General features: G+C 60.1%; 47 protein-coding genes and 1 pseudogene. 26 read left to right on the forward strand and 22 right to left on the reverse strand.

Annotated elements, in window-relative coordinates; translation table 11 throughout:
- Nucleotides 1–160: 160 nt before the first annotated feature.
- Both tynA and AABM52_RS09490 read right to left on the reverse strand, forming a co-directional pair.
- Nucleotides 161–2,449, reverse strand: a complete 2,289-nt coding sequence (tynA, locus tag AABM52_RS09485) for a primary-amine oxidase (protein WP_347911498.1) — start codon at nucleotides 2,447–2,449, stop codon at nucleotides 161–163.
- A gap of 218 nt (nucleotides 2,450–2,667) precedes the next feature.
- On the reverse strand, nucleotides 2,668–3,945 hold the full coding sequence (locus AABM52_RS09490) for an MFS transporter (protein WP_347911499.1): 1,278 nt from the start codon (nucleotides 3,943–3,945) through the stop codon (nucleotides 2,668–2,670).
- A gap of 301 nt (nucleotides 3,946–4,246) precedes the next feature.
- Here AABM52_RS09490 and AABM52_RS09495 point away from each other — a divergent pair, with 301 nt between their 5' ends.
- Both AABM52_RS09495 and AABM52_RS09500 read left to right on the forward strand, forming a co-directional pair.
- Nucleotides 4,247–5,374 carry an MFS transporter gene (locus tag AABM52_RS09495; protein WP_347912604.1) on the forward strand — a complete coding sequence of 376 codons (1,128 nt, stop codon included), beginning with the start codon at nucleotides 4,247–4,249 and terminating at the stop codon, nucleotides 5,372–5,374.
- A gap of 56 nt (nucleotides 5,375–5,430) precedes the next feature.
- Nucleotides 5,431–6,531, forward strand: coding sequence for a LacI family DNA-binding transcriptional regulator (locus AABM52_RS09500; protein ID WP_347911500.1), 1,101 nt, complete (start codon nucleotides 5,431–5,433; stop codon nucleotides 6,529–6,531).
- Between the two features lie 60 nt (nucleotides 6,532–6,591).
- Here the strand turns inward: AABM52_RS09500 and AABM52_RS09505 are convergent, their stop codons facing one another.
- The 3 genes from AABM52_RS09505 to AABM52_RS09515 are packed head-to-tail and all read right to left on the reverse strand — an operon-like array spanning nucleotide 6,592 to nucleotide 10,729.
- Nucleotides 6,592–8,202, reverse strand: a complete 1,611-nt coding sequence (locus AABM52_RS09505; RefSeq protein WP_347911502.1) for a GMC family oxidoreductase — start codon at nucleotides 8,200–8,202, stop codon at nucleotides 6,592–6,594.
- Nucleotides 8,203–8,219: 17 nt separating this feature from the next.
- Complete coding sequence (locus tag AABM52_RS09510) at nucleotides 8,220–10,007, reverse strand: thiamine pyrophosphate-binding protein (RefSeq protein WP_223449358.1); 1,788 nt, start codon at nucleotides 10,005–10,007, stop codon at nucleotides 8,220–8,222.
- Nucleotides 10,004–10,729, reverse strand: coding sequence for a ThuA domain-containing protein (locus AABM52_RS09515; protein WP_223449356.1), 726 nt, complete (start codon nucleotides 10,727–10,729; stop codon nucleotides 10,004–10,006). Before AABM52_RS09515 ends, AABM52_RS09510 begins: the two co-directional genes overlap by 4 nt.
- A gap of 396 nt (nucleotides 10,730–11,125) precedes the next feature.
- On the opposite strand from AABM52_RS09515, the gene hisD reads away from it, so the two are divergent.
- Complete coding sequence (gene hisD, locus AABM52_RS09520; protein ID WP_347911503.1) at nucleotides 11,126–12,409, forward strand: histidinol dehydrogenase; 1,284 nt, start codon at nucleotides 11,126–11,128, stop codon at nucleotides 12,407–12,409.
- Nucleotides 12,410–12,685: 276 nt separating this feature from the next.
- Nucleotides 12,686–14,704: a methyl-accepting chemotaxis protein gene (locus tag AABM52_RS09525; RefSeq protein ID WP_347911505.1), complete on the forward strand. Its 2,019-nt coding sequence runs from the start codon at nucleotides 12,686–12,688 to the stop codon at nucleotides 14,702–14,704.
- A gap of 54 nt (nucleotides 14,705–14,758) precedes the next feature.
- Here AABM52_RS09525 and AABM52_RS09530 read toward each other — a convergent pair whose 3' ends face one another.
- The 5 genes from AABM52_RS09530 to AABM52_RS09550 form a co-directional block, all read right to left on the reverse strand.
- A complete protein-coding gene (locus tag AABM52_RS09530; protein ID WP_347911506.1) occupies nucleotides 14,759–16,345 on the reverse strand; it encodes a GMC family oxidoreductase N-terminal domain-containing protein in 1,587 nt (528 codons plus the stop codon).
- 114 nt (nucleotides 16,346–16,459) lie between these two features.
- Nucleotides 16,460–17,539 carry an ABC transporter ATP-binding protein gene (locus tag AABM52_RS09535; RefSeq protein WP_347911507.1) on the reverse strand — a complete coding sequence of 360 codons (1,080 nt, stop codon included), beginning with the start codon at nucleotides 17,537–17,539 and terminating at the stop codon, nucleotides 16,460–16,462.
- Nucleotides 17,540–17,544: 5 nt separating this feature from the next.
- Nucleotides 17,545–18,336, reverse strand: coding sequence for an ABC transporter permease (locus tag AABM52_RS09540; protein ID WP_223449347.1), 792 nt, complete (start codon nucleotides 18,334–18,336; stop codon nucleotides 17,545–17,547).
- A 31-nt stretch (nucleotides 18,337–18,367) separates the two neighbouring features.
- Nucleotides 18,368–19,303, reverse strand: a complete 936-nt coding sequence (locus AABM52_RS09545) for an ABC transporter permease (protein WP_347911508.1) — start codon at nucleotides 19,301–19,303, stop codon at nucleotides 18,368–18,370.
- A gap of 212 nt (nucleotides 19,304–19,515) precedes the next feature.
- Complete coding sequence (locus AABM52_RS09550) at nucleotides 19,516–20,679, reverse strand: extracellular solute-binding protein (protein WP_347911509.1); 1,164 nt, start codon at nucleotides 20,677–20,679, stop codon at nucleotides 19,516–19,518.
- A 596-nt stretch (nucleotides 20,680–21,275) separates the two neighbouring features.
- Between AABM52_RS09550 and AABM52_RS09555 the strand changes: the two genes are divergently transcribed.
- Complete coding sequence (locus tag AABM52_RS09555) at nucleotides 21,276–22,481, forward strand: thiamine pyrophosphate-dependent enzyme (RefSeq protein WP_347911511.1); 1,206 nt, start codon at nucleotides 21,276–21,278, stop codon at nucleotides 22,479–22,481.
- A 27-nt stretch (nucleotides 22,482–22,508) separates the two neighbouring features.
- Complete coding sequence (locus AABM52_RS09560; RefSeq protein WP_347911513.1) at nucleotides 22,509–22,742, forward strand: twin-arginine translocase TatA/TatE family subunit; 234 nt, start codon at nucleotides 22,509–22,511, stop codon at nucleotides 22,740–22,742.
- A gap of 17 nt (nucleotides 22,743–22,759) precedes the next feature.
- Here AABM52_RS09560 and AABM52_RS09565 read toward each other — a convergent pair whose 3' ends face one another.
- Nucleotides 22,760–23,626, reverse strand: a complete 867-nt coding sequence (locus AABM52_RS09565; RefSeq protein ID WP_347911514.1) for an XRE family transcriptional regulator — start codon at nucleotides 23,624–23,626, stop codon at nucleotides 22,760–22,762.
- A gap of 415 nt (nucleotides 23,627–24,041) precedes the next feature.
- Between AABM52_RS09565 and AABM52_RS09570 the strand changes: the two genes are divergently transcribed.
- Nucleotides 24,042–25,211, forward strand: coding sequence for a Gfo/Idh/MocA family oxidoreductase (locus AABM52_RS09570; protein WP_347911515.1), 1,170 nt, complete (start codon nucleotides 24,042–24,044; stop codon nucleotides 25,209–25,211).
- Nucleotides 25,212–25,221: 10 nt separating this feature from the next.
- Here AABM52_RS09570 and AABM52_RS09575 read toward each other — a convergent pair whose 3' ends face one another.
- Nucleotides 25,222–25,992 (reverse strand): DeoR/GlpR family DNA-binding transcription regulator, encoded by a 771-nt coding sequence (locus AABM52_RS09575; RefSeq protein ID WP_347911516.1) that lies wholly within the window; start codon nucleotides 25,990–25,992, stop codon nucleotides 25,222–25,224.
- A gap of 150 nt (nucleotides 25,993–26,142) precedes the next feature.
- On the opposite strand from AABM52_RS09575, the gene AABM52_RS09580 reads away from it, so the two are divergent.
- The 7 genes from AABM52_RS09580 (at nucleotide 26,143) to AABM52_RS09610 (ending at nucleotide 35,230) form a co-directional block, all read left to right on the forward strand.
- Complete coding sequence (locus tag AABM52_RS09580) at nucleotides 26,143–27,177, forward strand: glycoside hydrolase family 3 N-terminal domain-containing protein (protein WP_347911517.1); 1,035 nt, start codon at nucleotides 26,143–26,145, stop codon at nucleotides 27,175–27,177.
- Nucleotides 27,178–27,179: 2 nt separating this feature from the next.
- Nucleotides 27,180–28,187: a glycoside hydrolase family 3 N-terminal domain-containing protein gene (locus AABM52_RS09585; protein ID WP_347911518.1), complete on the forward strand. Its 1,008-nt coding sequence runs from the start codon at nucleotides 27,180–27,182 to the stop codon at nucleotides 28,185–28,187.
- Nucleotides 28,188–28,397: 210 nt separating this feature from the next.
- Entirely contained in the window at nucleotides 28,398–29,282 is an 885-nt protein-coding gene (locus AABM52_RS09590) for a sugar phosphate isomerase/epimerase family protein (protein WP_347911519.1), read from the forward strand.
- 68 nt (nucleotides 29,283–29,350) lie between these two features.
- Entirely contained in the window at nucleotides 29,351–30,937 is a 1,587-nt protein-coding gene (locus AABM52_RS09595; RefSeq protein WP_347911520.1) for a GMC family oxidoreductase N-terminal domain-containing protein, read from the forward strand.
- Between the two features lie 246 nt (nucleotides 30,938–31,183).
- Nucleotides 31,184–31,684 carry a sigma-70 family RNA polymerase sigma factor gene (locus AABM52_RS09600; protein WP_347911521.1) on the forward strand — a complete coding sequence of 167 codons (501 nt, stop codon included), beginning with the start codon at nucleotides 31,184–31,186 and terminating at the stop codon, nucleotides 31,682–31,684.
- Nucleotides 31,685–31,724: 40 nt separating this feature from the next.
- A complete protein-coding gene (locus tag AABM52_RS09605) occupies nucleotides 31,725–32,708 on the forward strand; it encodes a FecR family protein (protein WP_347911522.1) in 984 nt (327 codons plus the stop codon).
- A gap of 98 nt (nucleotides 32,709–32,806) precedes the next feature.
- Entirely contained in the window at nucleotides 32,807–35,230 is a 2,424-nt protein-coding gene (locus tag AABM52_RS09610; protein WP_347911523.1) for a TonB-dependent siderophore receptor, read from the forward strand.
- Nucleotides 35,231–35,369: 139 nt separating this feature from the next.
- Here AABM52_RS09610 and AABM52_RS09615 read toward each other — a convergent pair whose 3' ends face one another.
- Nucleotides 35,370–36,521 (reverse strand): MFS transporter, encoded by a 1,152-nt coding sequence (locus AABM52_RS09615; protein WP_347911524.1) that lies wholly within the window; start codon nucleotides 36,519–36,521, stop codon nucleotides 35,370–35,372.
- Nucleotides 36,522–36,686: 165 nt separating this feature from the next.
- Between AABM52_RS09615 and AABM52_RS09620 the strand changes: the two genes are divergently transcribed.
- Complete coding sequence (locus AABM52_RS09620; RefSeq protein WP_347911525.1) at nucleotides 36,687–37,679, forward strand: diaminopimelate epimerase; 993 nt, start codon at nucleotides 36,687–36,689, stop codon at nucleotides 37,677–37,679.
- Between the two features lie 111 nt (nucleotides 37,680–37,790).
- Here AABM52_RS09620 and codA read toward each other — a convergent pair whose 3' ends face one another.
- From codA to AABM52_RS09640, 4 genes and pseudogenes are all read right to left on the reverse strand, one after another.
- Nucleotides 37,791–39,035 carry a cytosine deaminase gene (gene codA / locus AABM52_RS09625; RefSeq protein ID WP_347911527.1) on the reverse strand — a complete coding sequence of 415 codons (1,245 nt, stop codon included), beginning with the start codon at nucleotides 39,033–39,035 and terminating at the stop codon, nucleotides 37,791–37,793.
- Nucleotides 39,036–39,325: 290 nt separating this feature from the next.
- A pseudogene (locus tag AABM52_RS09630) lies at nucleotides 39,326–39,535 on the reverse strand (alpha/beta hydrolase); the annotation flags it as partial.
- 212 nt (nucleotides 39,536–39,747) lie between these two features.
- Complete coding sequence (gene queD, locus AABM52_RS09635; RefSeq protein WP_008049817.1) at nucleotides 39,748–40,104, reverse strand: 6-carboxytetrahydropterin synthase QueD; 357 nt, start codon at nucleotides 40,102–40,104, stop codon at nucleotides 39,748–39,750.
- A gap of 75 nt (nucleotides 40,105–40,179) precedes the next feature.
- Entirely contained in the window at nucleotides 40,180–41,259 is a 1,080-nt protein-coding gene (locus AABM52_RS09640) for a patatin-like phospholipase family protein (protein WP_347911529.1), read from the reverse strand.
- Nucleotides 41,260–41,482: 223 nt separating this feature from the next.
- Between AABM52_RS09640 and AABM52_RS09645 the strand changes: the two genes are divergently transcribed.
- The 3 genes from AABM52_RS09645 to AABM52_RS09655 are packed head-to-tail and all read left to right on the forward strand — an operon-like array spanning nucleotide 41,483 to nucleotide 43,788.
- Nucleotides 41,483–41,803, forward strand: a complete 321-nt coding sequence (locus tag AABM52_RS09645) for a PepSY domain-containing protein (RefSeq protein ID WP_347911530.1) — start codon at nucleotides 41,483–41,485, stop codon at nucleotides 41,801–41,803.
- 3 nt (nucleotides 41,804–41,806) lie between these two features.
- Entirely contained in the window at nucleotides 41,807–42,475 is a 669-nt protein-coding gene (locus AABM52_RS09650) for a response regulator transcription factor (protein WP_056722511.1), read from the forward strand.
- Nucleotides 42,472–43,788 (forward strand): sensor histidine kinase, encoded by a 1,317-nt coding sequence (locus AABM52_RS09655; RefSeq protein WP_347911531.1) that lies wholly within the window; start codon nucleotides 42,472–42,474, stop codon nucleotides 43,786–43,788. Before AABM52_RS09650 ends, AABM52_RS09655 begins: the two co-directional genes overlap by 4 nt.
- 166 nt (nucleotides 43,789–43,954) lie before the next feature.
- Here the strand turns inward: AABM52_RS09655 and AABM52_RS09660 are convergent, their stop codons facing one another.
- Together AABM52_RS09660 and AABM52_RS09665 are read right to left on the reverse strand one after the other, a co-directional pair.
- Complete coding sequence (locus tag AABM52_RS09660) at nucleotides 43,955–45,631, reverse strand: MFS transporter (RefSeq protein WP_347911532.1); 1,677 nt, start codon at nucleotides 45,629–45,631, stop codon at nucleotides 43,955–43,957.
- A gap of 227 nt (nucleotides 45,632–45,858) precedes the next feature.
- Nucleotides 45,859–48,006: a methyl-accepting chemotaxis protein gene (locus tag AABM52_RS09665; RefSeq protein ID WP_347911533.1), complete on the reverse strand. Its 2,148-nt coding sequence runs from the start codon at nucleotides 48,004–48,006 to the stop codon at nucleotides 45,859–45,861.
- A 382-nt stretch (nucleotides 48,007–48,388) separates the two neighbouring features.
- Here AABM52_RS09665 and AABM52_RS09670 point away from each other — a divergent pair, with 382 nt between their 5' ends.
- From AABM52_RS09670 to AABM52_RS09680, 3 genes are all read left to right on the forward strand, one after another.
- Nucleotides 48,389–49,705 carry a Na+/H+ antiporter NhaC family protein gene (locus AABM52_RS09670; RefSeq protein ID WP_347911534.1) on the forward strand — a complete coding sequence of 439 codons (1,317 nt, stop codon included), beginning with the start codon at nucleotides 48,389–48,391 and terminating at the stop codon, nucleotides 49,703–49,705.
- A 199-nt stretch (nucleotides 49,706–49,904) separates the two neighbouring features.
- Nucleotides 49,905–51,587: a methyl-accepting chemotaxis protein gene (locus tag AABM52_RS09675; RefSeq protein WP_347911535.1), complete on the forward strand. Its 1,683-nt coding sequence runs from the start codon at nucleotides 49,905–49,907 to the stop codon at nucleotides 51,585–51,587.
- Nucleotides 51,588–51,689: 102 nt separating this feature from the next.
- A complete protein-coding gene (locus AABM52_RS09680) occupies nucleotides 51,690–51,854 on the forward strand; it encodes a metallothionein (RefSeq protein WP_103395323.1) in 165 nt (54 codons plus the stop codon).
- 23 nt (nucleotides 51,855–51,877) lie between these two features.
- Here AABM52_RS09680 and AABM52_RS09685 read toward each other — a convergent pair whose 3' ends face one another.
- Together AABM52_RS09685 and AABM52_RS09690 are read right to left on the reverse strand one after the other, a co-directional pair.
- Nucleotides 51,878–52,156 carry a hypothetical protein gene (locus AABM52_RS09685; RefSeq protein ID WP_347911536.1) on the reverse strand — a complete coding sequence of 93 codons (279 nt, stop codon included), beginning with the start codon at nucleotides 52,154–52,156 and terminating at the stop codon, nucleotides 51,878–51,880.
- Nucleotides 52,157–52,189: 33 nt separating this feature from the next.
- Entirely contained in the window at nucleotides 52,190–52,417 is a 228-nt protein-coding gene (locus AABM52_RS09690) for a DUF6555 family protein (protein WP_056722497.1), read from the reverse strand.
- Nucleotides 52,418–52,564: 147 nt separating this feature from the next.
- Here AABM52_RS09690 and AABM52_RS09695 point away from each other — a divergent pair, with 147 nt between their 5' ends.
- The 5 genes from AABM52_RS09695 (at nucleotide 52,565) to mnmH (ending at nucleotide 56,842) form a co-directional block, all read left to right on the forward strand.
- Entirely contained in the window at nucleotides 52,565–53,344 is a 780-nt protein-coding gene (locus AABM52_RS09695) for a helix-turn-helix transcriptional regulator (protein ID WP_347911538.1), read from the forward strand.
- 105 nt (nucleotides 53,345–53,449) lie between these two features.
- Nucleotides 53,450–53,623, forward strand: coding sequence for a DUF1427 family protein (locus AABM52_RS09700; protein ID WP_223463438.1), 174 nt, complete (start codon nucleotides 53,450–53,452; stop codon nucleotides 53,621–53,623).
- A 27-nt stretch (nucleotides 53,624–53,650) separates the two neighbouring features.
- Nucleotides 53,651–54,607: a zinc-binding alcohol dehydrogenase family protein gene (locus tag AABM52_RS09705; RefSeq protein WP_347911539.1), complete on the forward strand. Its 957-nt coding sequence runs from the start codon at nucleotides 53,651–53,653 to the stop codon at nucleotides 54,605–54,607.
- Nucleotides 54,608–54,704: 97 nt separating this feature from the next.
- Nucleotides 54,705–55,739, forward strand: coding sequence for a selenide, water dikinase SelD (gene selD, locus AABM52_RS09710; RefSeq protein ID WP_347911540.1), 1,035 nt, complete (start codon nucleotides 54,705–54,707; stop codon nucleotides 55,737–55,739).
- Nucleotides 55,739–56,842, forward strand: a complete 1,104-nt coding sequence (gene mnmH, locus AABM52_RS09715) for a tRNA 2-selenouridine(34) synthase MnmH (protein WP_347911541.1) — start codon at nucleotides 55,739–55,741, stop codon at nucleotides 56,840–56,842. The genes selD and mnmH overlap by 1 nt, the downstream gene beginning before the upstream one ends.
- 137 nt (nucleotides 56,843–56,979) lie before the next feature.
- On the opposite strand, the gene AABM52_RS09720 is transcribed toward mnmH, so the two are convergent.
- Nucleotides 56,980–57,651 carry a histidine phosphatase family protein gene (locus tag AABM52_RS09720; protein ID WP_347911543.1) on the reverse strand — a complete coding sequence of 224 codons (672 nt, stop codon included), beginning with the start codon at nucleotides 57,649–57,651 and terminating at the stop codon, nucleotides 56,980–56,982.
- Between the last annotated feature and the right edge of the window lie 20 nt (nucleotides 57,652–57,671).

Below are 57,671 nucleotides of genomic sequence, written 5' to 3' on the forward strand. Positions count from 1 at the left end.
AGGGATGTTGCCGGACGCGCTGATGGACTCGCCTGAACACCGATGAACCCTTGTGGGAGCGGGCTTGCTCGCGAAAGCGGTGTGTCAGTCGACAACTTCATGGACTGACACACCGCATTCGCGAGCAAGCCCGCTCCCACAGGTTTTGTGTGTTGTTTGCTTACTTCGGTGCGCTGAGGTTCAAGGTCGGTGTTTCATCGAAGAAGTTCCACGGCTTGAGCAGCACATGCACCCACTCGGTCGGCATGATCGGCCACTCTTCGGCGCGGGCGATGTGGGTGGTGCCGGTGGTCAGCCAGACCACATCGTCGGTGTTCTCGATGGAGTGGTTGTCCTGGGTGAACTGCCCCAGGCCCGAGTCCTTGTCCGAGCGGTTCGGGTACTTGCCTTCCGGGTATTTTTCCTCGGGGTTGTATTGCGTCACCCACAGTTGCTTGTCCATGAAGCTCAGGCGGTGGTAGAGCCATTCGTCCTTGCCGAAGTTAGCGCCCTTGGCCACCGGGTGCGTGCCGCCGGCGTACGGAATCAGCTGATAGGAAACCGGGTTGCCGACCTTGTTCTCCTTGCTGGAGTTGGTCAGCAGGCGCACGGTCGACGGGTCGAATTTCTGCGCCGCCTGTTGCTCGGTGCCGACCACCTTGGTTTCGGTCTGCATGGTGCTGGTGCGCGGGCCGCCACGGTCGTTCGGCAGCACCACCGGGTTCACTTCCACCAGTGAGTTCTGCTCGCCGTCCACGTCCATATCGAGGCGGAAGTTGTAGATGTGCTGGTGCGTGGTGCCGACGATGTTGTGGTCGAGCAGGGTGCCGTAGCGCGTGTCTTCCTTGGCGGTGTCTTCGTGCATGGTTTTCGATTTCACGCCCTTGACCGCTTCGATGCCGGTGGCGCCGGCGTCGATGCCGATGGTGCCGTTCTGCTGGAAGACCCAGTCGAAGATGTAGTCGTAGTTGCCCACGGTGCTGATCCAGCGCACCACCAGTTCACGACGCTCGGTGCTGAGGTTGGGCTGGCCCATTTCCTGGTGTTTGTATTCGGGGCCTGCATAGCGCTCGAACACCGCCATGGCGCGGGGGATCGCGGTCGGTGCGCCGGTGTAGTCGGCGATGGTCGCGTCCAGCAGCACGGCGTTTTGCGGGGCGTCTTTGCCACGGGCAATCGGTGAAGTCAGGGTGCCCATGCCGTAGTCGCCGGAGTCGAGGTAGGCCTTGAAGTACCAGCCGACATCCGGGTCACCGTAAGGCACGATCATGCCGCCCAGCGAGCCTTCGTACATGATCTTGCGTTTCTTGCCCTTGTCGTCGTAGGTGACGGTGGACAGGATCGGCCCGACCCGCGAGTCGAGGCGAACGTGGAAGTCCCAGTTCTGCCAGTGAATGCTGTTGCCGCTGATGGTGTAGTTCTTGCCCTCGGGCTCGATGATTTCCAGCGGTTTGACTGCCACGCCCTGGCGTCCGCGCCCGTCATACGGCGTCGGTTTCATCGGCACCGGAATGAGCGCTTCGTCTTCGATCTTGATCAGCTTCTTCTGTTCCAGGTCGACAATCGCCACCAGCCCTTCGATCGGGTGCGCCCAGTAGTTGCCGTCACCGGTGTTGAGGTAGCTGACGATTTTCAGCAGGCGCTTGTCCTGCGCCAGGCCATCCTTGCCGTCGAAGTAACCGACGGTCAGCGGTGTGGCCACGACTTTCTTCACGTCATTGATGCCGCGCTTGGCCAGGGCCTGTGCATATTCCGGGCTGGTTTCCACAGCCGACTGCACCGTTGCGAAATCGTCCAGCAAGACCATGCCGTGGGCGCCTTCGATCGGCTTCCAGGACTTGAGTTCTTTCTTGTCGAGGTCGACCAGGGCTTCGATCACGTGCTTGCCGTCGAGCACCACGATTGAGGCCTCACGCGGCTGGGCGACGTTCTGCCCGGTGAAGACGAAGTTCCACACCTGATCCTTCGGCGGCTCCTTGACCGAGACTTCGGTGAAACGGAAGCCGGGCTTGTAGTTTTCCGATTTCTTGACGATGTCCACGGCCGTGGTGATTTCAGCCGCGCTCAGGGGATTGAGCGGGTTGGGGCGGGTCTCGACGACGAAGGTCTTGTCCAGCCCGGACTGGAACACCTGGTTGATAAAGTCCTTGGACATGAACGCCGTATGGTCCTTGAACACCACCGGCACCGTCAGCTCGATACGCTTGCCGTTGAGCATCGCCACTTTGCTGTCGGGCTTGACCTTGAGGTAGACCCCGTCCTTGGCGATGGTGAACAGATTGGCGTAATCGTCCCATTTCACCGTGGCGCCAAATTCCTCAAGACCCGCTTGCAGCGGCACCATTTCGGCGTGACCGCCGTGGGCCTGGGCATTGCCCGCCCAGAAAGGCAGGCCGAGGGTGCTCAGGGTGATGGCCAGGGCCAGGCGGGCAAGCGGTGTTCTTTTGGGCGATGCTTTGGGGCTGAACATGGGTGAATTCCTGGGGAAAAGCCGGGTACGGGCATTCCTGCACTTTGTTACAACGGGTCAATCGATGCTTTTGAATGCCTGCCAGATTTCTTTGGTTCCGTGCCGCAATTGAGCTTTCCTGACGAAATGCAGCTTGGCAAGCGTACAGCGTGCTCTGAAAGCTGAATCGCCCAGGATTCTTCAGTTAAGTTGATGTTGTCCGAAAAGAGCGCTGCATTTTATTGAGGTGCGGCGCTGCGCGTGTAGCGCTGTTTTTCGGTGGTGACAGGTTTAGGCGCTCGCATCAGCAGGGGCCCCAATGTCGCCAGCAAGGCGAGCATTATCAGCGGGAAAAACATCAACTTGCCCAGACCGAAATGACTGACAATCACGGTGATGACGGCAGGGCCCACCAGCATTCCGGAAAAACCGATGCAGTTGACGATGCCGATATTGCGACCTGCATGTTTCGGATCTCTGCGCCCGGCGGCAGAGATCATCAGTGGCGCGATGCACGACAGGCCGAGGCCAAACAACGCGAAACCGACGATGCCAGTCACCGCGGTACCGCCAATGATGGTGATGATCATGCCGAGGACGCATATCGTCCCGCAGCCGAAAACCACTTGTGAATTACCGAAAGCCGCGGCCAGCCGGTCACCGAAAAGACGTCCGACGAACGCCGCGCCGACGAAGATGGAGACCGCCATGCCGGCCATCGAGGTGCTCGTCGAGAACTCGCGACGAATGTATTCCTGGCCCCAGTCAGCAATGGCGTTTTCACCCATCATGCTGCCCAGCAGCAAGACACCGAGAGCAATCATGACCAGCAGCGTTTTTGCCGATGGTCCCTTGCCCGCTTCATCGGGCGAATGGGCGCCTGTCTGCCAGTCGCTGGCCGAAGGCTCGGGGACATCATGTTTGCCCAGCAACCACCGGCTGAAAAACCAGCCCACGATAAACAGGGCCACGCCGAGCACGGTGTAGGGCACTTGCACGCTGTCGGTGTAGAGGCCGGTCAACCAGCTGCACACCATCCCCAGCAGAAAGCCGCCCAGTGAATAGAACGCGTGGAAGCCAGACATGATCGAGCGCTGGTAGAAACGTTCGACTTGCACACCATGGGCATTCAATGCCGTGTCCAGTGCCCCTCGCAGCAGCCCGAGCACAACACCGAAGCACAAGGCGAACCAGAAACCGTTGACGAATCCGAGCGGGATGATGGAAAGGGGATAAGCGAGTGCACACACCGTGATGACCGACTTCGCACCAAAGGTGTCGAGCAATCGGCCGACCCACAGCGCGCCTGTTGCGGAGCCGACACCAACGCCAAGCGCGATCAAGCCGAAATTCGCGTCTCCCGATTCGCCGGTAAAACCCAGTTGCACCCTGAAGACACTCACACCCGTCGACCAGATGTACATCATGGCGCCAATCATCATGAAGCCCAGGAAAGTCGCGATGCGCGCCTTGCGAATGCGGGTGGGGATCTGTGTGGTTTGAAGGTTGTTAATCACGCTGCATTGTCCCTTTTGTTTTTGTTGGGTGTTCATGCAATTGAGGGTTTGATTTGATAAGAGTTATACGTATAACTCATTAAAAATAACATTTACAGCAAGCTTGCTGTCAACTCTTTTCAGACTTGGTTGCCGACTTCATGGCATTAAATTACACGTCAGACCCTGCGCTGGCAGCCTGCGTGGTGTTGAGTCATTGGCCTTATCGATTGTTTTAGGTTATACGTATAACTCCAGTGGCTCGAGCACAGAGGTTTCCGTGTCGTCTCAAGAGTTGGTATTGCCGTGCGCCACACCTGATATGGCTGCCTATCGGCTGACGTTTCTGTTGTCAGGCCTTTGCATGGGGGCGTGGGCCCCCCTGGTTCCCTATGCCCGCAGTCGGGCCGGGGTCGACGACGGCGCGTTAGGCTTGCTGTTGCTCTGCCTTGGCCTGGGCTCGCTGGTGATGATGCCGCTCGCTGGCATTCTGAATGCGAGGAAGGGCTGCCGCTTTACCATGCACATAGGCATCGCGCTGGTATTGCTGACATTGCCCATGCTGGCAACCACTCATTCATTCGCGGGTTTGATGCTCGCCCTGACGGTCTTCGGTGCAGGATGCGGGGCGGTGGACGTGACGATGAACGTTCAGGGGGTCATGGTCGAGCGCGCTACCGGTCGCTCGCTCATGTCCGGTTTCCATGGCTTGTTCAGCCTCGGAACGATTGTCAGTGCTGCGGGGATGACCGCCTTGTTATGGCTCGGTGCAACGCCTTTGCTGGCAAGCAGTACGGTGATGGCGGCATTGCTCGCCTTTGTCCTGACATATGGGCGTCAGATGCTCGGGCGAAGCGGCGATGAGGGGAGTCCGATCTTCGTCAAGCCTACACGCAAGGTTTTGCTGCTGGGCTTGCTGTGCCTGTTCGCCTTTCTTGCCGAGGGCGCCATTCTCGACTGGAGCGCGGTGTTTCTTACCGAGGTGCGTGGCGTTCAGCATTCCATTGCAGGCCTGGGCTACGCAGCGTTCGCGGTGATGATGGCCCTGGGGCGACTGAGCGGTGACCGGGTTCTGCTCAAGCTCGGTTCGCGCGCGGTGCTCCTCGGTGGCGGTCTGATTGTCATTCTGGGGTTCCTGATAGTCGTCCTGGTGACGGACTGGCTCGTGAATCTGCTGGGATTCGCCGTGATAGGCATTGGTTTGGCGAACATTGCGCCGGTTTACCTGTCGCTGGCCGGTGCTCAACAGACGATGCCCGGTGAGTTGGCGATTGCCGCGGCAACCAGCCTCGGCTACCTCGGCATCCTGATGGGCCCGGCAGTCATCGGGTTTTTCGCTCACGCGACCAGCCTGTCTGCGGCGCTGCTCGCCGTCGCCGCATTAATGATCGCAATCATGGTCAGTGCCACCGGACTGGTTCCGAAGGTTTCCCGTCAACGGTTACACTGAGTGCATGTTTTTTCACAGACCTCGCATGAGGTTTCAAAAAGATTGGGAAGCAAGCGATGGCATCGGTTTCAATGAAAGATGTAGCACTGGCGGCGGGGGTGTCCCAGCCTGCGGTGTCTTACGCTTACAATCGCCCCTCCAAGCTGTCGCAAGCCCAGCGTGAGCATATCCTTGAGGTGGCTGCTTCATTGGGCTACCCGGGGCCCAACGTTCTGGGGCGAAGCCTTCGCTCGGGCAAGATCGGCGCGATCGGTCTGATGATGATGGACAAGTTGTCCCTTGCTTTCGCCGACCCCTGCACCATTGCCTTGTTGCGCGGCATCAGTGAAGTGGGTGAACTGGAGAATGTCGCGCTGACGTTGTTCCCGCTCAATAACAACCGGCTTGTCGGCCGAGCCCAGGCCGAGAATCACGGCAGTCTCGCCCTGCGCGGGCTGGTGGATGGCTTGATTATCTCGACCTTGCCCGATGATCACCCAGCCGTGTTGGCGGTGGTCAAGCAGAACATTCCGTTTGTGGTGATCGATTCGCCTCTGGTGGCAGACTCTTTCTTTGTCGGGATTGACGATCGAGGCGCTGCCCGTACGCAGATGCAGCACCTGCTGGATCTGGGGCACCGCAAGATCGGCATCATCATTGACCGTCTCAATCCGGACGGTTATCGCGGTCCGATTGACCAGAAGCGTTTCAACAGCGCCAGTGAGCGCATTGTCAGGGAGCGCCTCACCGGTTACGTGGAAGCCGCGACCGAGGCAGGCCTGGCATTCGAGGAGCTGAGCATTATCGAGGCCGGTGGGCTGGATTCGACGTCCGGGCAGGCAGCCGCGTTTACGCTGCTGACGTCCAGCGATGTCACGGCGGTCGTTGCCTGTTCGGATGTGATGGCGATTGCTTGCATGAAAACGGCTCACGCGCTCAATCGCAAAGTCCCGCAGGCGCTATCGGTGATTGGCTTTGACGATATTCCCGAGGCCGTCCAGCTCGGTTTGACCACCATTGGCCAGCCGATGGTGGAGAAGGGCGTATACGCCGCGCGACTTCTGACCGAACAACTGAATGCGCCGGCCGGCACCCGGCTTGAGCCCGAACGGAAAATTTTCGCCACGAAATTGATTGTGCGAACGTCGACACTCAGCGTGCAGCCATCTGACGCTTGAATCCAGGCAGGGCTGCGGCGCAACGTTGCGCCGCAGTTGTTGTCCGGTTTGTGTTGCCGCTCAACTTGCCTGATGCTTGAAGTTCGCCGCCACCCGCAGGGCATTGGCGGCGATCGTGAGCGCCGGATTGACCGCCGCCGAAGACGGGAAGAAAGAACTGTCTACGACCCAGACGTTATCCAGGTCATGCAACTTGCAATTCAGATCCAGTACGCTGGATGCAGGGTCCTTGCCCATGACGGCGGTGCCGCACTGGTGCGAATTGGTGGCGATGCCCATCCGCGCTTTCAGGATCACCGGATAACCAGCCTCACGCATGACTTTACCGGTCTTGCTCACCAGGCCTTCATGAGCCCTCAGGTTATTGGGTGTCCAGTGGACCTTGATCGCGTCACGCGCCTTGTCATACGTGACCCGGTTCTCCTGTGTCGGTAGATCCTCCGAGGTCAGATACAAGTCGACGCTGTGGTCGGTGATGTATCGCGAGGCAAACTTCGGCAACCACGGGCGCATCGAGGTGATCATGGGCTCGCGGATCTTTCCCAGCATCTGCACATTACCCAAGGGAAATGAATTGCTCGGGCTGGCGCTGTACCAGTCGTTGATGGCCAGGGTCTTCTGGAAGATCACTTTGTTCTTGCGTCGCGGGTCCACCGCCAGCATGAACGTACTGTTATGGACCATGTAGTTGCGACCCAATTGCCCCGAACGGTTGCCAAGGCCTTCAGGGTGTCGAGCGTTCGCTGACTTGAACAGCAGGGCTGCGCTATTCACTGCGCCACAGGCCAGAACGAATCGTTTGGCCCGCAGTTTCACGTCTCTGCCCTCGAAGAGGCCATGGGCCTCGGTTACCGTGCGGCCGTCGCTGGCGGTTTCCAGTCGCTTGATGGTGGTGCGGGTCATCAGCCTGACGGAACCGCTGCGCAACGCCGGTCTCAATGCCGACACTTCAGCATCGGCCTTGGCATCGACAAGGCAGGGATAGCCATCGCAGGTCGAGCACAAAACGCAGCCACCACCGTCGCCGTAATCCACCGCCGCCGGCATCACGAAGGGCTTGAGCCCGGAACGACGCATGCTTTGCTCCAGCGGGACCAGTGCAGGGTCATGTTTGAGCGCAGGCTGGGGAAACGGGCCCGAACGCCAGGGCTCGCTGGGGTCGCTGCCGGCGAGGCCATGAACCCGGTAGAGTTTTTCAGCTTCGGCGTACCAGGGTTCCAGTTCTGCGTAGCTGATCGGCCATGCGGGGGAGATGCCCTCGGCGTGCTGGATTTCGCCGAAGTCCTCTTCGCGAAACCGCGGGAGCATCGCGCCATAGAACTTGGTATTGCCGCCGACGTAATAAAACACACCGGGGGAAAACGGTTGATCGGATTGATCCAGCCACTGTTCGGCGTTGCGGTAACGGCCTTCGGCGAATACCGATTCGGCGCTCCAGTTATGTATTTCACGGGGCAGGAAATCACCGCGTTCAACGATAATGATGTCCAGCCCGCTATCGCGCAGTGCATGGGCAAAGGTCGATCCGCCCATGCCCGAGCCGATAATCACTACATCACAGTTGATGTTGCCATCTGCATCAGGTGTCACCACGTCGAGGGCGCGCGGTTCGCGCGGCGCCCCCGGTTGTGGATTCAGCTCTGCATGATGCGTAATCAATGCATCACTCATTTGAGCCGCTCCAGGTTTTACAGGTGTTGTTCGGAGTTCCGGATTTCCCAGTATTCGTCCTGACGTTCGTCAGTGATGTACTCGGGAATCGGGAAGTCCCACCAGCCCGGCACCCAAGGGCCTGCGGCGTCGCGGTCGGTCGGGATTTCGATCAGCACCGGTGCGTTCAGGTCCAGGGCTTCCTGCAGGATCGGCTCGAGGTCTTCCGGGCGCTCCACGCGATAGGATTTCAGGCCGAAGGCTTCGCCGACCGCCTTGAAGTCCGGGCTGTAAGGCGTGCCGTCCGGGTGGTTGAACTCGGTGCCGATATGGCGACTGGTTTGCTTGCGCTGGCCACCACGAATCGACATGTACCCGGCATTGTTCTGGATCATGAACACAACAGGGATGTTGTTGGTCACGCAGATCGCAATTTCCTGAGAGGTCATCAGGAAGTCACCATCGCCCAGGATGCACACCACCGGTTGATTCGGTGCTGCCAACTTGGCACCGATAGCGGCAGGAACAGCCCAGCCCATCGACGAGAAACCGCCCGATGTCAGGTGCGTACGGGGGGTATAGACCGGGAAGGTCTGCTTGACCGCGCCTTGGGTGTTGCCTGACCCGACCACCACGATGGTGTCGCGCGGGAATACCTTGCGCAGCGCTCCCAACGGACGTTGAGAGGTAAACGGGAAGCGATCGGAGTCACGGCGGCCGGCCAGCTTGGTTTCCCATTCGTCCTGATAGCCGCGCAAGTCGCTCATGTACTCCTGGCGATCGACCGTCTGGCCTTTCAAGCCTTCCACGATATGCGCCAGCGCGTATTTCGCGTCGGCGCAAATGCCCACCGTGACCGGATAGTTTTTGCCGATTTCGTGCGGATCGATGTCGATATGAATCAGCTTCGACGGCGGAATCGCAAAGGTCACGCCCTTGGCGTAACTGGATGACGACCAGTCGGTGAAGCGGCAACCCACGGCGATGATCACGTCAGCGGTAGAGGCTACTTTGTTGCCGCACATCGTGCCGGTCTGACCGACGCTGCCGGCGAACAGCGGGTGATCTTCCGGGAAACCGCTTTTGCCGTTCCAGGTGGTGACCACCGGGATTTGCCAGGCTTCTGCCAGAGCGAACACTTCGGCGCTTGCCTCGCCAGTGATGACGCCGCCGCCGATGACCAGCACCGGGCGCTTGCAGGCTTTCAACTCTTCAACCGCGCGGGCGGTTGCCGCCGGATCCGGGAAGCATTTGCCGATAGGGGTGCGCTCTTCCAGGGCGTGAAGGGTCACTTCAGCCGCTTCGGCCTGAACATCCATCGGGATTTCAAGATGAACCGGGCCTGGACGCCCCGTGACCATCGAGCTCCAGGCCCGATGCATCATGAACGGCAACTCTTCGACGCGAGTCGCCACCCAATGACGCTTGGTGACCGCTTCGGCGATTTTCGGGAAGTCGTTGTCGGTGTAGCGCTCCAGCTCCTGCAGCAAGCCATGGCCGCGCATGTGCGTGGGTGGCCCGCCAGTGATCAGCATCAGGCTGGTGGAGTCGGTGAAGGCCGTTGCCATGCCGATCACGGTGTTGGCGGCACCGGCGCCGATGGAGGTGACAGCCGCCATCGGTTTGCCGCTGACCCGGTAGTAACCATCCGCGAGGTGAACCGCACTCTGCTCGTGGAAGACCTGGATGAACTTGAGTTTCGAGTCCTCTTCCAGGAAGGCGTCGGTGAGTGTCCAGATGCCGTGGCCAGGAATACCGGCGACATATTCGACACCATAGTTTTTCAGGGTTTGAGCCACGATCTGGCTGCCGGTCAATTTAGTCATGACAGGACTCCTTGGGTTGATGAGACGAGGGTGGATGCGTCGGATTTCCCGGTAGCTGTTGCGCGCCCGCGCGTCGCCCAGTTCAGGCCCTGCCTGGTCAGGCGGCGGATGTTCGGGTCGGCGAGATTGCTGGTGTCGTGTCCGATCGAGTGATAGAAAACCCGGCCCAGACCCCATTGGCGAACCCAGGCGACCGGGCTGCGATGGCCCTTGATCCAGGGGAACGGGTTACCGTCGAAGGTGGTTTCGGCGAGTACATGAATGTTCGGGTCAACCTGCATGTAGTACTGCTCGGATCGAACCTCGAAGTCCTCGACGCCTTGAGTGACTTCATGGGTGTGATCGATGACGTTGACCTGGTACGGATGAGGAAAGCCTTCACCCATCGGATGCTCAAGAAACGATCCGCCCAGCACCCAGTGGTACTTGAGGCTTGCACGGAAAGCCGCCCCCGCACCGTGCCAACCGACCAGCCCGGTGCCGCTTTCGATCGCCTCGAGCAGGCGGTTTTCCTGAGAGGCGGTCAGCGTTTCCGTGGTGACGGCGTTGTTCCAGCCGATCACGATCAGGTCGTAACCGGTCAAGTCCCGGTCCAGGGTGAAGATATCGTTCGACTCCTCGACATCGAAATCCAGCTCCTGGAAAACGGTCCGAGCCCATGCAGCGATTTCATAGGGGTAATGGCCGGGCCAGCCACCGAATAGATACAAGACTCGACTCACGGTTGGTCACCTCTTCAAGTTGGGTGTGATTATTAGGTTATACGTATAACCGCTTATTTAAGCTATCACTCAAAATCCCTAAGTCAATGCCTGTTTGATCATTTTCATCCGTATGCCCTCAAAACCCCGTATTCAGGCACTCTAAAGCCTTATGGGCCGCGGGCTTGAGAACATCTCTAATGCGCATGTAATTCAGGCGACAAGGTTTTAATGAGAAAAGGTTATACGAATAACATTAGTTGCTTGCGTGAGTGCTTCAGCATTGCGTCTGTGCTGCGTCAGATTGCGTCATCAATCAGGAGGCTGCGAAATTGCCCGGGGCAGGAGGGTGAGAAAAGATGGTCGCCAATGCTGAGGGCATGTCGCGTGCCCTCAAGAACCACCTGGAGCATATTGATGATTCGTTATCTGAAAAAAAGTAAACCTGTTGAAGCTCAAGCCGAGATTGCCTCTCAAGTCCGCGATACGGTGGCGCAAATCATCAGCAACGTCGCCAGAAACGGAGACACCGCCGTTCGTGAGTACTCGAAGAAATTCGATAACTGGGAGCCGGCGTCCTTCCGCCTGACCGACGAAGAAATCGCGGCGTGTGTCGCCAGTCTTTCCGAACAGGAAATCGGCGATATCAAGTTTGCTCAGGCCCAGGTGCGCCGTTTTGCCGAAGTGCAAAAGGCATCCATGCACGATGTTGAAGTCGAGACGCTGCCGGGCGTGATCCTGGGGCATCGCAACATTCCGGTGAACTCGGTGGGTTGCTACATTCCTGGCGGCAAGTATCCGTTGTTGGCATCGGCGCACATGAGCGTGCTGACGGCCAAAGTCGCAGGTGTGAAACGCGTGGTCGCAGCGGCTCCGCCCTTTGATGGCAAGCCGCACCCGGCCATCGTCACCGCCATGTACCTGGCCGGTGCCGACGAAATCTATTGCGTCGGTGGGGTGCAGGCGATTGCCGCTTTTGCCTTGGGCACCGAAGCATTCAAGCCCGTCGACATGATCGTCGGGCCAGGCAATGCCTACGTCGCGGAAGCCAAGCGCCAATTGTTCGGCAAAATCGGTATCGACCTGATCGCCGGCCCGACCGAAACCCTGGTCATTGCCGATGACAGTTCCGACGTCGAAATCATCGCCGCCGACTTGCTCGGCCAAGCGGAGCATGGCGTCAACTCCCCGGCTGTATTCCTGACCAATAGCCCGGCACTGGCGGAAACCCTGCCGGCTGAAATCGAGCGCCAGTTGGCCATTTTGTCGACCGCGCCAGTCGCTTCGATCGCCTGGCGTGATTATGGCGAAATCATCCTCTGCGACACCGTGGACGAACTGGTGCTGGAAGCCGACCGCATTGCCTCCGAACACGTTCAGGTCATGACCCGCGATCCACTGTATTTCCTCGAACACATGACCAACTACGGGGCGCTGTTTCTCGGTCAGCGAACCAACGTCTCTTACGGCGACAAAGTGATCGGCACCAACCACACATTGCCCACGACAGGGACCGCGCGTTACACCGGCGGCCTGTGGGTCGGCAAGTTCATCAAGACCTGCACCTATCAACGTGTCCTGACGGATGAAGCCTCCGTACTGGTCGGCGAATACTGCTCGCGTCTGTGCGGCATGGAAGGTTTTGCCGGGCACAAGGAACAGGCGGATATCCGCATTCGTCGTTACAAGAAGCCTGCTTGAGGGCTGTTGGTCAATTGCTGCACTTGGCAAGCGGGTAGCGGGAAAAAGGGTCGTTTCTCGCTGCTGCTGGTCACTCTCACCGTCCTTCCAAGTGTATTCAGGCTCCCCATCCGGGGAGCCTTTTTTTTAACCACTCGAAAAAACTCGTTGTTCCAGGCTGAATTTTAGTGAGGCGATGCGATGGGAACCTTGTCGATAAAAACAAGAATTACGCTGGCTGCCGGGAGTTGTCTGTTTGCGATGGTGCTTTGCCTGGTGGGTTTTTCGATTCACCAGATGCGCGACACAGCGGCCGTGGTCAGTGACTCCAGTACGGATTCGTTGTCCCGGGCGTCCATGCAATACCTGGAGGCAACGGGGCATTTGCAGGCCAGTGGTATTGAGCAGCGGTTCCTTGCCAGCCAGATGTTCACTCGCTCCCTGGCGACCCAAATCGTCATGATGCGCCGCCAGGCACGACAAAATGGCCTGGCTCCCAAGCAACTGCGTGGCGATTTGTACCGGCTGGTCCGGGCTCAGGTGGCAACCACGCAGGAGATACTTGGCGTAGGCATCTCCTTTGATCCCAATGCACTCGATGGTGCTGACGAGAGCACCGTCAATGGTGCCGACTTCACCGGCAATGCCAGTGGCCGCTTTGCGGTGTACGTTTCATCGATGCAGAACTTCATTCTCGAGGAAAAGGAAATGCAGGACGACGGCGATCCTGCAAAAGCGTGGTGGAACTGCCCGAAGAAAACCCGCAAGGCTTGTTTGATCGAGCCCTATTCCTTTGAGCTCAACGGTGTTCCGACGCTGACCTCCAGCATCGCGCTACCGTTGTTGGACAGCGGTAAGTTCATCGGTGTGGTCAGCGTTGATCTGCCCCTGAGCAGCTTGCAAAACATTGCGCAGAAAGCCAGTGCCTCGATGTTCGAAGGTCAGGGGCAACTGACCTTCATCAGTGCCGCCGGTGTCGTGATGGGTAGAAGCGGCGATCCGGCTTCGTTGGGGAAATCCATCAAGGACATTTTCCCGCGACAGGCGGCTGAGATGTTCGAAGGGGCCAAGTCGGATAAAACCCTGGCAATCGATGCAGCTGACAATGCCAACATCCTGCTCGTCGTGCCGTTTTCCCCGATCCCGAACGCCAGCCAATGGATGACGGTCATCGAAGTACCGCGTGCCACGTTGATGGCGTCGGTCGAGGCGTTGCAACAGGTGCTGGACCAGTCAAATCGGAGGTCTGTGATCGCGCAAGTGGCGACCGGGATCGGTGTCACCCTGGCCGGTACATTGCTGATGGGATTGTTGGCGGTGAGCGTCACGCGGCCTATTCGTCGGGTGTCCGAAATGCTTGAAAACATCGCCCATGGCGAGGGCGATCTGACCCAGCGGCTCAAGGCTGAGCGCCGCGATGAAATGGGCGCGTTGGTGGGGTGGTTCAACCGTTTCCTCGATAAGCTGCAACCGATTATTGCGCAAGTCGGCCAGAGCGTATTGGAGACCCGATCCACCGCCGACCAGGCGTCTTCGATTGCCACCCAGACCAGTAGCGGCATGCAGCAGCAACTGCGCGAGGTCGAGCAAGTCGCGACGGCCACCCATGAGATGAGCGCGACCTCTCAAGAGGTGGCGCGCAATGCGTCCATGGCAGCGACCGCCGCGCGCAATGGCGATGTCGCCGCCCGATCCTGCAAAGGTACGATCCAGACCGCTGCACATTCCATTCAGTCCTTGGCCCATCACATGAGCGGCGCCATGACCGGTGTTCGTCAACTTGCCGACAGCAGCGAGAAAATCGGCAGCGTGCTCGATGTGATTCGAACCATTGCCCAGCAGACCAATCTGTTGGCGTTGAACGCTGCAATCGAGGCGGCGAGAGCAGGGGAGACGGGCAGAGGCTTTGCGGTGGTGGCGGACGAGGTTCGACATCTGGCCCAGCGCACACAGGATTCGGTGAGTGAAATTCAAGGCGTCATCGAAAGTCTCCAGAGCGGTACGCGCGATGTCGTGGGCGCCATGCAGAGTCAGCACCGCCAGGCAGATGCCAGCGCTGCGCAAGCACTCGAGGCCGTCGATGCATTGGCCCATGTCAGCCAGAACATCGAAATCATGACGGACCTGAACCTGCAAATCGCCAGCGCCGCCGAAGAGCAGAGCGCGGTAACCGAAGAGGTTAACCGTACTGTCTCGGCTATCAGGGACGTGACGGGCGCATTGGTGGAGCAGGCGGGTCAATCCGCCCGCATCAGCCAATCCTTGAACGACCTTGCGAACCAGCAACAGGTGTTGATGAACAACTTCAGGGTCTGAATACCCTGCCGGAGCGAGCAGGCTCGCTCCGGCAGGGCGCTTCAGGGCCCCAGGCTATCGAGCGCGCTGGATGTGATCAGCCGCCTTCTCGCCGATCATGATCGCCAGCGCGTTGGTATTGCTGGAGCACAGGCTCGGGGCGATGGAGTTGTCGGCGACTCGCAGGCCTTCGATCCCGTATACCCGCAGCTCGTTGTCTACCACAGCCATCTCGTCCACGCCCATTTTGCAGGTGCCTACCGGGTGCAGCGCAGCGTGGGCCTGTTGACGCACGAACTTCAGATAGTCATCACGGGTGCGCAGCGGCTCGGCGGGTACGTGTTCACGCAAAATATGCCCGGCCATCGCACTTTGGGACATGATGTGGCGACCGAACTCCGTCGCTTGGATCATGCACTCCACATCAAACGGATCGGTCAGGTAGTTGGGTTCTATGGACGGAAAGTCCAGCGGGTCGGCGCTGCGAAGTTGCACGGCACCTTTCGAGCGGGGGCGGGTCTGGCACACGTTCAAGGTGCAGCCGTTGCCGCCGGGCACGGAACCTACGCCAGCTTCTACGCCGGCACCGGCCATGAAGCAGTACTGCGCGTCCGCACGGTTCTCGGCCAGCGATGTACGCCAGAATGCGCCACCTTCGACCACATTGGAGGTCACCGGACCTTCTCGAAACAACGCGTACTGCAACCCGGCGGCGAGTTTCCAGTGCGGTTTTTTGTACTTGTCGTAGCTCAATGGGCGACGCAGTTCATTGATCAGTGAGACTTCGATATGGTCCTGCAGATTCCGGCCGACCCCGGGCAGGTCATGCATCACCTCGACGCCTTTCTCGCGCAAGTGACTGGCAGGGCCAATGCCCGACAGCATCAACAGTTTCGGGGAGTTGATCGCCCCGGCACTGACGATGACTTCGCGTTCGGCCCTGAGCACCCGGCGCTGATTGTTTTCAAGGTATTCAACCCCAGTCGCGCGGCCATGTTCGACCAGGACTCGCAAGACCCGGCAGTTGGTTTTAACCGTCAGATTGGGGCGCTTTCGTGCAGGCTTCAGGTACGCGACCGACGTGCTTGACCTCAGACCGTTCCTGGCATTGATCTGATAAAGCCCGCAGCCGTCCTGCACCCCTGAGTTGAAGTCGGCGTTGTAGGCCAGCCCGGCTTGTTGGCAGGCTTGCAGCCAGAGTTTGGTCAAAGGGTGGGTATAACGCTGATCGCTGACGCCAAGCGGGCCCTGCGTACCATGAGCGTCGTTGCTGAATCGATCGTTGGTCTCGCATTTCTTGAAGAAGGGCAGTACGTCCTTGTAGGCCCAACCCTGGGCGCCGCCCGTCGCCCAACTGTCGTAATCGGCCGGTTGCCCACGCAGGTAAACCATCGCGTTGACCGAACTCCCGCCGCCAAGTACCCGCGCCTGCACCATGGTCGGATTGGCAGGGCCTATATAGTCCGCTGGTGGCTCCCAGGGGTAGCGTTCGACCAGGTTGCCCTGGCTGGTCTTGTAGAAGCCGACCGGAAGATGAATAAACGGGTGACTGTCTCTAGGTCCCTCTTCCAGGAGCACCACCGAAGCCTGTGCATTTTCACTGAGACGTGCCGCAATGACGCACCCGGCAGAACCGCCCCCGACCACGATATAGTCGACCACTGTTGTGTACCGCCCTGATCAAAAAAAACGCCGGATCATGCTCCTGTGAAAGAGTTGATGAGCCGGCGCTGACGTTGCTGATAAACCCCTGCCAAATCTGGCAGGGGCGATTGTTCAAGCAGGTATCACCACAAAACTGTCGGGTTTGCAGGTGAGCGCCACATCCGATCCGGGTGGCAGTGCGTGGCTGCCAGGGGTGGGCAGTTGTTGGCATTTGAGGTCGAGGGTGCCGCCAGCCACCGCCACCCGGTAAATGACCCGGTTACCGATGAATGACGTGTCCTTTACCTTTCCGGCAAATGCGCCGTCAGCCAGTGGATGCCCCAGCGCAGGCTCAAGACCGATGGTTTCCGGACGGATCGACACATTCACCGGTCCGGCGCCCAGGCTGTTTTTGGCGGTGTGCGCGTAGCGGCCGAACGGCAGGTCGACATAGCCGCTGCTGGTACCTCCCATCCCGTAGGTGCCGTTGACGATATTGGTATCACCGAAAAATTTCGCGGCGAACAAGCTGCGCGGCGACCAGTACATCTCTTGCGGTCCGCCGATCTGCTCGATGCCACCCTTGTTCAGCAGCACCACGCGGTCGGAGAGAATCATCGCTTCGTCCTGGTCATGGGTGACGTAAACGAAGGTGGTCGATGTCTCTTCGTGGATCCGTTTGATCTCATTGAGCATGTGGTGGCGGATCTTCAGGTCCAGCGCCGCCAGCGGTTCGTCGAGCAGCAGCACGGCGGGGCGATTCACCAGTGCCCGGGCCAGCGCCACGCGTTGCGCCTGCCCGCCACTGAGCTCGGAGATCCAGCGGTTCTTGAAGCCCTCCAGCTGGACCAGCTCCAGGGCCTTGGTCACCTCACGCTTGATCTCGTCTTTCGGTTTCTTCTTCAGGCGCAGCCCGAAAGCCACGTTGTCGAAGACATCCAGATGAGGGAACAGCGCGTATTTCTGGAACACCATGTTGACCGGACGGTGTTCAGGCGCCAGGGACGTGGAGTCCTTGCCATCGATCACCACTTTGCCAGTGGTGGGCTCTTCGAAGCCGGCGATGATGCGCATCAGGGTGGTCTTGCCGCAGCCACTTGGGCCCAGCAACGTCAGGATTTCGTTGCGCTTTACGGTCAGGTCGACTTTGCCGAGGGCGGTCAGGTTGCCGTAGCTCTTGGATATTCCGGTCAGTTCAATGCTGTTGGTCATGGCGATTACTCTGCAGTTTCTGCGCGTTCAAGTTCGAGACGGCGACGGCGCAGGGTCATGACCAGGCCGGCGATGACAATGATGGCGATGGTCACGACCAGCATGAACACCGAGGCGGCATTGATGGTTGGGCTGACAGCGCGGCGCATCATCGAAAGAATCATCAGGGGCAACGTGGTGTCGCTGCCGGTGACGAATACGGTGATCAGGAATTCGTCCATGGACAGTGCTACCGCCAGGATCGCGGCACCGGCAATCGTCGGGCCGATGATGGGCAGTGTCACCAGCCAGAATGCCTTGAGTGGTGAGGCACCAAGGTCACGCGCTGCCTCTTCGAACGACAGATCGAAGTACTCCAGGCGTGAACGCACGGATTCGACAAAAAACGGAAAGGTGAACAGCGTATGGCCGATGATCACCGTCAGCAGTGAGCGGGGCAGGCCGATCAACGAAAAGAAGATCACCAGCGCGATTCCCAGGAACAGGCCGGGCAAGGCGATAGGGGCGAAGTTCATGAAGGCAAAGACCGATTTGACGCGTCCTTTCATGCGCATCAGCGCCAGTGCCGAGAATGTGCCCAGCAGCGTGGTGAGGATGGCCGAGCCCGCGGCGACGATCGCACTGTTGGTCAGGGCCGTCATGAAGTCCGGGCTGCTGAACAGCGCTTCATACCATTGCGTGGAGAAGCCTTCGAACGGGAACGACAACGAGGCCGACGAGTGAAAGCTGAACAGCGCGATAATCGCGATGGGCGCATAAAGGAAGAGCATGTAAACGTAAGTGAATAGTCTGATCATGGCGGTCACCTTGCATTTTTATTGGCGGCGTTCAGTCGTGGTAGCGTTTACCGGGCGCTAGGTTGGCCGCCCGCAACACACCCAGCAGCAGCGCATAAACCAGCATGAAGACAATCAGCAGCAGGTAGGCCATCGCCGCTCCCAGCGGCCAGTTACCGACGGAGCGGAACTGGTTGGCGATCACCAGGCCGGTGGTCATGGCGTCTCGACCACCCAGTAACTGAGGGGTGACGTAGTCACTGGCGGCGAGGACGAAAGTGAACATGAACGAACTGACGATGCTCTTGTGGGCCATCGGCATGATCACGCGCCACAGGATGGTGGCACCGCCGGCGCCCAGGTCCGCGGCGGCTTCGAGGTAGTCCTTCTTGATGTCGCGCAAGCCCGACACCAGCAGCAGAAGGGTGAAGGGCAGCATGATGTGGACGAGTGTCAACACCACCGAAAACTTGCTGAACACCAGCCAGTCCAGAGGTTGATCGATCAGCCCGAGGTGCATCAGTGTGGAGTTGATCACACCGTTGGTGCCCAGGATCGAGCGCCAGGCATAGACCCGCACCAGGTAGCTCGAGAACCATGAGATCAACGCCAGGTACAGGACGGCGTTTGAGCGGGTCCGATAGACAATGTAATAGGCGACCGGGGCGCTGATGATCGTTGACAGCATGGCGGTCCAGAAACCGTTTTGCAGCGCAATCCACAACGAGTCGTAGAACCCGCTGGCACTCAGGGCCTTCGCATAGTTGGCGAGCGTCGCGGCGGGCTCCATGCTGAAAGTCTTCGCGGTCCAGAAACTCGCGACCAGCAGCAGTACCGACGGAATGAGGAAGAACACGACCAGGAAGAACAGTGGGGGCGACGCCAGCCAATAACCGCTCAGGGTCTTTTTGTCGATTTTCACGTGTTTACCAGTCTGCGAATCCCCTTCGTCAAGAATGATGGGCTCGCTGTTGTTGACTACGTTCATGATGAGTTTGCCTTTGCTTTTTTGTATCGATGACGAGGGCGCCTTGGCGAGCGCATGCACGGTGTGAGGTGTGCTCTTTCTGAACTGTACGAACGGCATCGACAGGCCATTCCATCGCCTCCATCGAGCAGAGAGGCGCGTGCTTGCAAACACGCACCCTCCGGTACAGTTCCCTCAAACAGTCCTTTCAATGCACTGGATTGCCGATGGCTCTAGAACGAGCCTTTGAAGTTTGCCCACTGATCGATCCATTCAGCATAGGTCACATACTTGTCGGAACTCAGGGGGGGCTGGCCGTAGAGTTTCGATTTCTCGAAAAAGCTATCCAGGTTTGCGTAGTCGAAGGTATTTCTCAGCTCGTCAGGCAGCAACGGTACGGCTTTGGTGTTGACCACGCCGGAGAACATGGTGGTAGCCATCTTGGCCTGCGTATCAGCCTCGAGTGTCTTGTTGATGAACTCCAGCGCCAGCGGTATGTCCTTTGCCGTTTTCGGGATGAACAAGGCATCGCACCAGAGGGCCGCACCTTCCTTGGGGACCGACAGCGCCGCTTCTACACCGCGCTTCCTGGTCTCGCTAGGGGTGTTGGCCGACGCCGAGAACACCGCATCCACTTCGCCCGACACCAGCAGGGAGACAGCGTCTCCGGACGAGGCTGCAAAGACGCGGCATTGATCACGGTACGGTTTGAGTTTCTCGAAAGCATCGTCGAATTCGGCACGGGTCAGGTTGGGGAACTTGTCGCCATAGCCGGCAATGATCGCGATGAGTGACCAGTTGGACGTGCCGTCATCCACGAAGGTCAGTTTGCCCTTCAGTTTCGGGTCCAGCAGGTCCTTGTACTCAACCGGTTTGTTGACGCGCTTGGGGTTGTAGACAATGGTGTTCATGCCCCACAGAAGCGGGACGCCCCACTGCTTGCCATCCCAGTACCAGCGGCTGCCTTTGTAGAACAGCGGGAGGGTGTTTTGCGCCGAATAGTTGGGGATCTTCGAGGTGTCGATCGCCTTGAGCAGGCCCATTTCCTGGTAGATGGTCTCGTAGCCCAGCGCGTACATGGTCAAGTCAAGCTGCACGGGATCGGAGCCGGCCAGCCGCGCAGTGATGTCGTCCTGGTTGCTGGCATAGCTTGAACGTACGGTGATGCCTCGCTGCTTGCGCCATTCGGCCAGCTCCGCGTCGCCGGTTTCACCTTCCCAGCCCAGAATCTCCAGGTGGCCACCCGCGGCGGCGGCAAATGCGCCCGGCATGAAAGACCCCATGTACAACCCTGCTGCAGATGCCGCAGCCCCCAGCAAGAATGTGCGCCGCTTCAGGCTAATCGAATCCAGGTCAATGCCGGTTGGTCCATAACCCGTCTCTATTTCTTTTTTCATTTCGAGTTCCTGCCTAGGGTGGTAGTGAGCAAACGATTAGCGACTTGCAATGGCGCTGGCTCGGCGGGTGATGCCGGGCACATCCTTTTGTATGCAGTCATGTAGATCGGCAGTGTTATGGCCAGCATTGTTTCCATGAGCTGGGGAGGTTGGCTGCGCTCAAATGTCTGGTTGTGAGCACATTGCGCGGTTGGCCTCCACTGTTCCGATTGACTCTTCCTTGGCTGGGCGACGCTGCTTTGCTCAGGTTGCAAGGCAAAGACTTGAAGCGACGCGCCCGGCGCTTGATAGGCTCGGCTTGTTGTTTTCATGGATCGAGTATTGGCCTGGCGGGCAGAGCACTCAATTTCGCAGCACCTTTAAAAGCGACGCACTCTGACGCAGCAAAGTGACCTAATCGGCGCAGCAGTCTCTCCCTGACGATAGTTGCTCTTGAGCGGGGGCGGGGTATCGATCAGCTGCGTCAACGTGCGTCTCTTTTGCATGGGGTGCGAAATTGAGCCGCGCCTTCCCGGGGCGAATACTCCAGAAGTAGTCCTGAATTGCGGCGAGGTGCATTCGCCCTGACGCCTGCGTCTGTTTGATTGGAGTGTCCTGTGAAACTCACTGGTGGCCAGATTGTTGCGAAAGCGCTGAAAGCGAACGGGGTCGGTTATGTGGCCGGCATGTCAGGTGAAGGCTCGTGGGCCCTGGTGGACGCGTTGCTGACGACAGGCACCGACATCCCGTTCATTCAAGTCATACAGGAGCAAAACGCAGTCCATCTTGCCGACGGCTATTTCCGTGCCTGCGGTCGTCCCATGGCTGTCCTGCTGCCGGTTCCGCTGGCTGTTTCCAAGGCTCTAGGCGCAATGGCGACTGCGCTGGCGGACTCATCGGCCATGCTCGTCATCAGTGGTGGCAGTGCCGGTCACTGGCCTGAAACAATGCCTCCCGGCGTCTCGAAAGAGCATGTTCGGGTTTCGGCGATTGAACAGTTGCCGCAGGCTCTGCGTCAGTCGTTCGATACGATGTTCAATAGCCGCCTCGGCCCGGTCAGTCTGAGTATTCCGACGGCTGTTCAGAACACCTCTATTGAGGTCAGTCTGCCGCCGGCTACCTTGCGGGCCAACAGCGACTTGCAACGAACGGATTCCCGATTGGCCGAGTGTGCAGCCGGTTCAATGCTCGGCGCTGATCGTCCTGCGACAGTGAAGGATCGAGCCTCATGCCCGATCAAGGACAGTGCCAACGATGCCCCGCCCTTGATGGTTCAAAGACCCTTGACCGAATTGAAGTCAGTCCTTGAAAGAGATGCGATTGTGGTGGTGGGGGCGGGGAGCATTCAGACAGTCGTCAGAGAGGTTTTTCCCGCTGATCAATCCCGATGCCATCTCTGCGCCACAAGTGTCGGCACGGTGGGTTGGGCGGTGCCGGCGGCGATTGGCGCGAAGCTTGCCATGCCGGCGCGTCAGGTGGTGTGTGCTGTGGGCGACGGGGACTTCTTGCAGTCGATGCAGGAGATGGCGGTGTGCGTAATGCACAGTCTTCCGGTGGTGTTCCTGGTGTTCAACAACAGCGGGTATGTGTCGTTGAGCGATGTGCAAGACTCGCTCAACGAGCAGCATCGGGCCGGAGAATTCAATTTGCCGGACGGTAAGCCTTATTCGCCCGACTTCGCGAGCATTGCCAGGAATTTTGGTCTTGAAGCGTGGCGAGTCGAACATGCTTCGCAACTCAATCCAGCGTTTATCAAGGCGCTGAACAGCAAAGGGCCGTCACTGGTGGAGGTCATCACCGCCCGCAGCTCGCGCGTAAATTAATCAAGCCGTCAACAGAGGAGTCACGCAATGGGCATTCTGGACTGGAAACACTGGATCGTCATTCTGGTGGTGGTTGTGCTGGTCTTCGGCACCAGGAAGCTGAAGAACCTGGGCTCCGATGTCGGCGAATCCATCAAGGGGTTTCGCCAAGCCATGAGTGACGAGGGCGCGAACAGTGAACGTACGCCATCCTCGGTGCAGCAGGCTGGCGCTGCTGTTGATGCACCGCCGGTCATCGACGGCCAGCATCGCCAGGTCTGAGCATCGCGCAGGCGGCCTCAGTCCTGACCGCCCCACACGATAGTGGCGTTGTCGCCGGTCATGTATTCACGCACTTCCAGCGGTAAGGATTGATCGCTGGGCAGCACGGCGGTTGCATTGCGCAGGTGGTGTTTGCGGATCTTGCCTTTGTCCACCAGCCCCAATGCCATGCGCGTGGAAAAGGGTTGGCGGAATGAAGAGGACGCCACGCCGGTGACCAATCCATAGAGGAAGCGAATCGGCCGGCGATGCTGCGGGGTCAGGATCGAAAAGGTCATCTCGTTACGCTGCTTGCCTTCAAAGTCGACCAGGAACAGGCGGTCCCCAAGGAGCAGGCAAAAACCGTGATAGGTGAACGAGTAGCCAATCTTGCCGCTGCCATCGAGCAACGGGAAACGCTCCACCGTGACGTACTGGACCATCGAATCGGCTCGATACAGGCACGTGACCGAGCGCAGGATTCTGCCTTTGTAGATCGATGAGTTGTGATAGCGGTAATAGACGCCCAGATAGTCTTCGAGTAAATCGGCCGACTGTTTTGCCAAAGGCAGGAAGTGATTGAATTGCGCCGAGGCACGCAAGTCCGTCGGTAATTCGTTTTCATACCCTTCATAAAACTTCTTGAACTCGGCGGGAGGGCGAAAAAGATCTTCGGCCTCCATCATGAAGTAACGACCGATCTTCTGCAGAATCTTCTGGGAAGGAACATGTTGCCCGACCAGATACTTGTTGAACTGCTGGCGATTGACATCGACTTTGCGACACATGTCTGCGACCGATCGGCAGGACTCAACGAGCGTGCTCAGGTTCTTTTGCACGTTGGCCTGCAAGTCACCGCGAGCCTGTTGTCGCTCGGGATGCGAGGTGGCGGCAGTTAACGGCATGGTGACGTGATCTCCTGGGCGGGGCATTTTTTATCTCTGTCTGGTTAAGCGTAATTGGGTGGAGAAGGTTATATGGTAGTTATTCTTGAATAACCGCTAATAACCAGATGCCACTGTAAACACTTGATCATATTGTATTTAATTCCAAGCATGTTCCATGCCGGGTTCGGATGTTCACATATTGCCTGTCAATGCTATGTAACAGTCTAGCCTCGGTCGACTCAGGTTACTCGCCACTGCCAGCCGGTAACACTTTGACTATGTCGGGTAACATCATTTTGAGATCCCCGCACCTCAGTGCATGGCCAATTCAATTCGGTGCTTCAGTGCGCGTCATGTATCGATGTTGTGCGAAATGGAGAAATGGAGAATCGCCCTTGATACTCCACATGTCATTCATGGGAGCATTTGAGCTATGGCAAGGTTAACAGGCGACATTCCAGGGCAACGGCGCTTCAAGGTCGGAATGGTTGGCGGTGGGCAAGGTGCTTATTTTGCCAGCTATCATCGGGCTGCGATGCGCCTGTGCAATCGCTTCGATATTGTCGCCGGCGCCTTCTCTTCGGACCCGGACAAATGCCGCGAGGCAGGGGTGGCCTTCAGCATCGAGCAAGAGCGCATTTATCTGTCGTTCGAGGCGATGGCCGTCGCCGAGTCATGCCGTCCGGATCCGATTGATGCGGTTGTGATCGTCACGCCCAATCACCTGCATTTTGAACCGTGCCGGCTATTTCTGCGGGCGGGGATCCCGGTCATATGCGACAAGCCGCTGGTCAATAGTCCGCAAGAGGCCTACGAACTGGCCAGCCTTGCCGACCGGCACAATACTTTTTTCGCGGTGACCTACACCTATCAAGGCTATCCCATGGTCAGGGATGCCCGTAGCCGTATCCAGGCCGGGGAACTGGGTGAAGTCCGCTTCATGTATGTCGAGTACCTGCTGGAATGGCTGGCGTCAGGCGTAGAGGGCTTGAGCAAGAGCCTCGCGTGGCGTAGGGACCCGGAAAAGGCCGGCCCGACGGGCGCGTTGGGCGATGTCGGGACGCACGCCTTCAACATGCTTGAGTTTCTGTCGGGGCGACGCTGCACGAACCTGAATGCCAAATTGAGCACGCTCGTACCCGGCTGGGGACTGGACGACACCTGTGTGGTGCAACTTGAATTCGAGGGCGGCGCCGAGGGTCTGTTATGGGCCAGTTTCGCGGCGCCTGGTCATCGCAACGGATTGCGTTTCAAGATCGTCGGCAGCAAGGCCTCCATCGAATGGTGTCAGGAGTCACCGGAAACGCTGCTGTTTACGCCAATTGACGGCGCCGACCGCATCTACCGCCGCGGCCAGAGCGACAATGCGGCGCAAACGCTGACGTTCACCAGTTTGCCGGCCGGTAATAGTGAAGGCTATCTGGAGGCACTGGCGGTGCTTTATGCCGATTTCGCCGAAGCACTCGATGCTGGGGCGGACTGGCGCACGGTGACCACCGTCCCGTTACCGGATATTCACGAGGGCGTGCGGGGAGTGGTGTTGTCCCAAGCGTGTGTCGAGTCCAGTCAACGACGTGCCTGGGTACCTTTTGCGCCGTTGTAGATCCAGGGGGTCAAGAGGCGATCACAATGTTTGAAACCTTGGCCTGTATGGGGTCAAGCCGTTCAGCTGGGGCGTCTCTTTCCACCACCAGCACACCCAGTTCCTCGCAGGACGCGACCTGGTAATGCGCGATGCTCGACAGTTTTTCGTTGGTCACGGCGACCACGATCTGCCCGCTTCGGGAAACCACGGTGCGCTTGAATTCCGCATCGTCCATGTCGAAAGCCGTCACTCCTTTGCTGGCGTCAATCGCGCAGGCCCCCAGAAAGCACAGGTCGAAATTGAAATTCGACAACTGCTGAATGGCCGTCAGGCCGACGGTGCTGCCGGTCGCCTTATGCAGGCGCCCGCCCAGCAAGATCACATCGGCTAAAGGCAGCTTTTCCAGTTCAAGCGCAATGGCTGGCGAATTGGTTGTGATCGAAATTGCAAGATTGTGATCGATTGCGCTCGAAATGGAAGCGTTGGTGGTACCGCCATCGATGAAGAGGTGTTGGCCGGTCTTGATCAGTGCCGCAGCGGCCAGCCCGAGGGAGTTTTTCCGCTCAGCCTGCTGATGTTGCCCGTCATGATCGCCGCGAACAGGCGCCACGGAAATGGCGCCGCCGTAAACGCGCTTGCAGATTCCCGCCTCCGCCAGCGCTGCGAGATCGCGCCGGATCGAGTGCTCGGAAACGTTGAACTCCTGAGCGAGATCCCCGGCCAGGACGCGGCCATGGGTCGCCAGCCGTTGCGCGATCAGGTTCTGTCTTTCTCCGGGGAAAGCTTCATGAGTGAGCATTGACTTAATCCGTTCTCGGTATAGAGTGAGTACAAGCGAGCATTGATTGTGTGTTTTGTGCTCGAAGTTGATCGGTATCATGCGTGGCACCCCGTCATGCGTCAATAAAGTTGAGCTTTCTGCTCAAAATAACGGTGTTGAGGAAAGTCGATGACAAGCGAACTGCATAGAGCGGCGTATTCGGTCCTGCTGCCCGCGTTTGGGGATTTGCGCCTGGACGACAATGTCCGTCGTTGTTTGAGTCGGGGTGGCGTGTCTGTTTTGTTGGGTGAAACCCGGGATGAGTACGTGGGCCGAGACATGAGCCCTGCGCGCAAGAGCACCGAGTCGCGGGCCGACTTTGTCGATATTGCCCGTGAAGCCGCGTCATTGGCCGGTGCCCCGGTGCTGATCGCGGTCGATCAGGAACTCGGCGGTATCGAGCGCCTTCACCATCTGGTCCCGGCCGTCGCATCCCGAGAGCAACTCCACGACCTCAGTGCGCAGGACATCGAACAACGTTGCTATGAAATGGCCAAGGTAGCGCGCGGCCTGGGCGTTAACCTGTTTCTGGCGCCGATCGTCGATGTCGTGACCGGGGCCAACCCATGGCTGCACAACCGCCACCTGGGGGCCGACCCTGTTGAAGTCAGCCGGGTTTCATGTGCTTTCATTCGTGGCGTTCAACGCGCAGGCATCATCGCGACCGCTAAACACTTTCCCGGCCATTACGTCACCGAGCAGGACCCGGCAATTGCCGAAGCCATCGTGCCCGGACCTCTGAAATTGCTTGATGACAACCTCGAAGTGTTCAAAGAAGTCATCGCTACCGGCGTGAAAGCGGTGATGCCGGGGCCCGCGGTTTTTCCCGCAATCGACCCCGATCACTCGGCCTCAACCTCGTCCAGAGTCATTGGGCTTTTGCGTGACACCCTCGGGTTCGGGGGCTTGATCATCTCGGATGACCTTGATGCGGTCTCCATACTCAGGGGGCGCTCCATCACGGACACCGCCGTTGCTTCGCTGGCGGCCGGCGCGCACTTGTTGCTCGTGTCCAGTGAGTCGGGTCTTGATGCCATCGCCGAAGCCATTGTGGCGGCTGTTCACGAAGGAGTTCTGGATCGTCGGATTCTGTTGGACGCGGCCCTCAGGGTTCGCGAACTGGCGGCGGCCAACAACGATCAGTACAACGGCTGCCGGGATTAATCATGAGCTCAATTGAAAGCAAGGCATACAGCGTCCTGTTTCCGGTTTTGCTCGATCTGGACATGAATGATGACGTGCGCAGGTTTCTGGACAGCGGCGGACGCAGCCTGTTGTTTGGCGAAACCGCGCAGGAGTATGTCAGCGGCAAAATGAGCGCGAGCCGGCTGGAATCGGAAACCCTGGAGAAATGGCAACAGTTCACAGGTATGGCAAGAAAACTGGCAGGGCCAATGCTGCTGGCGGTCGATGCCGACATCTCTGCCGTCCACCGCTTGCAAGGCATAACGCCTGCGCTACCTGCGCCCGGGCTGGCCCGAGCCATGGACGTTGTCGAGCTTGAAGAGGCGTGCTTTCGGGTCGCAACAGCGGTGCGAAATGCCGGTGTGAATTTGCTCCTGTCACCGACAGCCGATGTGGTGGGCGGCACTAATGTCTGGCTGCAGGGGCGAACGCTGTGCAATGACATAGATCGCACCGCTGCCATGGTGGGCGCCTACGTACGCGGTGTGCGGCGTGCCGGGATGGCGAGCACGCTGAAGCATTTTCCCGGGCATCCGGTGCTGCTGCGCCAACCGGCGACTGAAGTGGCGGTCGTCTGCGAGTCAATGGATCAACTGCGCGCCTACTGGTCTGCGTTTCAAGCCGGGGTCGACGCCGGGGCGGACGCGGTGATGATGGGACCGGCCATCTTTGCTGCCTGCGAACCGCCCGTTGCGGCGTCCGTTTCGCCTGAGCTGATCGGTTTGCTGCGCCAGGAGCTGGGGTTCAAGGGATTGGTCATGACCATTGACCTGGACCACCGCTCGACGATCGGAAACTCATCGCTCGGCGAGGTGGCGGTGGCGGCGCTGAATGCCGGGGCGGATCTGTTGCTGATTTCCGCAAAGGCAATGCCCGAGATACCGCAGATTGTTCGTGCAATCACCGTAGCAGTCGCTCAGGGAGTTTTACCGCAGCAGCGGCTCGATGCCGCTGCGATAGCCGTCTCTGCGTTGGCCAATCGCTTGTAGACGCGCGCCTGGTCGCGATAAGGCTGAATGAAGTACCCACAATCGCTGGTAAGCCGGCTCCGGCAGGCTGGTGTGGATTCATCGTCGATGTTGCAAATTGCCCAAACCTGACGCAGCAACTGCGTCAGGTTGCGCCGCATTTCCTGCGAGTGCGAAATAACTACCGGAACCCTATCGCTCTACACTGGGAATCAACGGTAGGAGCTTTATATGAACACTCAAAACAACATCCTGGCCCTGCATTCCACAGTCGCAAAACATTCGACGCTGGCAATGGACATCGACATTGCAACGTCCGTCGGTTTCGATGCGCTGGAGATCTACAGCGGCAAACTGGAAGCTTATTTGCAAGCCGGCCATAGCGAATCGGAACTTGAAGCGTTGCTCAAGGATATACCTGTCACGGGGATCGGCTACCTGCGGGATATCGAACGCCAGGGTGCTGAACGCGATGATTTGCTGAAGGAGGCGCAGCGGCTTTTTCAACTCGCCAACCTCGTCGGTGCCAAGGGCGTTCAAGTGCTCACCGGGCCTATCAACGTTCAGGCGGTGATTGATTTCCAGAAGCACGGCACGAGCGCTCATTACAGCGGTTTGTTGGGGTTGGGCGAGTCTGAGCAATACGCATTGACTGCCAGGAATCTGGCGACACTTGCAGACCTGGCAAAGCAATACGACGTCCTGCTTTACCTCGAAGCATTGTCATGGACACCGTTGAATACCCTGGAGCACCAACTTCAGTTGATTGATCGCACCGAACGCGACAACGTCAAGATGGTGATCGATTACTGGCATTGCTATACGTCCGGCGTTAAGCCCGAAGACATTGCGCGCATGAACAAAGACGTTATCTATGGCGTGCATGTGTGTGACTCGCTGCCTTTTGCCGGTGGTATTCCCAATGAAGAAATACTCCGGGATATACCGACAGGCAGCGGCGTATTGAACCTTGCCGAATGGACGGCCGCGGTAAAGGCCACCGGTTATGACGGATGGTGGAGCTGCGAGTTGTTTTGCAAGAAACAGCAGCAACAGAACAGTTATGAGGTCGCGAAAGATCTGAAGGCGCTTTTAACCGAACTTGTTGGGCGATAAAGCACCGCGCACCGGGATTCAAAACCCCGTTCTTACAATGTGTACCTCATAAAAGGTCTTAAGTCGTCATGGTGGATTTCATCGTAATCGGAGGCGGCTCGACAGGCTGCACGGTGGCATCGAGGCTCAGTGAAGATGCGTCTGCGTCCGTTGTTCTTTTTGAAGAGGGGCCTCGTGACCGCAACCCCTACATCCATATCCCCGGGGCCTACTACAAGACAGCGCAAGGTCCGCTGTTGAAACGGTATGCGTGGGAGCCGACGCAAGATCAAGGCCGAACCGAAACGCCAACCATGGTCCAGGCCAGCGTGTTGGGCGGTGGGAGTTCAGTCAACGCGATGATTTACATTCGCGGTGTGCCCGCCGACTACAACAGCTGGGTCGAGCAGGGCGCAACGGGGTGGTCCTACAACGACGTACTGCCTTACTTCAAAAAAGCCGAAGACAACGAGCGTTTCTGTAACGATGTGCATGGCGTCGGCGGCCCCTTGGGTGTTTCTGACCCTATCAATATCCATCCATTGACCAAAGTGTGGCTTCGCGCTTGCCAGCAGTACGGCCTGCCGTATAACGAAGATTTCAACTCTGGCAAACCTGAAGGCTGCGGGCTTTATCAAATCACCGCCAAGAATGGCTTTCGCAGCAGTGCGGCGGTGGCCTACCTGGCACCCGCCAGGTCACGCAAGAACCTGACGGTGAAGACAGGCTGTCGCGTGATCCGCATTTTGACCCAGGGAAGTAAAGCCATTGGCGTTGAATACATCGAGAACGGCGTGCGACGGGTCATGCATGCGCAAAAGGAGATCGTTCTATCGGCCGGCGCCATCAACTCACCCCGGTTGTTGATGTTGTCCGGTATTGGCCCTGCCGCGCAGCTTGAAAAGCATGGCATCAAGGTGGTCAAGGATTTGCCCGGCGTGGGTCAGAACCTTCAGGACCATATCGAAGTGTCGCTGGTCTATGAGCTGACCGGGCCGCACAGCTACGACAAGTACAAGAAGCTGCATTGGAAAATGATGGCGGGCTTGCAGTACGCCCTGTTCAGGCAAGGCCCGGCGGCGTCCAACCTGATTGAAGGTGGTGCTTTCTGGTGGGGAGACAAGGCTGCCACCAATCCCGATATCCAGTATTTCATGGTCGTGGGTGCGGGCATTGAAGAGGGCGTCGACTCGGTTCCCGGGGGCAATGGATGCACCTTGAACCTGGGGCAGATCCGTCCAAGGTCCAGAGGATATGTCGAACTTTACTCGGCAGACCCGATGTCGCCTCCGCGAATCGTGCCTAACTACTTCTCCGATCCATATGACATTGAAAGTCTGGTGGAGGGTTGCCTGGTGGGTGAGGAGATCATGTCCCAGGCCGCCTTCAAACCCTACCTTGCAAGGCGTCATGTGCCGGACGCGGCGGTCACGTCTCGAGAGGCCATGAAAAAGTTCTGCCACGAAGAAGCCCACGCGGCACTACATCCTTCCGGCACCTGCCGCATGGGTGTAGATGAGCAATCGGTTGTTGCTCCGGATCTCAAAGTGCATGGCATCGAAGGGTTGCGCGTTGCCGACGCATCAATTATGCCGACCCTGATTTCAGGGAACCCTAACGCGGTGTGCATCATGATCGGCGAAAGGGCCGCTGACATGATCAGAAGTGGCCAATAGGTCAAGATCCGGCCAGGCATTCAATAGCGTTTGATCAAGGCGTGGCAGTCACAGGTGCGTCACCTGTTGCTGCCGCGCTTTTTTTGCTTCAGGCGTAGCTGCCGATCAAGTTCTTACAACATCCGATGGTTTATTTGCCGTTTTGCCAGCTTTTCGATTACCTCCATTTGCCGTAGAGCCGCAAACCATTGCTTCTAGTTAATACGAAGCATTACCATTCGCGCCCCGTCTCCACAGCACACCGCAATGACCCTCAAGCTGCCTCGCAGACACGGCTTTTTCGAGCATTACGAAGAGTTGGTTGGCACCTGGACCCGTCGCCTGAGGAATCGTCAGCAGGCCGAGGACCTGGCCCACGATACCTTCGTGCGGGTGCTTGAATCCGATTCGGCGGTGGTGCAGCAACCTCGGGCGTATTTGCACCAGACCGCGCGCAACATTGCCGTGGATGGTTATCGGCGTGAGGACCGGCGGGGCGCCATGGAGTCTGAGGCGATCGATCTCAGTGAGTCGCCGACCGGCGACCCGGAGCATTTCATGCACGCGATCCAGCTGGCGGATTCCATCGAACGGGCGCTCACCGAGCTGCCGGTCAACTGCCGCAAGGTGTTTGTCTGGCAGAAGATCGAGGGCCTGACCCAGGCAGAAATCGCCGAGCGCCTGGGGCTGTCCAAGAACATGGTGGAAAAGTATATGATCCGCACGCTTCGGCACCTGCGTGATCGCCTGGACGGGGTGCAGTCATGACCGGCCGCGCCTTCTCCTCCCCAGCCAAACAGGAACTTCCATGATGGATACTCGTGATTGTGCGTGCGGGCAGACAGCGGTTCGCGATGACGCGGCGCAGTGGTTTGTGCGTTTGCAGGAGCCTGTTGCGGATGTCGAAATGCGGCGCCAGTTTCAGGCTTGGCTGGATCAGCACCCCCAGCACCGAGATGAATTCGAAGTGCTCCAGGGCTTGTGGAGCGCCGCCGACCTGGTGCCGGCGGCGCGTTTGCGGGCCCTGTGTGAAACCCCGCCAGCCCTGAAAAAGCGTCGTCCGGTGCTGCGCTATGCGGTGGCCGCCAGCGTGCTCGCGGTAGCGCTTGGCCTGGGCCTGTTCAGCGGCTTGAATCATCCGGCGCCTTACACCGCCGAGTTTTCAACGGCCCTGAATGAGCGCCGCCATGTGGCGTTGCCAGACGGCTCGGTGGTGGATCTGGACAGCCGAAGCCGGATCCAGGTGCGCTTTGAAAAAGGTCAGCGCCACGTTGAGCTGAGCGAAGGCGAAGCGATGTTCAGCGTCGAGCACGACACCAGCCGACCCTTTGTGGTCGAGGCAGGCAGCGGCAAGGTCACGGTCACCGGCACCCGATTCGACGTGCGCCATGGCGCCAGCGAAACCCGGGTGGTGGTGGAGCAGGGCACCGTCAAGGTTCAAGGGCGCGATGCCGCCGATAACGATTTCGTCAACCTGACGGCAGGCCTTGGCACCCACGTCGATGCCCAGGGCAAAGTTGCCGCCGCCTATGCCGTCAACCCGGCGGAAACGACCGCCTGGCGCAGCGGCAAACTGGTGTTCAACAACGCCAGCCTGGCCGATGTCGCCGAGCAGGTCTCGCGCTATCGCGAGAAGCCGCTCAAGGTCGCCAGTGCAGCGGTGGGCGATCTGCGCCTGACCAGTGTGTTCAAATCCGACAACACCGATGCGCTGCTCAAGGCCTTGCCGAGCATCCTGCCGGTGGCCGTGCGCACCCTTGGCGATGGCAGCCAGGAAATAATTTCAAAATAAAATTCAGGTTTTTTTCGAGTTCATCGTCTTCCTGTTCAGCTGCAACTGGTTTGCATTAACAAGCGCACACTCTTGCGATCCACAGGATTACGTTCGACGTGAAAAACTCCACCGCTAAAAACAACAAACTCCCCTGGTTGCCGCTGGCCCTTGCGCTGGCGGTCAACGTTGCGCTGCCCCAGGCCTTTGCCGCCGACGGCATCCGCATCCCGGCGCAACCTTTGGGACAAGCCCTGAGTCAGTTGGGCCAGCAAACCTCGCTTCAGGTGTTCTTCAGCCCTGAACTGGTTGCCGGCAAGCAGGCCCCGGCGGTGGATGGCAACCTTTCCCCGGAAGACGCGTTGCGCCAGTTGCTGCAAGGCAGCGGCCTGCAATACCAGATCGATGAAGGTTCGGTGACGTTGATGCCGGCGCCCGCTTCGGCGGCCAACGGCCCACTGGAACTGGGCGTGACGGACATCAAGGTGGTCGGCGACTGGCTCGGCGACGCCGATGCCGCCGTGGTGCAGAACCACCCAGGCGCACGCACGGTGGTGCGCCGCGAAGCCATGGTCGAGCAGGGCGCGATGAACGTCGGCGATGTACTCAAACGCGTCCCGGGCGTGCAAGTGCAGGATGCCAACGGCACCGGTGGCAGCGACATTTCCCTCAACGTCGGCGTGCGCGGCCTGACTTCGCGCCTGTCGCCACGCTCCACCGTGCTGATCGACGGCATCCCGGCGGCGTTCGCGCCTTACGGTCAGCCGCAACTGTCCATGGCGCCGATTTCCTCCGGCAACCTCGACAGCATCGACGTGGTACGCGGTGCCGGCTCCGTGCGCTACGGACCACAAAACGTCGGCGGCGTGATCAACTTCGTGACCCGTGCGATCCCGGAAAAAGCCTCGGCGGAAATCGGCACCACCCTGGAAACCTCTCAGCACGGTGGCTGGAAACACATCGACACCGCGTTCATGGGGGGCACCGCCGACAACGGCATGGGCGTGGCGCTGTTGTACTCCGGGGTGAACGGCAACGGTTACCGTGAAAGCAACAACGGCAACGACATCGACGACGTGATCCTCAAGACCCATTGGGCGCCAACCGATGTCGACGATTTCAGCCTCAATTTCCACTACTACGACGCCAAGGCCGACATGCCCGGCGGCCTGAACCAGGCGCAATACGACGCCGACCCGTTCCAGTCGGTGCGCGACTACGACAACTTCAGCGGCCGCCGCAAGGATGTGTCGTTCAAGTGGGCGCGGCAGATCGACGATCGCACACAGGCCGAAGTGCTGACCTACTACACCGACAGTTTTCGTGGCAGCACCATTGCCTCGCGGGACCTGAGCACACTCAACTCCTATCCGCGCAGCTACTACACCTTCGGTATCGAACCACGGGTGTCCCATGTGTTTGATGTGGGCCCGACCACCCAGGAAGTCAGCGTCGGCTATCGCTACCTCAAGGAAGCCATGCACGAAGAGGCCAGCCGAGTGGCGCTGGTCAACAACCAGCCGGTCGTGCGTCCGGGGGCGGACGGCCATGTCTATCAGGACCGCACCGGTGGAACCGAGGCCAATTCGGTCTATGTCGACAACAAGATCGACGTTGGCAACTGGACCGTCACCCCAGGTATTCGCTTCGAGCACATCAGCACCGACTGGCACGACCGCCCGGTGCTCGATAACGCCGGTAAACGAGTGCCTGAGAAAAAACGCAGCATCGAAAGCAACGAGCCGCTGCCGGCCCTGAGCGTGATGTATCACATGTCCGATGCGTGGAAACTGTTCGCCAACTACGAAACTTCGTTCGGCGCGCTGCAGTATTTCCAGTTGGGGCAGGGCGGCATCGGTAATGAGCCCGCCAACGGCCTGGAGCCGGAAAAGGCCAAGACCTACGAAGTCGGTACGCGCTACAACGATGACGTGTGGGGCGGGGAAGTGACACTGTTCTACATCGACTTTGACGACGAACTGCAATACATCAGCAATGACGTGGGCTGGACCAACCTCGGCGCGACCAAGCACCAGGGTATCGAAACCTCGGTGCACTACGATCTGGCCGCGCTGGACCCACGCCTTGACGGCCTGACCGCCAACGCCGGTTTCACCTACACCCGTGCCACCTACGAAGGCGAGATCCCGGGCTTCAAGGGCCGTGACCTGCCGTTCTATTCACGTCAGGTGGCCACCGCCGGCCTGCGCTACGACATCAACCGCTGGACCTACAACCTCGATGCGTTCGCCCAGTCCAAACAGCGCTCGCCGGGCACCGGCGTGAACGCCGATGGCAGCTTCAACGGCAACTACATCACCGAAGGCACCGCCGACGGCCAGTTCGGTGACATTCCGGGTTACGTGACCTGGAACGTGCGTGGCGGCTATGACTTCGGTCCACAGGTGTCGAACCTGAAACTGGGGGCGGGGGTGAAGAACATCTTCGACAAGCAGTACTTCATCCGCTCCAGCGACAACAACTCGGGGATGTACGTCGGTGCGCCGCGCACGTTCTTTGTGCAGGCCAGTGTCGGGTTCTAACCCCCTGTGGCGAGGGGGCTTGCCCCCGTTGGACTGCGAAGCGGTCCCGAATCCGGTGACTACAGTTCTACAGATAGAACGCGTTAGCCGATTTGCGACTGCTGCGCAGCCGAACGGGGGCAAGCCCCCTCGCCACAATTCAGACCTTCAACACCTTCCCGCCAACGGCCACCGCCACCAGCAACACCGCCATCAAGGCAAAGGCAAAGCTCAAGCTGCTACCATGGGCGACGAAGCCGATGACGGCGGGGCCTGCCAGGATGCCCGCATAACCCAGGGTGGTAATGGCCGGCACGGCGATGCTTTCTGGCATGACCGTCTGTTTGCCGACCGCGGTGTACAGCACCGGCACAATGTTCGAGCAACCAGCCCCCAGCAGTGCATAACCCACCAGCGCCGCCTCCCAGCTCGGTGCGAACGTCGCCAGAAACAGTCCTGAAGCGGCTGTCAGCCCGCCGAACACAATCACCCGCGTCGCGCCCAGGCGTCGCACGATTTTGTCGCCGGTCAAGCGCCCGGCCGTCATGGTCAGGGCAAACGCCGCATAACCGAGCCCCGCATATGCCGTGTCGATGCCACGTTCCTGTGTCAGGAACACCGCGCTCCAGTCCAGTGCCGCACCTTCGGCGAGGAACACGATGAAGCACATGCCGCCGATGAACAGGACGATGCCATGGGGCACCGCAAACGCCGGCCCCGAACTCTCGCTGCCGTAGGGCAACAGATGCGGCACGGCCTTGGCCAGCGCGATCAGCAGCAATACGATCACCACCAGCGTGGCCCCCAGGGGGGAAATCCCCAGGCCAAGCAACCCGCTGACACCCGCCGCACCGACAATCCCGCCCAGGCTGAACAGGCCATGGAACCCCGACATCATGTTTTTGCCGCTGGCGCGCTCGACGATCACCGCTTGCAGGTTGACCGTTGAATCCACGGTGCCGAGCCCCGCGCCGAACATGAACAACGCGGCGATCAGCGCCGGAATCGACGACACCGTCGCCAGCAGCGGCAGGGCGGCACAGATCAGCAGCGTCCCGCCGGCCGTCACCCGCCGGCAGCCGAAACGTGTGGACAGGATCCCGGCCACCGGCATCGCCAGGATCGAACCGACCCCCAGGCACAGCAGCAGCAAACCCAAGGTGCCTTCGTCCAGTCCGGCCCGGGCCTTGGCATAGGGCACCAGCGGCGCCCACGCGGCGATGCCGACCCCGGCGATGAAAAAGGCGATGCGCGTGGACATCTGTTCCAGGCGGCCGGGAACGAAGGGGGTTTGGCTGTTGAGGCTGGTCATAACAATCCTTGGCAAAAAGCGTCGCGTCCTCAACGGACAGTGATCGGCCGGTGAGGGTTCGATCAGTGCCCGGAAAGTTTTACGGTCAAACAGGGCGACATCCTTGCACAGCGCCGCTGTTTTTCGCGATATGTTGAGCCATTCCAATGACGCACGGAGGACGCCATGGCGCAGCGGTACGATGCACGGGGCAACATTTACATCGTGGTAGCGCCCGAAGAACTGCGCCGCCAGGGTATTAACCTGCCCGATCAGGCCGGTCAGGCAGCGCAAACCCTCGAAGCCTGGGCGATAGCGGCGATCGAGGCTTGCTGCAACTGGGCCCCAGGCACTCAGCCGTCCGGCAGCAAGGATCATCGCAGCGATGGTTTGCTGGTCGGGCCGTTTCAGTCGTCGCCACCCTTTGATCTGTTGATCGTCAACACTGACGGTACCCTGGCTGAGCGCAGTGGCAACGGGCTGACGATTTTTTCCCAGGCCCTCAGCGATCAAGGGCTGTTGCCGCAGAACGAAACCTGTCTGCTCAGGGTTCACCACGACAAGGCTGATACGCCTTCGCCGGGGCAGACTTCAGTGAAAGCAGCAGAGGTCGAGGGCGTGAAGGGTTTCTGGCTCGATCTGGGCCAGCCGGGATTCGGGCCGTCGGCGGTCAGTGCTCACGGGGTTGAAGCAGCGGTGCTCAACGGTCGTGAACTCAGCCACGTTGAACAGTTGTCAGTACTCAATAGCGCATGGTCGCGCAGTCAGTTCGCGCGGGTCGGCAATCCCCATTGCGTGACGCTGGTGGAAAGTGCCCTGGACCTGCCGAGCAACGAGCAAATGCGCGAGCCGGCGCTGGGTGAGGGGCTGACGCGAATCGCCTACGCCATGCCGGTCGGCACCGGCAAACCTTGTCCGGCGGGGATCAATCTGCAATGGGCAATGCGTTTGTCCGAAGGGCACATTGCCGCGCGGGTATTCGAGCGGGGCGAGGGGCCGACGGCGTCATCGGGGACCAGTGCCAGCGCGGTGGCTTGTGCGGCCTGGCGGGCAGGTTGGGTCAGCGCCGGGGAGGTCAAGGTGACGATGCCGGGTGGTACGGCGCCGATCTTGCTGGAAGAGGAGTTGGGGGAATTGAGTCGGGTCAGCCTGTTTGGTACGGCTCGAATGATTGATTGAGGTTGATATCGCCATCGCGAGCAGGCTCGCTCCTACAGGTTTTGTGAACGACATATAACCACTGTAGGAGCGAGCCTGCTCGTGATGGGGCCAATCCGGTAAACGCAAATTTCAGCTCAGCCCACTGAACTCCACCACCGGCATCGTCCGCTTCATCAACACCTTGCCATCGCGCACCGAGTACAGCGGCAACCCCTGGCTGCGGATCACCTCGTAATCACTGTCCGCCGACAGAATCAGCAGGTTCGCTGGCCGCCCGCGCTCCAGGCCGTAGCGGTCGCCGAGGTTCATGGCTTTGGCGCTGTTGTCCGTCACCAGGTCCAGCGCACTTTGCAGGTTGCGATAACCGAGCATGTGGCAGATGTGCAGGCCGGCTTCGAGCACCCGCAGAATGTTGCCGTTGCCCAGCGGATACCACGGATCGACGATGGAGTCCTGGCCGAAGCACACGTTCATGCCCGCCTCCAGCAACTCGTTGACCCGGGTCACGCCCCGGCGTTTCGGGAAACTGTCGAAGCGACCTTGCAGGTGGATGCTTTCGGTGGGGCAGGAGACAAAGCTGATCCCCGAATGCCCGAGCAATCGAAACAGCTTGGCGCAGTAGGCGTTGTCGTAGGAGCCCATGGCCGTGGTGTGGCTGGCCGTGACCCGCGAACCCATGTCGCGGCTGCGGGCCTCTTCGGCGAGCACTTCGAGAAAGCGTGAATGCGGGTCGTCGGTTTCGTCGCAATGCACATCCACCAGGCAACCGCTGCGCTCGGCCAGGTCCATGAGGAACTTCACCGAGCTGACGCCCTGATCGCGGGTGTATTCGAAATGCGGAATGCCGCCCACCACGTCGGCGCCCATGCGGATCGCTTCTTCCATCAGTTCGCGACCATTGCGGTAGGACTCGATGCCTTCCTGGGGGAACGCGACGATTTGCAGGTCGACCAGGTGCCGGCTTTCCTCGCGCACTTCGAGCATGGCCTTGAGCGCGGTCAGTTGCGGGTCGGTGACGTCGACGTGGGTGCGTACATGCTGGATGCCGTGGGCGGCGAGGGTCTGGATGGTTTTTTTGGCCCGGGCCTTGGTGTCTTCCTGGGTGATGGTCGCCTTGCGTTCGCCCCAGCACTCGATGCCTTCAAACAGCGTGCCGCTCATGTTCCAGCGCGGCTCGCCGGCGGTCAGGGTCGCGTCGAGGTGGATATGCGGCTCGACAAAGGGCGGCACCACCAGATTGCCACCGGCGTCCAGATCGTCAGGGCCCAGGGTCGGGGCTTCGATCTGGCGACCGATGCTGCTGATTAGGCCGTTTTCCAGGTTCAACTCATGCAGGCCTTCCTGGTTGCGCAGACGGGCGTTGATGATGTGCATCGGGCAGATCCTTTTGGCGAATCGTATAGGCGATACCCTTACGTTAGCTCGGCGAAGGCGGTGTGTCAGCCAACTCGATGTCGGATGTGACGTCGTCTTCGCGAGCAGGCTCGCTCCCACATCTATGGTTACCCCCTTTTCTGCAATACTGTTTTTGATGTCGTGTTTGGCTTGCTTTTATCTATCCGGCGTCTGAGTTGGGGTTGTGGCCCCGCGCCTCGATGAGAATCGATGCCCAACGACCCTAATTAGTGGAACGTCCTTTCAGCCGTGTGAGAGCCAAGGGTTGTCGTCAGGCTGCGGTAATCCTTGCCGTTGAGCAGATGCGCACGCAGGGCGGTCGCACCGCCAAAGTCATGGGCCACCACGTCGGGGCAGTCCAGGCGCCAATGTTCCAACAACTGCGCCAACAACTGGTTTTGCACACCGAGGGAGACATCGTCGCCGCGCACCTGATGTCCGTTGAAGTCGAAGACCTGATCCAGCGGCCAGTCAGTCATGGGCTTGTCCTCTTGGCGGGGGAAGAGGCAAAAAGCATAGGCATAAAAAAACCACCTTTGAAGGTGGCTTACTTGATCGACTGACGAAACGCATTCCCTTGTGGGAGCGAGCTTGCTCGCGATGGCGGCGGCACATCTGACATCAAAGTGCCTGAACTACCGCTATCGCGAGCAAGCTCGCTCCCACAGGGGTTTTGCATTTGTCTGCAGGCTTATTCGCCGCGATAGATGCAACCGCTGGTGCAGGTCTCGTGGATACGGATTGCGCTCAGCTCCGGCAGCAATGGCTTCATTTCCTGCCAGATAAACTTGGCCAGCACTTCGCTGGTCGGGTTTTCCAGGCCGGGAATGTCGTTCAGGTAGTTGTGGTCCAGGCGCTCGTACAGCGGCTTGAAGATCGCCTTGATTTCCGAGAAGTCGCGGATCCAGCCGGTGTGCGGGTCGAGGTCGCCGCTCAGGTGGATTGCCACTTTGAACGAGTGACCGTGCAGGCGCCCGCACTTGTGGCCGTCCGGTACGTGGGGCAGGCGGTGGGCGGATTCGAAAGTAAATTCCTTGAAAATTTCCACAGTGTTTTCAGCTCTGTTCAGGTGGCGTTCGCCGCAGCGATTCGGGCAGGCGGCGAGTTTACCAGTTTGTCCTGACTAAAGGGTCAGCAAGCGCTCGCCGAGGCGACCGTTGGCGGCCAGTTCGAGGAATTCGTCCCCCAGGCGGCGGCTTTCGTCCATGGTCGTGCGCCAGTATTTCTGTCGGCTTGGGGCATCGCCCATGAAGCGCTTGAAGTCGTTACGGTCCGGCAGTTTGCCGTAGGGTAGGCGCGCCAGGTATTCCTTCGACGGCGCCAGCAACAGCACGTTCTGCAAGCGAGCCGGGCAGGCGCGGCGCCACGGCAGGGTCTTGTCGAACCAGCCGGGAATCACCCGGTCGGTGAAGTGCGGGTAAAGCACGATGTCGTTGCCGCTGTAGGGCAGGTCCAGGTGGTAATCCAGCAGGCCGCCGTCGCGGAAGGTCCCGGCGCCGGCGCCCGGCAGGTCGCGCACGCCTTCCATCACCATTGGGATCGAGCCCGAAGCCAGCAGGGCCTGGCGCAAGTTGCCGGCATTGAGGGCGACGAAGCGCGACGGGAAGTCATTCAAGGCATCGACCGGCGGAGCCAGGCGCGGGTCGTGGATGATCAGGCGTTCGAAGTGCCGTGCCAGCCGCGCCCGGCCGCGCAGGTTGTCGGCGATGACCGATGACAGGCCCAGCCCCAGGCGGCCGCGATGATCGTCGGCCAGCAGGCCGTGGCTTTTGACCACCATGATGTTCAAGCGGTAATCGTTGTTACTGAGGATCGAGGCATCGCGACCGTCGAGCAGGTCATTGAGCATGCGCTGTGAGCTCTGGCTGATCTGCGCCATGGTCACGCCCTTGGCAAAGTGTTGCTCGGTGTACAGCTGCCCGAGACGCCGGATGCCCTCGGCGGCGTCCGGCAGGCAGGCACTGGCGAAGCGCCAGGAACCCACCGATGCGCCAATCAGCGAGCGTTCCCGTGGTGCCGCCGGCAGCCACTCGCCGAACAGCGCCAGGTCCAGACCCTGAATCCCCAACGCCTTCGGACCGCCGGCCGCGCCAGGCAAGGTGCCGACGTCGGCGGCGTTCAAGCCGTTGTCCCGGATGCGCGCAAAGGCGCGTGGACCGGCCTTGAGGGTCAGGGAGGGGAACTTGATGTGGATGGCGGTCATACCGGTCTCGATGTGTGTGTAGGAGCTGCGGTGTCAGCAATGATGGCAATTCAGTTTCAATTAAGTTCAGCGGGTTAAGGTGGCTCGCCTGGACCCCGACGCAACGCTGGGATAGCGCATCGCTGGTACCATTGTGGCTTTCGAGAAGCTCACACCACTGGCACTGGGCTCTGGAATTAGACCCGGTCAGCGGGCAGTGACTCAAGGATCATCAGGATTCGTAATGAAGGTGTTTCTACTCAATCGATGTGTCGCAAGCCGGATGGCGCTGCTACTTCTGGCATTTTGCTCGGCAGTGATGGCCCGCGACCTGGATCAGGATGAAGCCCTGCGCCTGCGTCAACAGGGCGTGATCTTGCCGCTGGAGCAACTGCTGCAGCAAGCGATGGATCGCTACCCCGGCGCAAAACTGCTGGAAGCCGAACTCGAAGAGAAACACAACATCTACCTTTATGATGTCGAATTGCTGACCCCCGAAGGCGTGGTCCGTGAGCTGCACATCGATGCGACTGACGGCCGAATATTGAAAGACAAGGAAGACTGATCCATGCGTTTGCTCCTGGTGGAAGACCATGTGCCCCTGGCCGACGAACTGCTGGCCGGCCTCAATCGCCAGGGTTATGCGGTGGACTGGCTGGCCGACGGTCGCGACGCGGTGCATCAGGGCAGCACCGAGCCTTACGACCTGATCATCCTCGACCTCGGTCTGCCCGGCGTGCCGGGGCTAGAGGTGCTGGCCCAATGGCGCGCGGCGGGGCTGGCCACGCCGGTGCTGATCCTGACGGCCCGGGATTCCTGGGCCGAGCGCATCGAAGGCCTCAAGGCCGGCGCCGACGATTACCTGACCAAGCCATTCCATCCCGAAGAGCTGTTTTTGCGCATCCAGGCGTTGCTGCGCCGCTCCCATGGCCAGGTCAACCAGCCAACGCTCAAGGCTGCCGGGCTGCATCTGGACGAAGGCCGCCAGTGTGTCGTGCGCGACGGTGCCGACATTCAGCTGACCGCCGCGGAGTTTCGCCTGTTGCGTTATTTCATGCTGCACCCCGAGCAGATCCTCTCCAAAGGTCACCTTGCCGAACACCTCTACGATGGTGAAACCGAGCGCGATTCCAATGTGCTGGAAGTCCACGTCAACCACTTGCGCCGCAAGCTCGGCAAAAGTGTGATTGAAACCCGTCGCGGCCAGGGTTACCTGTTCGGCGGGCAAGCCCGGTGAGATCGATCCAGCGCCGCTTGAGCCTGGGCCTGATCAGCGTGATGGTGGTCGTTGGCCTGGTGCTGGCGCAAACCAGCCTGTGGCTGTTCGAAATGGGGTTGCAGCGCTACCTCGAAGCCGGGTTGCGCAATGACAGCGAGAACCTGCTGGCGGCGCTGGTGCGCGGGCCGCAAGGCTTGCAACTGGATGAGCGACGCCTGTCACCGGCCTATCAGCGGCCGTTCTCCGGGCATTATTTCCGCATCGATTTCACCGATGGCCATTGGCGCTCCCGTTCCCTTTGGGATCAGGAACTGCCGGTGCTCGATCACCCCGGCCTGCATGGCAACCTGCAACTGGGGCCGGAAGGGCAACAATTATTGGTACTGCGTACGGACTATCGACGTTCGGGGGTGCCGATCTCCATCAGCGTCGCCGAGGATTACACGCCGATTCGCGAAAGTTTCCGGCGCATGCAACAGCTCGGGTTCGGCCTCGGTTTGACAGCGCTGCTGCTGATTCTGCTGCTGCAACGGATTACCGTGCGCCGGGCCTTGCGTCCGCTGGAGCAGGCCCGCGAGCAGATTGCGCAGTTGCAACAGGGGCAGCGCTCGCAACTCGATGATCAGGTGCCGGTGGAGCTGGAGCCACTGGTGGCGCAGATCAACCATTTGCTGGCCCACACCGAGGACAGCCTCAAGCGCTCACGCAATGCCCTGGGCAACCTCGGCCACGCCTTGAAAACCCCGCTGGCGGTGCTGTTGAGCCTGGCTTCAAGCGAGCAACTCGACGCGCACCCGCAACTGCGCAAGGTCCTGAAGGAGCAACTGGAGCAAGTCCAGCAGCGGCTCAATCGGGAACTCAATCGTGCGCGGTTGTCCGGCGATGCATTGCCGGGCGCGCTGTTTGATTGCGATGCCGAACTCCCCGGATTGCTGGCCACCCTGAACATGATCCATGGCGAACACCTGGCGCTGAGCTACCGCGCACCCACCGGCCTGCAATTGCCCTGGGATCGCGAAGACCTGCTGGAGCTGTTGGGCAACCTGCTGGATAACGCCTGCAAATGGGCGGATGACGAGGTTCGCCTGAGTGTGGTCGAGACTGCAGAGGGCTTTGAGCTCAGCGTGGAAGATGACGGCCCGGGCATTCCCGAGGACCGCCGCGAACAAGTGTTCAGCCGCGGCACTCGACTGGATGAACAGACTGATGGGCATGGCCTGGGCCTGGGCATCGTGCGCGACATCGTCGAAACCTGGGACGGCAAACTGTCGTTGCTGGAAAGCGAGTGGGGCGGGTTGAAGGTCGTCATCGAATTACCCAAACATACTTGAAGTCACACCAGGAACCCTGTGGGAGCGAGCTTGCTCGCGATGGCAATCTGTCTGACACATTGATGTTGAATGTGCTGACGCTATCGCGAGCAAGCTCGCTCCCACAGTGGTTTTTCATGGTCGCTGATTGTGAGTACACCCTATTCCACAGGGTGAGGTGTCAGATTCAGGTGTGATGAATCTCCCGATCCTTGGTTTCCGGCATGAAGAAAATACCCAGCACCGCCGTCATCACCGCGATGACAATCGGATACCACAGCCCGTAGTAGATATCCCCCGTGGCCGCCACCATGGCAAATGCCACCGTCGGCAGGAAGCCACCGAACCAGCCATTGCCGATGTGATAGGGCAGAGACATCGAGGTGTAGCGGATTCGCGCCGGGAACAGTTCCACCAGCCAGGCGGCAATTGGCCCGTAGACCATGGTCACGTAGATCACCAGGATCGTCAGCAGCAGCAACACCATCGGGTAGTTGGTCTTGGCCGGGTCGGCCTTCTCGGGATATCCGGCGTCCTTGAGGGCGGTGGCGAGGGTGGTGGTAAAGGCGTCGTTCCTGGCCTTGAAGTCGGCGGCCGGCATGCCGGTGCCCTCGAAGCTCTCGATCACTTTATCGCCAATGCGCACCTGCGCAACGGCGCCCGGCTCGGCGCTTACGTTCTTGTAGGGGATGGCCTTTTTGGCCAGCACGGTCTTGGCCAGGTCACAGGAGCTGGTGAATTTGGCTTTGCCCACCGGGTCGAACTGGAATGAGCAAGCGGCGGGATTGGCGACGACCGTGACCGGATTCTTCTCCTGAGCAATGAACACGTCAGGGTTACCGTACTGGGTCAGTGCATGGAAGATCGGGAAGTAAGTCAGGGCCGCGAGGATGCAGCCGGCCATGATGATGCCCTTGCGCCCGATGCGGTCGGACAGGCTGCCGAAAATCACGAAGAATGGCGTGCCGATCAGCAGGGAGCCGGCAATCAACAGGTTGGCGGTCTGCGGGTCGATCTTCAGCGTCTGCAGCAGGAAGAACAGCGCATAGAATTGCCCGGTGTACCAGACCACCGCTTGACCTGCGGTACCGCCGAACAGGGCCATGATCACGATCTTGAGGTTCTCCCAGCGGGCGAAGGATTCGGTCAACGGTGCCTTGGAAGATTTGCCTTCGGCCTTCATTTTCATGAAAACCGGCGACTCGCTGAGCTGCAGTCGGATGTACACCGAGACGATCAGCAGCAGGATCGACAGCAGGAACGGAATCCGCCAGCCCCAGGCCTCGAAGGCTTCGGTGCCCAGAACGGTACGGCAGGCGAGGATCACCAGCAGTGAGAGAAACAGGCCGAGGGTGGCTGTGGTCTGGATCCACGAGGTGAAGAAGCCGCGCTTGCCCTTGGGTGCATGTTCGGCCACGTAGGTCGCTGCGCCGCCGTACTCACCCCCCAGCGCCAGGCCTTGCAACAGGCGCAGGCTGATCAGGATGATCGGCGCGGCGACGCCGATGGTCGCATAGCCGGGCAGCAAGCCCACCACGGCCGTGGAAATACCCATGATCACGATGGTGATGAGGAACGTGTGTTTGCGCCCGATCATGTCGCCCAACCGACCGAATACGATGGCGCCGAAGGGGCGCACGGCAAAGCCGGCGGCAAAGGCGAGCAGGGCGAAGATGAAGGAAGTCGTTTCGTTGACACCGGCGAAGAAGTGCTTGGCGATGATCGCCGCGAGGGAGCCGTAAAGGTAGAAGTCATACCATTCGAACACGGTGCCCAGGGACGAGGCGAAAATGACCTTGCGCTCCTCCCGGGTGATCCCGCGGTTGGGCGTGCTGCCCGTGGCTGTATTGTCGATTGCTGCCATGAGTATTCTCCGTCGTGCTCTTGTTGTAGGCCGGAGTTCCCACCATCACTTACCGTACCCAGGCCCTGGGCTGAAGTCATCGGATTACGTGGCTTGCATTCAGGTTGACGCCAGAAAATGCTGCAAGGTTCCATGAAGCATAATCGGCTTGCGGCAGATATCCACTTGCCATCATTTCATTGTAGGAGCGAGCAGGCTCGCTCCTACAGAGGGGATGTTTGCCGGGTTCAGACGCGGAACTGGTCCATCAGGCTCTGCTGCTGGTTCGCCAGACTGTTGAGCGACTGGCTGACCCGCGCCGATTCATTGGCCTGGCCCGACAGCGACTCGGTCACGTCGCGGATGGTTGCCACGTTGTTGTTGATCTCCTCGGCCACCGCGCTTTGCTCTTCGGCGGCACTGGCGATCTGCATGTTCATGTCGTTGATCACGGTCACCGCGTCGCCGATCTGGCGCAACGCCGTTACTGCCTGGCCAACCTGTTCGACACTGCCCTGGGCCTGACGATGGCTGTTGTTCATCGAACCCACCACCTCCTGGGTGCCGTTTTGCAGTTGCTCGATCACCAGACGGGTTTCTTCGACGGATTCCTGGGTGCGCCGCGCTAGGTTGCGCACTTCATCGGCCACCACGGCAAACCCGCGTCCGGCCTCACCGGCACGGGCCGCTTCGATCGCGGCGTTGAGGGCCAGCAGGTTGGTCTGCTCGGCAATCGCACGGATCACTTCCAGTACCGTACCGATCTTCTCGCTGTTGGCGGCCAGGCCTTCGACCTGGACCATGGCCGCGCTCATGTCGGCGGCGAGGTTGTCGATGCTGGTGGTGGTGCGGTCGATCACGGTCAACCCCTGACGGGTCGCCTGATCGGCATCGCGGGCGGCATGGGCCGCTTGCGCGGCGCTGCGGGCAACATCCTGGGCGGTGGCGCTCATTTCGTGGGAGGCGGTCGCGACCTGGTCCACCTGGCGGTACTGCTGCTCCATGCCGGCGCTGGTCTGGGCGGCGATGGCGGACGACTGGTCCGCCGTGCTGCGGGCGTCCTGCACCGAGCGTTTCACTTCGGCAATGATCGGTTGCAGTTTGTCGAGGAAACGGTTGAACCAGCCGGCCAACTGGCCCAACTCATCCTGCTTGTCGTAAGCCAGGCGGCGGGTCAGGTCACCTTCGCCGCTGGCGATGTCTTCGAGCATGTGCGCCACGCCGAGGATCGGTCGGGTGACGCTGCGGGCCATCAGCCACACCAGTATCAGGCCGAGCAGCGCGGCAAGCACGCCCAGGCCGAGTTCGACCAGCGTACCGGCGGTGTTGCTGTCATCGAGTTGCTTTTTCAGGGCTTCGGCGGGGCCGACCAGGACTTTCTCCGGCACGTCGAGCAGCACGCCCCAGGATTTACCGCCGGGAATCGGCTGGAACGGCGCCAGCACCTTCAGTTGCTGCTGGCTGTGCAGGCTGGCGGTTTTGCTGCTGGCGGCGAGCATGCGCAGCAGTTCGGCGCCGCTGGCCTTGTCCACGGCGTCCAGGCGCTGGCTGAGTTTGCCGGCGTCCGGGCTGTAGCCGGCGAGCAGGCCGGCCGGGCTGATGATGCTGACGCTGGTCTGGCCGTCATAGAGCTTCTTGCTCGCGCCCAGGCTGACCGCTTGCAGGCTGTTGAGGTTGATGTCCACCGACAGCGAGGCGATGACCTTGCCATTGACCATCAGCGGGAAAACGATGCTGGTCATCAGCACGTTCTGACCGTCGATCTCATAGAAGTAGGGTTCGATCACGCACGGCTTGAGGGTGGTGCGCGGGCAGGTGAACCAGGCGTTGGCCGCTTCGCCGCTGGGGCCGGTGCTGGTGTCGGCCATGTCCTTTTCCGGCAGCGCCATGGACGTTACCTTGCCCGGCGTCGGCTGCGACCAGTAGAGGGCGAAACGGCCCTTGTCGTTGCTGCCAAGCTCCGCTTGACCGGCGAACAGTTCGTCCTTGCCGTCCAGCCCATTGGGTTCGAACACCAGGGACAGACCGAGCAGCTCCGGGTTGGCTTGCAGGGCCGACTTGACCTGGCGGGTCAGGTCTTCGCGCAGGTCGAACGCATCGAGAAAGCGCTTCTCGGCCTGGTCACGCAGGAACAGCACCTGCCGCGAGAAGCCGTGGCCGTACTGATAGGCATCCATGAACTGCTGGCGAATCCCCAGCGCCTGGTTTTCCCCCTGGGACTCGATCCGCGCCTGGGCCGCTTCGGTCAGCATCTCCATGCTCGAGGCTTTCACCAGCTCGGAGCTGTGCTCCATGCGGTACAGCGAAAGACCCACCAGCAGGGTCACGATGCCCGCCAGGCACAGCCCGGCCAGCAGGGTGATTTTCCATTGAATGGAAGGTTGTCTGAGCGACATGGAGACGTCCTTATTCGATAAATATCTGAGACTTTGCACTGTAGCGGCCGCGATCCGGCTTTCTTTATGCAGCGCTTCGAATAAGGTTTGTAACTGTTTTTGTGGCGAGGGGGCTTGCCCCCGTTCGGCTGCGTAGCAGTCGCGATCCAGACAACTCGGTATGACCGGACAATGTAGGGGGCCGCTTCGCGCCCCAACGGGGGCAAGCCCCCTCGCCACAGGTCATCACATGCATATACATATCGCCATTGCCCAAGTGCTTTGACACCGCGCCCGCTCTGCGGCAAAGTGCGCGCCCTCTAATAAAACCCATTCCTATTATCCGCTGGCGGCTCTCGCAGACTGCCGGCCGGACTCTTTTCGCTTGCCCAGAGGTATGACAATGAATGCAGTAATTGCCGCGGTCGGCATCATGCTGATCCTCAGCCTGTCCCGCGTGCATGTGGTGATCGCCCTGATCGTCGGTGCGCTGGTCGGTGGATTGACCGGTGGCCTGGGCATCGAGGCAACGCTCAAGGCTTTCAACAGCGGCCTCGGCGGCGGGGCGACGGTGGCGTTGTCCTACGCCTTGCTCGGTGCTTTCGCCGTGGCCATTGCCAAGTCCGGCATGGCCCATGCGCTGGCCGACAAGGCCCTGGCCATGGTCGACCGCCAGCACGCCAGCGGCGGTGGCCAGGTCAAATGGCTGCTGATCGGTCTGCTCTGGGTCGTGGCAATCGCTTCGCAGAACATCTTGCCGATACATATCGCGTTCATTCCGTTGCTGGTGCCGCCTCTTCTTTATGTGCTGACCAGGCTGCAACTGGACCGTCGTCTGATCGCCTGCGTCATGACCTTCGGCCTGATCACGCCCTACATGTTCCTGCCGGTGGGCTTCGGCAACATCTTCCTCAATGAGATCCTGCTGGCCAACGTCGCCCGCAGCGGCGTGGACATCAGCGGCATCAACGTGACCCACGCCATGGGCATCCCGGCCCTGGGCATGGTGGCGGGCCTGCTGATCGCGTTTGTCAGCTACCGCAAGAAGCGTGTCTATGACCTGGCGAAGATCGAACAGGTCGAGCAAGTGGCGGTGCAATACAACCCGCTGAGCCTGATGGTGGCCGGCGTGGCCATCGCAGCGGCCTTCATCATTCAGTTGTTGCTCGATTCGATGATCATCGGTGCACTGGTCGGCTTCCTGATCTTCTCGGTGTCGGGCATCGTCAAATGGCGCGACACCGACGACCTGTTCACCGAAGGCATGAAGATGATGGCGATGATCGGCTTCATCATGATCGCCGCCTCCGGGTTTGCCGAGGTGATGAAGGCCACCGGTGAGGTGCAGACGCTGGTCGAGTCGTCGGCGGCGTACATCGATCACAGCAAAGGCGTTGGCGCCTTGCTGATGTTGCTGGTGGGATTGCTGGTGACCATGGGCATCGGCTCGTCGTTCTCCACCGTGCCGATCCTGGCGGCGATCTTCGTGCCGCTGTGCGTGCAACTGGGCTTCAGCCCGTTGGCGATCGTGTGCATCGTCGGCACCGCCGGTGCCCTGGGCGACGCCGGTTCGCCGGCTTCGGATTCGACCCTGGGGCCGACCTCCGGCCTGAACATCGATGGTCAGCATCATCACATCTGGGACACCGTGGTCCCGACCTTCTTGCACTACAACCTGCCGCTGCTGGCGTTTGGCTGGGTGGCGGCGATGGTCTTGTAACACCCGGAACCCCTGTAGGAGCGAGCCTGCTCGCGATTTCGGTCGGTCAGCCAAGTAAATGTTGACTGTGCCACCGCTATCGCGAGCAGGCTCGCTCCTACAAGGGATCTTCAATGGTCCCTCTAATCGAGTTCAACTTTTGATTTGGCGTGCCGTTAAAGCTTTTACCCACGCCAACAAAATCAAAAGAGTGAACGTCATGCGCATGAGCCTCAAGGCCAAAGTCCTGTCCCTTGCCGTCCTCCCGGTGTTGCTGTTTGCGCTGGTCATCAGCCTGACCACGCTGTTCATTCTTCAGGATCAGGCGCGCAAGGAAGTAGAGCAGACCCGCGAGCGCCTGCTCAGCGATGCCAAGGCGACCCTGCAAAGCTATGTGGCCGTGGCCATGACCACGATCAAGCCGCTCTACGACGCGGCCGCCCCCGGCGATGAGGCGGCGCGGGCCCAGGTGATCAAGCTGCTGTCGAGCATCACCTATGGCAAGGACGGCTACTTCTTCGGCTACGACTCCAACACCGTGCGCCTGTTCAAGGCCAACAGCCCCGACGGCGTGGGCCAGAGCTTCAAGGACAACCGCGACCCGAACGGTGTCTACGTCAACCGCGACCTGGTGAAAGTCGCCAAGGACGGTACGCACTACCTGCAATACAGCTCGCCATTGCCCGGCAACACCCAAGTGCTGGTGCCCAAGCTCGGCTACACCGAATACCTGCCGAAGTGGGACATGGCGGTCGGCACCTCGGTCAACCTCGACGGCATCGAAGCGCAAGTGGCCGTGGTCGAAGCCAAGGTCCAGGAGCGCATGCAAGGCATGGTGCTGAGCATCGTCGGCGTGGCGGTGGTGGTGCTGCTGGTGATCGCCGCTGCCGGGATGTTGCTGGCCAACACCATTCTGCGTCCGCTGCATTTGATGAAAGCCAACCTCGACGACATCGCGGCGGGCGAAGGCGATCTGACCCGCCGCTTGACCATCACCAGCCAGGACGAACTCGGTGAACTGGCCGGCTCGTTCAACCGTTTCGTCGACAAGATCCATGGCCTGGTACGGCAGATCACCGAAATGACCTCGCAACTGACCGGACTGGTGAATCAGGTGTCCGACCAGGCCAACCGTTCGGACCAGGCCATGGAACGCCAACGTCACGAAACCGATCAGGTGGCCACGGCGATCAACGAAATGTCGGCCGCCGCCCAGGAAGTGGCCAAGAGCGCGCAAAACGCTGCGGTGGCAGCCCAGCAGACCGACGAAGAAGGGCAGGCGGCCAAGCGCGTGGTGGCCGGCAGCATCGAGAAGATCCATGCCCTGGTGGACGACATCCGCAGCAGCGGCGTGTCTCTGGACAGCCTGCAAAAAGACGTGTCGTCGATTGTCAGCGTGCTCGGGGTTATTCGCTCGATTGCCGAGCAGACCAACCTGCTGGCGCTCAACGCGGCCATCGAAGCGGCCCGCGCCGGTGAGGCCGGGCGCGGCTTTGCGGTGGTGGCCGATGAAGTGCGCGCACTGGCCAGCCGCACGCAAATCAGCACCCAGGAAATCCAGGGCATGATCGACCGCTTGCAGGCCGGCACCCGGTCGGCGGTGGAGGCGATGCGTCGTTCCAGCGAAGCCGGCGACGGCACCTCGGCCCAGGCCAACGAGGCGGGGGCTTCGCTGGACACCATGGCGCAGCTGATCGCGACCATCAATTCGATGAACGCACAGATCGCCAGTGCCGCCGAAGAACAGACCGCCGTGGCCGAAGAGATCAACCGCAGCGTGCACCAGATTGCCGTGGCGGTGGACAGCGTGGCGGATGAAACCCAACTCGGCGCGCAGACTTCACGCAGCCTGGCCGACCTCGGTCAGCGCCTGGGCAGTCTGGTCGGGCAGTTCCGGATCTGACTGATTTGCAACCTGTGGGGTTTGAGACTGGCAGGAGCGACAGCCACTACACTTGTTCTGTGCATTCGAGCACTGGACGACCTTGCTAGAGGAGTCAGCCCCATGATTGACCGCGAAAGTATCTGCGATTGCCCGAAATGTTCCTGCAAACTCGGTGAACATCCGATTGCCCGTCACGGCAAACACTACTGCTGTGAAGCCTGCGCCAAGCACCATGAACACGGCGAGGAATGCACCCATAAAGGTTGCAAGTGCGCTCATGGCTGACAATCGCGAATGAAAAGTGGAGCCTAGTCCGGCTCCACTTCCAGTCTCAGGCTGTCATCCTCCAGGCGTTCGCTGTGGCGGACGGTGCCTTGCAAGCGCCGCCCTTCGACCCGCACCACCAAGGTCTTCGCTTGCTCAAGATCCTCCGGCAGTGGCGCCGCGACGCGAATGGCGAAGCAGAATGGGTCATTTTCGACCTGTTCCAGGCCGATCAGGCACTCGACGCTTTTGGTGATGCGGTCGGTCGGCGCGTCCAGACCGTAGTCCAGCTGCGCAGGGCTGTAGACGGGTGTTGCGCTCATATCCCTTCCCCCGAACTTGATGGTTACCGGATATTAGTTCGCCGGCCGCCACTTGACGTTTTCCACGCCGAATTTTTCAGCCATCGGCTTGCTGGTCTTTTGCACCTTCTCGCGTCCGAACCGGGGGATTCGCCCCACCCCCGCGTCACAGCTCGCCCAATGCCAGGCTTCTGCGTTATCCATTTTTTCCAGGCGGATGATGAATGACTTCGCAGCGCCATGGAGGGTGTACTCGATGACGAATAATTTTGCACTGTTCATAAAGCCCCGGTTCCTCCCTGTTGTACATAGAAGGATCGCACGCCATCAGGAAAATTCCTTCGGATTGTCGGACGGCGGCGGTTGCTGGCGACAAGTTCGGCGCCCCGTTACCATGGAACCTTCCCGAACCCCCAATGAACATTGACCATGGCCCTCGCCGCACCGCCTGACCTGAGTGACACCGATGTGCCTGTGCAACCGCTGGCTCGCACCTATCCGCGCGGGTTGTACATCGAGCCCCATGAGCACGTCTGGGGCCAGTTGCTGTATGCGATGAGCGGGGTGATGTGGGTCGAGACGCCGCACGAAGCACTGGTGGTGCCGCCGCAGCGGGCGGTGTGGTTGCCACCCGGCGTACCTCATGGAATTCGTGTGGTGTCCGACCTGCAAATGCGCAACATCTATTTGCGCCCGTCCCTGGCGGCGACCCTGGATGACAGCGTTCAGGTGATCGAGGTCGGCGGCTTGCTGCGTGAGCTGATCGTCGGTCTGGTGGAGCAGGGCAACGACGGGGCGCCCGAGTATTACGACGCACTGGTGGGCCTGGCGCTGCTGGAGCTCAAGCGGGCCAGGCGCTCGTTGCTGAAAATCCCGCTGCCGGACGATTCCGACCGACGGCTGATGAACCTGTGTCAGGCGGTCATGGCCGCGCCTTCACTGGACATTCCTTTCGAACAACATGCCGATAACGCCGGAGCCAGCGTGCGCACCCTGGCGCGGCTGTTCAAGGATGGTTTGGGCATGGGCTTCGCCGAGTGGCGGCGTCAGGTGCAACTGGCGACGGCGGTGGCCGAGCTGATCCAGGGTGTACCGGTCAGCGTGATTGCCCGGGAGCTGGGCTATTCGCCGAGCAGCTTCAGCGATATGTTTCGTCGTGAACTGGGCGTTGCCCCTTCACAGTTTCCTGCGGCGCAACGCCAGGACTGAATTCGCCGTGGCCATGCTTTGGCCGAAATTCAGAAGCACTTGGCCGATGCTCAAAGGCGTCGCCCTCTAGACTCGGCGCATACCTCAATTGCCCCGGAGTCTGCCATGAACTACCTCGTGTCAGTGGCCATCGGTCTGGGCGTCGGTCTGCTCTACGGCGCCCTGGACTTTCGTTCCCCCGCACCCCCGGCCATCGCGCTTGTGGGCCTGCTCGGCATGCTCGCCGGCGAAAAGCTCTGGCCGATGGGGCGAGAGTTGGTGGCTGGCTGGATTTCCTGAACCCTTTTCGACTCGATGGATACGCCCATGAAAGCTCTGCAATTCGATAAAACCGGTGATCTCTCGGCCCTGCGCTACGTCGAGGTGCCTACGCCCGTGCCCGGCGCCGATGAAGTGCTGGTCGAGATCAAGGCCGCCGGCCTCAACCCCAGCGATGTGAAGAACGTGCTGGGGCGTTTCCCCTACACCACCTTGCCGCGGATTCCCGGTCGAGACTTTGCCGGCGTTGTTGTGGCTGGCCCGCAGGCGCTGATCGGTCAGGAAGTCTGGGGCACAGGCAAGGAACTGGGCTTTTTCGCCGACGGTTCCCACGCGCAGTTCGTCAAACTGCCGGCCAACGGCGTGGCGCTCAAACCCACGCATTTGAGCTTCGCCCAGGCCGCCAGCCTCGGTGTGCCCTACACCACGGCGTGGGATGCGCTGGAACGCAGCCTGGTGACGGCCGAAACCCGATTGCTGGTCATCGGTGGCGGGGCGGTCGGCAGTGCCGCGCTGGCCTTGGCCAAGGTGCGCGGTGCCCGGGTGCTGGCGGCCGCGCGGCGTCCGGAACAGGTCAAGGACTTGCAGGACCAGGGTTATCAGACCCTGCTACTGGATAAACCCGAAGACTTGGGCGCGCAGGTCAATGCGGTGTATGCCGGCGGCGCCGACGTGATTTTCGACACCACCGGTTTCTGGCTGCCGGCCTCGGTACCCGCCCTGGCCACGTTCGGCCGCATCGCGATCATCGCGGCGCCCGTGGAGGGTCACGTGCAGTTGCCGGCCCTGGCGTTGTATCGCAAGGGTGGCTCGGTGGTGGGAATCAACTCGCTGCTGTACGGGGTGCAGGCGTGTGCGGCGATGCTTGAGCAGTTCGGCCGGTTCTTCGATCAGGATTTGTTGCCGTTGCCGCAGGGACTGTTCGAATCACCATTGGCTGAAGGGCTGGAGCGCTATGCCGAAGTGAATCAGGGCAGCGGTGACAAGGTGATTCTGCTGCCATAACCGCTCCCACAGGGGCACGGCTCACCACTGCATCTCCTGCAAAGAAAAGGGCTCGATTGCTGTAGGATTAGTTACCTAGACTCCAAGAGGTAACCCCATGAGCGAGCCGATTCGCCTGACCCAATACAGCCACGGCGCCGGTTGCGGTTGCAAGATCTCCCCCCAGGTGCTGGAAGTGATCCTGGCCGGCAGCGGGGCGCAGAACCTCGACCCGAAGCTTTGGGTCGGCAATGCCTCGCGCGATGACGCGGCGGTGTATGCCATCGATGAGGAACGCGGCGTGGTCTCGACCACCGACTTTTTCATGCCGATCGTCGACGATCCCTTCGATTTCGGCCGTATTGCCGCCACCAATGCCATCAGCGACATCTATGCGATGGGCGGCGATCCGTTGATGGCGATTGCGATTCTGGGCTGGCCGGTGAATGTGCTGGCACCGGAAGTTGCCCGGGAAGTGATACGCGGCGGTCGTTCGGTGTGTGACGAGGCGGGCATCCCGCTGGCAGGCGGGCACTCCATCGACGCGCCAGAACCGATCTTTGGCCTGGCTGTCACCGGCCTGGTGGAAAAGCGCCACATGAAGCGCAACGACACCGCCACCGCCGGTTGCCTGCTTTATCTCACCAAGCCCCTGGGTATCGGCATCCTTACGACGGCCGAGAAAAAGGGCAAATTGCGCAACGCCGACATCGGCCTGGCCCGGGACTGGATGTGCACCCTGAACAAACCCGGCAGCCGCTTCGGCAAGCTCGACGGCGTGACCGCGATGACCGACGTCACCGGTTTCGGCCTGCTTGGGCACCTGGTGGAAATGGCCGATGGCAGCCAGCTCACGGCGCGCATTGAATACGACCGCGTACCGCGCCTGCCGGGGGTGGAATATTACCTGGAACAGGGCTGCGTACCGGGCGGGACGCTGCGCAATTTCGACAGCTACGCCAGCAAGCTCGGACGCCTTCAGGAGCTGCACAAACGTGTGCTCTGCGACCCGCAAACCAGCGGCGGCCTGCTGATTGCCGTGACGCCTGAAGGAAACGAGCAATTCCTCTCGGTGGCCGCCGAACTGGGCCTGAGCCTGGAACCGATCGGTGAACTGGTCGAGCGACAGAGCAACGCGGTCGAGGTGTTTTGATGTACGTCGACTGCACCGATTACCGCGACATCTTCCTCAACGACCGGCCAATGATGGATGCCCGCGCGCCGGTCGAATTCAACAAGGGCGCGTTTCCCGGCGTGATCAACCTGCCGTTGATGAATGATCATGAACGCCAGCGGGTCGGCACCTGCTACAAGCAGCACGGCCAGCAAGCGGCCATCGTGCTGGGGCATCAACTGGTGTCGGGCGCGGTCAAGGCCGAACGCATCCAGGCCTGGGCCGATTTTGCCCGGGCGCATCCGGATGGCCTGTTGTATTGCTTTCGCGGCGGCCTGCGCTCGCAGATCGTCCAGCAATGGCTCAAGGACGAGGCCGGCATCGACTATCCACGGGTGGGTGGCGGCTACAAGGCCATGCGTACCTTCCTGCTGGACACCCTCGATCAAGCCGTGACCCAGTGCGATTTCGTCCTGCTGGGCGGGATGACCGGCACCGGCAAGACCGAGGTGCTCACGCAACTGGGCAATGCTGTGGACCTTGAAGGTCATGCCAACCACCGCGGCTCCAGTTTCGGCAAGCGCGCCACGGGCCAACCCTCGAATATCGACTTCGAAAACCGCTTGGCCGTGGACGTGCTGAAAAAACGCGCCCGGGGCATCGAGCAGTTCGTACTGGAAGACGAAAGCCGTGCGGTAGGCAGTTGTGCGTTGCCGTTGCCGCTGTACCAGGGCATGCAGCAGTTCCCGATGGTGTGGCTGGAAGACAGCCTGGAAGGTCGGGTCGAGCGGATCCTGCGCGATTACGTGGTGGATCTGTGCGCCGAATTCATCGACGTGCATGGCGAGGAGGGCTTTGCGCTGTTTTCCGAACGCTTGCTGGAAAGCCTGAACAATGTGCAGAAGCGCCTGGGTGGCGAACGTCATCGGCGCATGCTGGTCTTGATGGAGGATGCGTTGGCCGAGCAGGCCCGCAGTGGCGCGGTGGATCTGCACCGGGGCTGGATCGAAGGGCTGCTGTGCGAGTATTACGATCCGATGTATGCGTTTCAGCGGGAGAAGAAAGACGCGCGGATCGAGTTTGCCGGGGAGCGGGGGGCGGTTCTTGAGTATCTGCGCGAGCGGGTGAGTCAACGAAAGTGATGTCGGTTTTACTGGCCCCATCGCGAGCAAGCTCGCTCCCACAGTAGAGCTTCATTGAGCACAGGTTTTGTGTTCGACGCAGATCCAGTGTGGGAGCGAGCTTGCTCGCGATGGGGCCGGATCAGGCATTGCAGGTATCAAGTCGGGCAGGTTTCAGCACCATTATCCAGGCCTTGCTTGTACACATGGCTCTGCAAACTGGCCTTGCCGTTGTGCCAGGTCAGGGTCAGTACATACAGCGAGTCGTAGTCGCTGGACTCCCAGTCGTCGATGATCTTCGCATCCTTGCCGGTGGCTTCGCCGGCCACCGTGTTGATCAGCTCCGGCAGGTAGCCGTGGGACCAGGCCGTGTAGATGATCGAGTTGTGGTACTTGTCGTGGAGCAGCTCATCGGCCAGGTCACTGGTGTCATTGGCGGAAAAGTTGATGTTCACCGGCAGGCCCAGCTTGATGGCGCTGGGGCTGATGGTCATCAGGGGGCGGATGTAACTGTAGGAATTGTCGAATTCGCCTTCCTCGACGTTACGCGTCGGGTTCGCCGCAAACACATAGTTGGCCTTGCCGAACTTTTCCGGCAGCAGCGTGGCCAGGTCGATGGCGCGGTTGAGTCCCTGGCAATTGAGCTGGCCCAGGCCGCCGGCGGGTTTTTCCCCGTGGCGCAGGAAGACCAGCGTCTGGGTGCCATCCATCGGCTGGGCGCGGCTCAAGCCGGACTCCAGCGCCAGAAACACCGCGCTGACCACCAACAAGGCGGGCAACAAAAAGTAAGCGCGATGTTTGAAGCGTTTGGCAAAATTGAACAGGTTCATGAATAAAAGGATCTTCAGCG

This window comes from Pseudomonas grandcourensis, from assembly GCF_039909015.1.
GTDB classification, from domain to species: Bacteria; Pseudomonadota; Gammaproteobacteria; order Pseudomonadales; family Pseudomonadaceae; genus Aquipseudomonas; species Aquipseudomonas grandcourensis.

Coding starts and splice junctions, on each gene's coding strand:
- tynA (WP_347911498.1), bottom strand. CDS start 2,449: ATGTTCAGCCCCAAAGCATCGCCCAAAAGAACACCGCTTGCCCGCCTG.
- AABM52_RS09495 (WP_347912604.1), top strand. CDS start 4,247: ATGGCTGCCTATCGGCTGACGTTTCTGTTGTCAGGCCTTTGCATGGGG.
- AABM52_RS09500 (WP_347911500.1), top strand. CDS start 5,431: ATGGCATCGGTTTCAATGAAAGATGTAGCACTGGCGGCGGGGGTGTCC.
- AABM52_RS09505 (WP_347911502.1), bottom strand. CDS start 8,202: ATGAGTGATGCATTGATTACGCATCATGCAGAGCTGAATCCACAACCG.
- AABM52_RS09510 (WP_223449358.1), bottom strand. CDS start 10,007: ATGACTAAATTGACCGGCAGCCAGATCGTGGCTCAAACCCTGAAAAAC.
- hisD (WP_347911503.1), top strand. CDS start 11,126: ATGATTCGTTATCTGAAAAAAAGTAAACCTGTTGAAGCTCAAGCCGAG.
- AABM52_RS09525 (WP_347911505.1), top strand. CDS start 12,686: ATGCGCGACACAGCGGCCGTGGTCAGTGACTCCAGTACGGATTCGTTG.
- AABM52_RS09535 (WP_347911507.1), bottom strand. CDS start 17,539: ATGACCAACAGCATTGAACTGACCGGAATATCCAAGAGCTACGGCAAC.
- AABM52_RS09540 (WP_223449347.1), bottom strand. CDS start 18,336: ATGATCAGACTATTCACTTACGTTTACATGCTCTTCCTTTATGCGCCC.
- AABM52_RS09545 (WP_347911508.1), bottom strand. CDS start 19,303: ATGAACGTAGTCAACAACAGCGAGCCCATCATTCTTGACGAAGGGGAT.
- AABM52_RS09550 (WP_347911509.1), bottom strand. CDS start 20,679: ATGAAAAAAGAAATAGAGACGGGTTATGGACCAACCGGCATTGACCTG.
- AABM52_RS09560 (WP_347911513.1), top strand. CDS start 22,509: ATGGGCATTCTGGACTGGAAACACTGGATCGTCATTCTGGTGGTGGTT.
- AABM52_RS09565 (WP_347911514.1), bottom strand. CDS start 23,626: ATGCCGTTAACTGCCGCCACCTCGCATCCCGAGCGACAACAGGCTCGC.
- AABM52_RS09570 (WP_347911515.1), top strand. CDS start 24,042: ATGGCAAGGTTAACAGGCGACATTCCAGGGCAACGGCGCTTCAAGGTC.
- AABM52_RS09575 (WP_347911516.1), bottom strand. CDS start 25,992: ATGCTCACTCATGAAGCTTTCCCCGGAGAAAGACAGAACCTGATCGCG.
- AABM52_RS09580 (WP_347911517.1), top strand. CDS start 26,143: ATGACAAGCGAACTGCATAGAGCGGCGTATTCGGTCCTGCTGCCCGCG.
- AABM52_RS09585 (WP_347911518.1), top strand. CDS start 27,180: ATGAGCTCAATTGAAAGCAAGGCATACAGCGTCCTGTTTCCGGTTTTG.
- AABM52_RS09590 (WP_347911519.1), top strand. CDS start 28,398: ATGAACACTCAAAACAACATCCTGGCCCTGCATTCCACAGTCGCAAAA.
- AABM52_RS09595 (WP_347911520.1), top strand. CDS start 29,351: ATGGTGGATTTCATCGTAATCGGAGGCGGCTCGACAGGCTGCACGGTG.
- AABM52_RS09600 (WP_347911521.1), top strand. CDS start 31,184: ATGACCCTCAAGCTGCCTCGCAGACACGGCTTTTTCGAGCATTACGAA.
- AABM52_RS09605 (WP_347911522.1), top strand. CDS start 31,725: ATGATGGATACTCGTGATTGTGCGTGCGGGCAGACAGCGGTTCGCGAT.
- AABM52_RS09615 (WP_347911524.1), bottom strand. CDS start 36,521: ATGACCAGCCTCAACAGCCAAACCCCCTTCGTTCCCGGCCGCCTGGAA.
- AABM52_RS09620 (WP_347911525.1), top strand. CDS start 36,687: ATGGCGCAGCGGTACGATGCACGGGGCAACATTTACATCGTGGTAGCG.
- codA (WP_347911527.1), bottom strand. CDS start 39,035: ATGCACATCATCAACGCCCGTCTGCGCAACCAGGAAGGCCTGCATGAG.
- AABM52_RS09640 (WP_347911529.1), bottom strand. CDS start 41,259: ATGACCGCCATCCACATCAAGTTCCCCTCCCTGACCCTCAAGGCCGGT.
- AABM52_RS09645 (WP_347911530.1), top strand. CDS start 41,483: ATGAAGGTGTTTCTACTCAATCGATGTGTCGCAAGCCGGATGGCGCTG.
- AABM52_RS09650 (WP_056722511.1), top strand. CDS start 41,807: ATGCGTTTGCTCCTGGTGGAAGACCATGTGCCCCTGGCCGACGAACTG.
- AABM52_RS09660 (WP_347911532.1), bottom strand. CDS start 45,631: ATGGCAGCAATCGACAATACAGCCACGGGCAGCACGCCCAACCGCGGG.
- AABM52_RS09665 (WP_347911533.1), bottom strand. CDS start 48,006: ATGTCGCTCAGACAACCTTCCATTCAATGGAAAATCACCCTGCTGGCC.
- AABM52_RS09670 (WP_347911534.1), top strand. CDS start 48,389: ATGAATGCAGTAATTGCCGCGGTCGGCATCATGCTGATCCTCAGCCTG.
- AABM52_RS09675 (WP_347911535.1), top strand. CDS start 49,905: ATGCGCATGAGCCTCAAGGCCAAAGTCCTGTCCCTTGCCGTCCTCCCG.
- AABM52_RS09680 (WP_103395323.1), top strand. CDS start 51,690: ATGATTGACCGCGAAAGTATCTGCGATTGCCCGAAATGTTCCTGCAAA.
- AABM52_RS09685 (WP_347911536.1), bottom strand. CDS start 52,156: ATGAGCGCAACACCCGTCTACAGCCCTGCGCAGCTGGACTACGGTCTG.
- AABM52_RS09690 (WP_056722497.1), bottom strand. CDS start 52,417: ATGAACAGTGCAAAATTATTCGTCATCGAGTACACCCTCCATGGCGCT.
- AABM52_RS09695 (WP_347911538.1), top strand. CDS start 52,565: ATGGCCCTCGCCGCACCGCCTGACCTGAGTGACACCGATGTGCCTGTG.
- AABM52_RS09700 (WP_223463438.1), top strand. CDS start 53,450: ATGAACTACCTCGTGTCAGTGGCCATCGGTCTGGGCGTCGGTCTGCTC.
- AABM52_RS09705 (WP_347911539.1), top strand. CDS start 53,651: ATGAAAGCTCTGCAATTCGATAAAACCGGTGATCTCTCGGCCCTGCGC.
- selD (WP_347911540.1), top strand. CDS start 54,705: ATGAGCGAGCCGATTCGCCTGACCCAATACAGCCACGGCGCCGGTTGC.
- mnmH (WP_347911541.1), top strand. CDS start 55,739: ATGTACGTCGACTGCACCGATTACCGCGACATCTTCCTCAACGACCGG.
- AABM52_RS09720 (WP_347911543.1), bottom strand. CDS start 57,651: ATGAACCTGTTCAATTTTGCCAAACGCTTCAAACATCGCGCTTACTTT.